This window comes from Aeromonas sp. FDAARGOS 1411, from assembly GCF_019047125.1.
In the GTDB taxonomy this organism is placed as follows: domain Bacteria; phylum Pseudomonadota; class Gammaproteobacteria; order Enterobacterales; family Aeromonadaceae; genus Aeromonas; species Aeromonas veronii.
Window position 1 is genome coordinate 805,181 of the sequence record NZ_CP077214.1, and the last position, 57,113, is coordinate 862,293.

Genomic DNA, 57,113 nt, shown 5'->3' on the forward strand with positions numbered 1-57,113 from the left:
TTTTTTCGATTTTTTGGGACTGATATGGATCGGCACAGTTTTTATCCGTTGTTTTTACTGACCATTTTGATGGTCGCTGTGGGCCAGATGACCCAGACCCTCTATGTCCCCTCCATTCCCATGATTGCGGGGGACTTCAATGTGGCCTCGGGCCAGCTGCAGGCAGTGATGGCCTGCTACCTGATCCCCTATGGCCTCTCCCAGTTTGTCTACGGACCGCTGTCGGATCGCATCGGTCGTCGTCCGGTGCTGATCGTCGGCATGATGGTGTTTCTGGTGGGCACCCTGATCATTCAGGTCATCCCCCATTTTGCCGCCCTGCTGGTGGGCAGCTTTATTCAGGGGCTGGGTACCGGTGCCGGTGGCGCCATGAGCCGTACCGTGATGCGCGATCGCTACAACGGCGCCGAGCTCAACCGCGCCAACAGTCTGGTGAGCATGGGGGTGATCTTCTCCCCGCTGCTGGCGCCTGTGCTTGGGGGCTGGCTGACCGAGCTGTTCAACTGGCGTGCCGGTTACTGGTTCCTGTTCGGTTTTGGTGCCGTAGCCACTCTGGCGATCATGGCCTGGTTTGGTGAGACGCTGCCTGCTGCTGCCCGTCAGCCGCTGCGCGTCGGTGCTGCCTATCGCCATGTACTGGGCAACCCCAAGTTTCAGGGCAACCTGCTCTGCCTGATGGCGACCTTTGCGGGACTCGCGGTATTTGAAGCGGCGGCCGGTGTGCTGCTCGGCGATGTGCTGAAACTGAGCGCCCGTACCGTGAGTGTGCTGTTCGTGCTGCCGCTGCCCGGCTATCTGTTCGGTGCCTGGCTCTCTGCCAAGCTGAGCTTTCGCCTGAGCCAGGGCAAGCTGATGCGTCTGGGTATCGCCTTTCTGGCGCTGGGGTCGCTGATCATTCTGGTGCCGGGGCTGTTCGGGGTGGTGAGTGCCGCTTCGCTGGTCGGTGGTGCGGCCGTCTACTTCATCGGTAGCGGCATTCTCTACCCGACCGCCACTTCCTGTGCCATCGAGCCCTTCCCGGGGCAGGCCGGCACCGCGGGTGCCATTCTCGGCGGGATGCAGAATCTGGGGGCCGGTGTGGTGACCCTGCTGGCGGCCGGTTTCCCGATGACCGGTCAGGTGACGCTGGGTGCCATCATGACCCTGATGGTGCTGATCGTGGCGCTGAGTTTTGTCTGGCTGCGCCACCACGGCTCGCCGCACGAGCAGATGGCGATTTGATGCCCGCGCTTGCTCTCTGAAAGCCCGCCTTCTGGCGGGCTTTTTCTTTGCTAGAAACGGATGTGGTTTGCCGCTCGGCCTGCGTCAAGGCGCGTTTGCCGGTTCACCTTCTGCCACCAGTTCAAGAAAGGCGCGTATGGCGGGGGTGATGCTCTGCTGGCGGGTCAGAAAGGCGGTATGTCCGATATTCTCCAGCGGAGCGAGTGGCAGGCAAACGAGATCCGAGAGCTTGCTGGCAGAGCGGGCGAGGCCGGCGCTGACGATGGCCCAGCCCAGCCGATGGCGTACTGCGCTGACCAGATGGAACAGCGAGTCGGTCTCCAGTACCACGTTGAGCGAGGTTCCCCCCTGCTCGGCGGCGCGATCCAGATACTGACGAAATTGCATGGTGCGGCTGGGCAGCACCAATGGCTGTTGCTGTAGTTCAGCAAGCACAATGTCGCCGCTGTGCGGGTACAGATCCGCTTCGTCACGGTTCATCAGCACCGCCATCTGGTTGGCGCCTTGCGGGTAGACATGAAAGGCGCGCCGGCCGGCTCCGCCGGCGGGTTCATCAAATCCCAGTCCGATATCGCACTGATGCAGTTCCAGCTGTGATAGCAGGGCTTCGTTGCTGAGCACCGACAGGCGAATGACGATGTCGGGATAGCGCTGCTTGCAGCGGGCGATAAACGGCATGATGTCGAGATTGGACTGGGGCACGATGCCGATGCGCAGGGTGCCGGAGAGTTCGCCCTGGAACAGGGCCAGCTCCTGCTTGAGCGCCTCCTGTTCCAGCAACATTCGTTCGGCATACTGGCGTACCAGCTCGCCGGCCTCGGTCAGGGCGACAAACTGGCTGGTGCGTACCACCAGATCGGTGCCGACACTCTTTTCCAGGGCAGTAATGCTGGCCGAGAGGGTCGGTTGGGTGATGTGGCAGGCTTTGGCCGCTTTGGCAAAATGCCGGTGTTTGGCCAGTTCGTGAAAGTAGTGAAGTTGCTTGATGTTCATCTGGTTGTAGTGGAGGCAGTGGAACCGGCTATTGAAGAATTAATCAATTGAAAAAACATCTTCGATAGAACAACTCTATCAGGATATAGATTTATTTCATTGGTTTTGCGTCAGTCGCCTCCCTAAACTTGAATGTAGTTTGCATTTTTAGGCCAACCTGCATGCCTGCCCATTCTCCCGTCGCAACCCCCGCCAACTTGCCGTCACTGGATCATCTGGTGGAAGAGGTAGCCGTCGCCATCAACATCAATGGCATCAACCATGCGGTGATGATGGCGACCCCGGACGATCTCGACGACTTTGCCGTCGGTTTCCTGTTTGGCGAGGGGATCATCCGGCATAACCACGAAGTCCACGACATCCAGGTCGCGCCAGCCGAACAGGGTATTGTGCTGGATGTGACCATCGCCAACCGCTCTCTGGCCGCCTTGACCGAGCACAAACGCCGGCTGACCGGGGTGACCGGCTGCGGCATCTGCGGCGTGGCGGCGGTAGAGCAGGCGTTGCCCGCACTGTCGGTGTTGCCGTTGACGCCGCCATTGGATGGGGCCTTGCTGGCGGGGCTGCGTGCGCAGATCACCCAGTGGCAGCTCAAGGGGCAGCAGCATGGTGCCCTGCATGCGGCGCTGGCGCTGGATGCCGAGGGCCGGATCCTCCACTGCCGGGAAGATATCGGGCGCCACAATGCCCTCGACAAGCTGATCGGTCTGCTGCTGCGTCAGCAAAGTGCGTGCGACACCCTGGTGGTGACCAGCCGCTGTGGCAGCGAGCTGGTGCAAAAAGCCACCCGCTTCGGCGCACGTCACCTCATCTGCCTGGCATCGCCCAGCCAGCTGGCGGTCAGGTTGGCCCTCAAATACAACCTCAACGTCCTTCATATTCCCAAGTTTGATGCCCCGGTCAGCTATTCGAGCTATCGCCCGGCGGATCCCATCGGAGAGAGCCATGAGTCATATTGAAAAGCCCGCCAAAGCCGGCGGTTTTTCGTCCCTGCAATCCACCATGAAACAGGTGCTGCGCAGCCAGAAGACCCGTCAGAACATCAAGAACCTGCTGCGGGTCAACCAGACCGACGGCTTCGACTGCCCGGGCTGTGCCTGGGGTGACAACGACCACGGCACCTTCCAGTTTTGTGAAAACGGCGCTAAGGCGGTGGCCTGGGAGTCCACCGGCAAGACGGTGGGGGCCGAGTTTTTCGCCGCCCACTCGGTGCGCCAGCTGGCCAGCCAGAGTGACTACTGGCTCGAGTATCAGGGGCGGCTGACCGAACCGATGCGCTACAACCCGGCGACCGATCACTATGAGCCGGTAAGCTGGGACGACGCCTTCAACCTGATCGCCGACACCCTCAAGGGGCTGAATAGCCCGGACGAGGTGGAGTTCTACACCTCGGGGCGTGCCAGCAACGAAGCTTCCTACCTCTATCAGCTGTTTGGTCGCCTGTTTGGCACCAACAACTTCCCCGACTGCTCCAACATGTGCCACGAGGCGAGCGGGGTAGCGCTGATCCAGTCGGTCGGCATCGGCAAGGGGACTGTGGTGCTGGATGACTTCGACCAGGCCGATGCGGTGTTCGTCTATGGCCAGAATCCGGGTACCAACCACCCGCGCATGATGAATGCCCTGCGTCAGGCGGCACGTGGCGGCTGCAAGATCGTCAGCTTCAACAACTTGAAAGAGGTGGCGCTGGAGCGCTTTGCCAGCCCGCAGAGCCCGCTGGAGCTGCTGACCCCGGCGGCCACCACCATCAGCCACCAATACCTGACGCCGAAACTGGGTGGCGACATGGCCGCCATCCGCGGCATGGCCAAGTACATCCTGGAAGAGGCGCCAGAGGCGTTGGATCGCGATTTCATCGCCTGCCACACCCGCCACTTTGCCGAGTACGAGGCGCAGGTGCGGGCCACCGACTGGGCGGCGATCGAGCAGCAATCCGGCCTGACTCGCGCCGACATCGTGCAGGCTGCCCGGGTCTTTGCCGCCAGCCAGCGCATCATCAGCTGCTGGGCCATGGGGGTGACCCAGCATCTGCACTCGGTCGATACCATTCGTGAAATCGTCAACCTGCACCTGATGCGCGGCCAGATTGGCAAGCCGGGGGCGGGACTCTGTCCGGTACGAGGCCACAGCAACGTGCAGGGCAACCGCACTATGGGGATCAACGAAAAGCCGACCGCTGCCTTTATCGACCGGCTCGAGCGTCACCTGCAGGTGAGCCTGCCGCGGGCCCGTGGCCACAATGTCTACGAAGCGCTCAAGGCGCTGGACGAGGGCAAGAGCAAGGTGCTTATTTGCCTGGGTGGCAACCTGGCGGCAGCGGCGCCCGATACCGACTTCACCTATGGGGCGATGAAAAAGGCCGAGCTCAACGTGCAGATCAGCACCAAGCTCAACCGCAGCCATCTGCAGGTGGGCAAAGCGGCGCTGATCCTGCCCTGCCTTGGTCGCACCGAGCTCGATATCCAGCGCAGCGGCAACCAGAAGATCACGGTGGAGGACACCTTCAGCATGGTGCACGCCTCGACCGGCGCAGCCGAGCCTGTGTCGCCGCTTTGCCTCTCCGAGACCGACATAGTGGCGCGGATGGCTCATGCCACCGTGGGCAGCGAGCGGGTCGACTGGCTGGCTCTGCGCGATGACTATGCTCGTATTCGCGATCTTATCGAGCAGACCATCGCCGGCTTTGCCGATTTCAATGCCCGCATCCAGCAGCCGTGCGGTTTTCATCTCGATAACTCCGCGGCGCTGCTGACCTGGAATACCGCCAGCGGCAGCGCTGAGTTTCGTGCCAGCACCCTGCCGCAATCAGTGCTGCCGGAGTGTACCCGCCATGCCGAGCAGATGGCGGATCAGCCGGTACTGCTGCTGCAGAGCCTGCGCTCTCACGATCAGTACAACACCACCATCTACGGCATGGATGACCGCTATCGCGGCATCAAGGGCCAGCGCAACGTGGTGTTCATGAACGAGGCGGATGCTCGCCAGCTTGGCTTTGCCGAAGGGGAGCGGGTCGACATGGCGGCCATCTGCAACGATGGGCGCGAGCGCAGCGTGACCGGTTTTGTGGTGGTGATCTACGAGATCCCGCGTGGCAACATCGCGGCTTATTACCCGGAGACCAACCCGCTGGTGCCCATCGACAGTATCGGCGCCGGCTCGTTTACCCCCACCTCCAAGTCCATCCCGGTGCTGGTGACAGCCTCCCGCCAGCCGGAGAACCTGTTGCTGGTCAAATAAACGGAATAACGCGGCTGGCTGCACTAACACCGCCTGCACTTTGAATGCCGTGATGCCCCGGATGAACTGTTCATCCGGGGCATTTTTCTGGTGTGCGGGGCAGGGGGCTGGTTGCGTGGACAAGCAGGAAAAGAAAAAGCCCGTCACATGAGTGACGGGCTTTTTGCAGTTGGAACCCCGGAGATGCCGTTGCCGGTTTGGGCCCTTGAACCGTCGGTTCAAGGCGGGGTTCGGATCTGACCGCAGGCTTCTCGGTCGTGCCGAGCATGCGCAATAGCCAGAAGGCAGAACCCCTGTTTGGTATGAATATCGGCTCGGGGACTTGAACCGGCTGACAAACACCCCAGGGTATTTCAAAACAGTTTGCGATTAGGGCTGCTGCCCCTCTTCGCTGGAATCGCCATATTGACCGTGTTCGATCAAGGCCGCTTCGATGGTGCGCTGCAGCATCTTGATCCGCTTGTCCATGGTCTCAGAGTATTGGTGGTTCTTCTCTTTTTCAAGACAGAGCTCATGGCAGAAATTAAGCGCCGCCATGACCGCCAATTGCTCGTTGCTGGAGACTTTGGAGCGTTGACGCAGGTCGATCAGTTTATCGGTCAGCTGGTCGGCGGCCTGGCGCAGGGCATCCTGCTGTCCCAGGGGACAGGATACCTTGTAGGGACGTCCCAAAATGACGATTTCTACGGCCTCTGTGCTCATGCCTTCCTCAATACGGCGGAGCTGATTTCCGCCTTTATCCACGTGGACAACTGGGCGGGACTATATAGCGCAGATACATAAGTTTCAAGGCCTTGCTGGCTCTGGAAGAGGGAGAATGCTAGGATCCTGACCATTAATTCTGCAAATTTGCCTGAACTTTGAGCGGATCCTCTATGAGCAAAACAACCCCCCTTAAATATGCGGCTGTGGCCGACATCATGGAGCAGCATGAGCTGATGGCCAGTGCAGTCGAGGCCCATGGTGTGATCTGCGGTCTGGTGTGTGGTGGTGTGGCACTGGATGAGAAGAGCTGGGTCCCCCATTTCAACGATTTGGTGAACGACGGTTTCGGTCTGCCGGCCCCGGTGCGCCAGGTGATGACCGATCTTTATCACAATGTGGTCGAGAGTCTGATGGCCCAAAAAGGGGTGGAGTTGTTGTTGCCAAGCGATGACGCTCCCCTCGATGAGCGGATCGATGCGCTGGTGGACTGGTCCCAGGCGTTTCTGGCCGGTTTCGGCGTGGTGCAGCAGGAGCTCTCCCGTGCATCGGAAGAGTTGCAGGAGATGATCCAGGATATCGCCAGCATCACTCAGGTCTCTGCCGAGTTCGATCAGGAAGATGACGAGAACGAAGCCTCCTTCCTGGTGCTCTACGAACACGTCAAGCTGGGGGTCATGATGGCCTTCGAAGAGTTTGGCAAGCGCCCCGATACCCCGAGCGCGCCGCCGACCCTGCACTGATAGATTGTGGCAGGCAAGTCAGCCTCCTTTTGCAAGAGCGCCAACAGGCGCTCTTTTTGTCGGCCATATTCTGGCTAACCCTGTGAGCCATAACCGCTTTTTTGCCCTCAAGCGCACATCCGCCGGTCGCCTTTGTGGTAGCATGAGGCCACGTTTTTCACTTCTCCCTCTCTGCTTATGCCCCAATCTGATGTGCGACAGGTCGATGTGACGCTGGTCGGTGGTGGAATGAGTGGTGCCGTGCTGGCCCTCTCGCTGGCGGCCCTGCGCAAGCCGGACGGCTCGCCCCTCGACATCCTGCTGCTGGAGGCGAGTGCCCCCGAGGCGCAACCATCCGCAACTCCTGCTCACCCCGGTTTTGATGCGCGGGCCATTGCGCTCTCGGCCGGTACCTGCGAAGCCCTCGAGCGGCGCGGACTCTGGCCCCTGTTTGAGCCCCACTGCGCCCCCATTACCCAGATCCATGTCTCGGATCGCGGCCACAGCGGTCAGACCCGTCTCTCGGCGGCGGAGTATGGGCTGCTTGCGCTCGGTCAGGTGATCGAGTTGGCGGCGGCGGGCAGTGAGTTGCAGCGGGCGATGGCCGCCATTTCGCACATCAAGGTGATCTGTCCGGCCAAATTGCGCGAGGTGGCGCCACGGGAGGAGGGGGTGACTCTCACCCTCGAGAGCGGTGAGCAGATTGATACCCGCCTGCTGGTGGCTGCAGACGGGGGCAACTCCTTCGTGCGCCAGCAATTAACGCTGCCGGTGAGCCGTCACGACTATGAGCAGAGCGCCATCATCGCCACCGTTAAAACCCAGCAGGATCCGGCGGGCCGTGCATTCGAGCGCTTTACCGAGAGTGGGCCGCTGGCGCTGCTGCCGATGCAGGGCGGCCTCTCTTCGCTGGTGTGGAGTGTCAGACGGGACGAGGTGGATGAGCTGATGGCGCTCGATGATGCCGCCTTCCTTGCCCGCTTGCAGCAGGCCTTTGGCTGGCGGCTCGGTCGCTTCGAGCGATGTGGCGTGCGTAACGTCTATCCGCTGATCCTGACCGCCTGTGACTACCCGCTGGCCCAACGTACCGTACTGGTGGGCAATGCAGCGCATGCCCTGCACCCCATTGCCGGGCAGGGTTTCAACCTTGGGATGCGGGATCTCGACCTGCTCACCGGGGCGGTGGCCAAGGCGTTGGCAGAGGGGGAGGATATCGGCAGCTTCAAGGTGCTGAGCGGTTACTGGCAGCAGCGTCAGCGCGATCAGGAGCAGACCGTCTGGCTCACCTCCTCGCTGGCTCAGCTCTTCTCCAACAGCCACGATCCGCTGGTGGTCGGGCGCAATCTGGCGCTCTCCCTGATGGGGCGCCTGCCGTGTCTCAAGGCGCCGCTCGCTGCGCGAACTCTGGGGTTTGTTGCCGATCTCTGTAGCAATAATTTGCGGCAATAAATCGCCAGAGTTCAACAAAGAGCCCAGCAAAGAGTGCAACAGTTGCAAACGGGGAGGCTAGGCTGCCTCCCTCTGCTGGCCGATGGCCAGCCATGAAAGGATGAGATGATGCAGATGCAAAGTGTCGATGTGGTGATTGTCGGTGGTGGTATGGTGGGCCTCGGGCTCGCTGCCGCCCTCAAGGAGAGCGCCCTCAAGGTGGTGGTGGTCGAGGGACAACTACCCGACCCGCAGCTGGGGGAGGTGGCCGACAATCGGGTCAGCGCCCTGAGCCTCGCCAGCCAGCAGATCCTGCGCCATGTTGGCGCCTGGGACGGTATTGACGCGCGTCGCCTGCAGGCCTACGGCAAGATGGCGGTGTGGGAGCAGGACAGCTTCGGCCATATCGACTTTGATGCGGCCAGCCTGCGCCAGCCCTCGCTTGGTCATATTGTCGAGAACCGGGTGATCCAGCTGGCGCTGCTTGAGGCGATTGAAGGTGCCAGCAACATCCAGTTGCTGACCCCCGCCAGAGCCAAGAGCCTGCAGAGCGGCCCGGCGGGCGCCCTGCTACTCCTTGAAGATGGTCAGGCCATCTCGGCCAAACTGGTGGTGGCTGCCGATGGCGCCCACTCCTGGGTGCGCCGTCAGGCCGATATCCCGCTCACCAGCTGGGATTATGGCCACCATGCCCTGGTGGCGACGGTGCGCTGCGCCGAACCCCATGAAGCTGTTGCTCGCCAGATCTTCACCCCGGATGGCCCGCTCGCCTTTTTGCCGCTGTGGCAGGAGAACCTCTGCTCCATCGTCTGGTCGCTGCCTGCGGCTCGTGCCGAGGTGCTCTGCGCCTGTGACGACGAGCAGTTCAACCGCCAGCTCACCACCGCCTTCGATGCCCGGCTCGGTCTGTGCAAGGTGGAGGGGCCGCGCAGCGCGATTCCTCTTACCGCCCGCTATGCCCGCGATTTTGCTCGCGAGCGGTTGGTGCTGGTGGGAGATGCTGCCCACACCATCCACCCGCTGGCGGGGCAGGGGGTCAACCTTGGCCTGCTGGATGCTGCCGCGCTGGCGGAGCAGATCTTGCAAAATCATGCCGCTGGCGAGGATATCGGCCTGCTCGCCAACCTGCGCAGTTACGAGCGCTGGCGCAAGAGCGAGGCGGCTCGCATGCTGGCGGCGATGGAAGGGCTCAAGCGGTTGTTCAGCGGGGCCAACCCGCTCAAGAAGCTGGTGCGGGGCGTGGGATTGCGCGCGGCCAATCTACTGACGCCCTTCAAGGAGGGGGTGATCCGCGCCGCCATGGGGCTGGAGGGCGAGTTGCCCGCACTGGCCCGTCCTGACTGGGCTGTGGCGGCGACCAAGGGCAGTGCCATGCAGGCCAAGGGTGAAAAAAACTAATATTACCCGCTGTTTTTGGCAACAAAAGTAATCCGACAAGGCTGATGACCCGTTTGGGGTGTCAGCCTTTAATTTTGCTCTGGAGCGAAACGTTTTTCTGCAAATTGTGACGAAACGGTAAAAATCAAAATTTAATCTCGCCTGAGTCGGCTTATGGCTGTTTTTATCACTGCATTTATCTTAGTGTCTGGAGTCAGTTTTACGGGAGGGGATTAGTTTTTTTTGAGCGGCACGCTCGCCTGCTTGTCATATAATCCGCTCCGTTCAAGGAATCCCTCTTGCCTGGCAAGGGCAGGAGCGAGCACACACTTTTGGATCCGGTCGCTTTTTGCTGTACGTAGTGCAGTCAGAGCGGTGGCACGGATCGCAAGGGTGGTCGCCAAAGCGAAAAGGCTTTTTGCTAAGGAAAGAATGCGATGATCCAGACTACTGTACTGCATCCCAAACACCTGGAAGCCGGCGCCAAGATGGTGGACTTCCACGGTTGGGAAATGCCCATCAACTACGGCTCCCAGCTGGAAGAGCACCACGCGGTGCGCAGCAATGCCGGCATGTTTGATGTCTCCCACATGACCATCGTCGATTTGACCGGCGAACGGGTTAAAGCCTTTCTGCAACACCTGCTGGCCAATGACGTGGCCAAACTCACTGCCCCCGGCAAGGCCCTTTACAGCGGCATGCTCAATCCGGAAGGCGGCGTGATCGATGACCTCATCACCTATTACCTAACCGATACCTTCTATCGGCTGGTGGTCAACTCCGCTACCCGCGAGAAGGATCTGGCCTGGATCCGCCATCACGCCATCGATTTCGACATCACAGTGACCGAGCGTCCGGAGCTTGCGATGATTGCGGTGCAGGGCCCCAACGCCAAGGTCAAGGCTGCGGCCGTGCTGAGCGCCGCTCAGCGTACCGCCGTGGTGGGGATGAAACCCTTCTTCGGCGTGCAGGCTGGCGATCTCTTTATCGCCACTACCGGCTACACCGGCGAAGATGGTTATGAAATCGTAGTGCCGCAAGAGAAAGCCTGCGAGTTGTGGCAGGCACTGCTGGATAACGGCGTCGCCCCGTGCGGCCTCGGAGCCCGCGATACCCTGCGCCTCGAGGCGGGGATGAACCTCTACGGTCAGGATATGGACGAGTCAATCTCTCCACTCGCCGCCAACATGGCCTGGACCATCGCCTGGGAGCCGAGCGATCGCAACTTCATCGGCCGCGACGTGCTGGAAGCGCAGAAAGCGGCGGGCAATCAGCCCAAGCTGGTGGGTCTGGTGATGGAAGAGAAAGGGGTGCTGCGTGCCGGCATGCCGGTTACCTTCACCGCGGCAAACGGTGAGAAGCGGGAAGGTGTGATCACCTCCGGCTCTTTCTCCCCCACCCTGGGCTACAGTATTGCCCTGGCGCGGGTGCCCCGCGATATCGGTGAGCTGGCCGAGGTGGAGATCCGCAAGAAGCTGGTCACCGTGAAGGTCACCAAGCCCGCTTTCGTCCGTAACGGCCAGAAGCTGGTTTAATACCGTTTTGGGGGAGGGCAGTGCCTCCCCCATCCCTTTTCATATTCGTTTTTAAACGCGACTCAAAGATCAAAGGAAGCACAAATGAGCCATATCCCGAGCGAACTGAAATATGCCACTTCCCACGAGTGGATCCGTGTTGAAGCCAACGGCGAGGCCGTGGTCGGTATCACCGAACACGCCCAGGAGCTGCTGGGTGACATGGTGTTTGTCGAACTGCCGGAAGTGGGCAAGCAGGTCAGTGCCGGTGACGACTGCGCCGTGGCCGAGTCGGTCAAGGCGGCCTCCGACATCTACAGCCCGGTGAGCGGCGAGATCATTGCCGTCAACGAAGAGCTGGAAGGGAGCCCCGAGCTGGTCAACTCCGACCCCTACAGCGCTGGCTGGTTGTTCCGCATCAAGCTCGATGACGAGAGCGAGCTGGCCAACCTGCTGGATGCCGAAGGCTACCAGAACGTGGTGGACGAAGAGTAATGCCCCCGGGCCCTGCCAACACAGCAGGGCCCCTTTGTATGGCCGCCAGCCGGACAAGCACCGGCCGGTGGAAGGGTGAAGTCGCCCGCGCCTGCCGTTTTCTTGCCTGCTTTTGCCAGGGCAAACGGGCCGGTTCGCAACAAGGCGATCCCCTCTCGATGCTGCCGCAGCATCCGGTGCCGCACCCTGTCTGCGGGACCCAGAACATGAGTGGAGTCGGTATCAGCCGACGATCAGGAACATCAGGTCTTGGTTATCAGGATGTCATGCCAGGACTTATTTATCAGGAAATAGGGAAATGACCCAGTCACTGTTTGAACTCGAACAAAAACACGATTTTGTCCGCCGCCATATCGGCCCGGGCGAGGAAGAGCTGCGCCAGCTGCTGGCGACCGTCGGGGCCGAGAGTCTGGACGATCTGATTGCCCAGACCGTGCCCGCCGCCATTCGCCTGCCGGGCCCGCTCGGCATCGGTGCCGGCATGACCGAGGTTGAGGCGCTGGCCAAGCTCAGGGGCTATGCCGCCCAGAACAAGATCGCCAAGAGCTATATCGGCATGGGTTATCACGATACCCATGTGCCCCACGTCATTTTGCGCAACGTGCTGGAAAACCCGGGCTGGTATACCGCCTACACGCCCTACCAGCCCGAGCTGGCGCAGGGCCGTCTCGAAGCCCTGCTCAACTTCCAGCAGCTGACGCTGGATCTGACCGGCATGGATCTGGCCAGTGCCTCCCTGCTGGATGAAGCGACCGCCGCCGCCGAGGCGATGGCGCTGGCCAAACGTATGGCCAAGTCCAAATCCAACCTCTTCTTCGTGTCCGACGACGTGCACCCGCAGGTGATCGATGTGGTCAAGGAGCGTGCGGTTCACTTTGGTTTCGATGTGGCGGTTGGCGCCGCGAGCGACGCGGTGAGCGAAGAGGTGTTCGGTGCCCTGTTCCAGTACCCCACCACCACAGGTGAGGTGAAAGATCTGCGCGCTCTGATTGCCGCGGTACAGGCCCAGAAAGGGCTGGCCTGCGTCAGCGCCGATCTGCTCTCTCTGCTGCTGCTCAAGTCCCCGGGCGAGCTGGGTGCCGACGTGGTGTTGGGCTCCGCCCAGCGCTTTGGCGTGCCCATGGGCTACGGTGGCCCCCACGCCGCCTTCTTCGCTACCCGCGATGCCTACAAACGTTCCATGCCGGGCCGTATCATCGGTGTCTCCAAGGATGCCCGCGGCAAGGCCGCGCTGCGCATGGCGATGCAGACCCGCGAGCAGCATATCCGCCGCGAGAAGGCCAACTCCAACATCTGTACCGCTCAGGTGCTGCTGGCCAACATGGCGAGCTTCTACGCCGTCTACCACGGTCCGGTGGGGCTGAAGACCATCGCCTCCCGCGTGCACCGTCTCACCACCATTCTGGCGCTTGGCCTCAAGGCCAAGGGGGTGGCCCTCAAGCATGCAAGCTGGTTCGATACCCTGACCGTGCAGACTGCTGACAAGGCCGCGCTGATCGCCAAGGCCGAGGGGCTCGGCATCAACCTTCGTGCAGACCTAGATGGCGCGGTAGGGGTGTCACTCTCTGAAACCACCACTCGCAGCGATGTGGCCGAGCTGTTCGATCTCTTCCTCGGTCAAGGCCATGGCCTCGACATCGAGGCCCTCGACAAGGCGGCCCAGGCCCATCACGCCATCCCGCAGGATCTGCTGCGCACCGATGCCGTGCTGACCCACGAGGTGTTCAACAAGTACCACTCCGAAACCGAGATGCTGCGTTATATCCACCGTCTCGAAGCCAAAGATCTGGCGCTCAACTACGCCATGATTTCGCTCGGCTCCTGCACCATGAAGCTCAACGCCACCGCCGAGATGATCCCGGTGACCTGGCCCGAGTTCGGCAAGTTGCACCCGTTCGCCCCGCTGGCACAGGCCAAGGGCTACCAACTGCTGCTGGCCGACCTCGAAAACTGGCTGGTGAAGGTGACCGGTTACGATGCGGTCTGCATGCAGCCCAACTCCGGGGCGCAGGGCGAGTACGCCGGTCTCTTGGCCATCAAGAAGTACCACGAATCCCGCGGCGAGGGGCATCGCGACATCTGCCTGATCCCAGCTTCTGCCCACGGCACCAACCCGGCCTCTGCCCAGATGGCGGGGCTCAAGGTGATCGTCACCGCCTGTGACAAGTCCGGCAACGTGGATCTCGACGATCTGCGTGCCAAGGCGGCCGAGGCGGGGGATCAACTCTCCTGTCTGATGGTGACCTATCCCTCCACCCACGGGGTGTATGAGGAGACCATCAAGGAGGTGTGCGACATCGTTCACCAGCACGGTGGTCAGGTCTATCTGGACGGCGCCAACATGAATGCGCAAGTCGGGTTGACGGCGCCGGGCTTTATCGGGGCGGACGTCTCTCACCTCAACCTGCACAAAACCTTCGCCATTCCTCACGGTGGTGGCGGCCCGGGCATGGGCCCCATCGGCGTGAAGAAACATCTGGCACCGTTCGTGGCCGGTCACGCTGTGGTCAAGACCAACAAGGAGAGCCGTGATAACGGCGCCGTGTCGGCGGCACCGTTTGGCTCAGCCAGTATCCTGCCCATCAGCTGGATGTATATCGCCATGCTGGGTGACGAGGGGCTGAAGAAATCCACTCAGGTAGCGATCCTAAACGCCAACTATCTGGCCAAGAAGCTGGGTGACTCCTTCCCGGTGCTCTATTCCGGGCGCAACGGTCGGGTAGCTCACGAGTGCATTCTGGATATCCGTCCGCTCAAAGAGGCTTCCGGCATCAGCGAGATGGACGTTGCCAAGCGGCTGATGGACTACGGCTTCCACGCACCGACCATGAGCTTCCCGGTAGCGGGCACCCTGATGGTCGAACCGACCGAGTCGGAATCCAAGCGCGAGCTGGATCGTTTCGTCGAGGCGATGACTTCCATCCGCGCCGAGATTGCCAAGGTGCAGGAGGGGCAGTGGAGCCTCGCCGACAACCCGCTGGTCCATGCGCCGCACACGCAGGATGATGTGATGGATGCAGAGTGGTCCCGTGGCTACAGCCGTGCCGAGGCGGTCTTCCCGTCCGACGCCGTGCGCGCCGCCAAACTGTGGCCCTCGGTCAACCGCATCGACGACGTCTACGGCGATCGCAACCTGTTCTGCTCCTGCATTCCGACCGAGGATTACGCCAAGTAAGTGGCGTTTAGGTGCAACAGTTAAGCCGTATAAACAACAGGGCCACCCAGACGGGTGGCCCTTCGTTTACATGGACTTTAGCTGCATGCTGCTATCCGAACGTCCGGCTTAAGTCCTTGAGCTGGCTCGCTTTGCTCTGCAAGTTGGCACTGGTTTCACTCACTTGATCGATTTTGAGACTGTTATCGTGAGAGAGCGAGGATATCTGGTTGATATTGCGACTGATCTCCTCGATGACCGCTTGTTGCTCGGTGGCCGCGGCGGTGATCTGATTGGAAAAATCAGAGACCTTGTCTATCTCGACCACAACCTGATTCAGGTTGCCGGTGCTTGCCCGGGTGGTGGCGAGGCAGGCGTTGGTTCTGGTCACATTGAGATGCATCATCTCTTTCCATCCCCCCAGGGTTTGCTGGATATGGCCAATGCTGTTCTGGATCTGCTCTGTCGCCTTGTGGGTTCTGGTCGACAGGCTGCGAACCTCGTCCGCCACCACTGCAAAGCCGCGCCCCTGATCGCCTGCCCGTGCGGCTTCGATGGAGGCATTGAGCGCCAGCAGGTTGGTTTGATCCGCAATGCCGCGAATTTCGCTCATGATGGTGCCGATCCGCTCGGATTCGCTCGCCAGCTCGACAGCTGACTGGAAGGCTTGCTCCGCCTGGGTGGCCAGCGCCGACATCTCTGCTCCTGCTTCCGAAAGCTGGGTGCTGGTGGTGATGCAGTGGCTACGAGCCTCTTCGATCTGGCTGTTGCTGTCTTGAATATTGCGGTTGATCTCCTCGGCGGCCGAGGCCATCTGGGTGACGGCGGTGGCAATCTGCTGGATCTGCGTGTCTTGCGAAGAGATATCCTGGCTGGCCAGCGAGGCGGAGCCGCGCAGGTCATTGGCCATGGCATTGAGCGAAGCCGTGGTGTCATCCACCCGGCCGAGTACGGTACGGATCTTCGCTTGCCCGAGCTTGATATGGAAATCGGCAATGCTGTGGGGGGCATCCCCCGAGAAGATAAGGCGGCTGATGCTGTCGTAATCCTGCTCGAGCTGCTGCAAGAATCGCGGCGTGAGGAAGAGAGGGTGGCGATTGAACCAGATGGTGGCTACTAGGGGAATGATGACCCAAAGCGCCTGCAGCGGTGAGAGCAGCCAGAGCGCGCTGATCACGCTGACGAGCAGCAGGGGGATGGTCATCATGGCCGGAGTGAGCTGACGCAGGCCCATGTGAATGGCAGAGCCGGTTTCACGGGCTTTAAGGGTTTTGTACATCTGGCTGGCCCGCGCTTTGTGCTCTGCGGCGGGACGGCAGCGGACGGATTGGTAACCCACCATCTTGCCATCTTCATAAATCGGGGTGACATAGGCATCAACCCAATAATAGCGACCATCCTTGCAGCGGTTTTTTACCATGCCTCGCCATGGTTTGCCCGCCTGCAGGTGGGCCCAGAGATCGGCAAACGCTGCCTTGGGCATGTCGGGGTGGCGCACCAGATTGTGATGCTGCCCCAACATCTCTTCCAGGCGATAGCCTGCCACCTGACAAAACGCCGGATTGGCGTAGGTGATGTCCCCTTTGAGGTCGGTCGTCGATACCAACTGGATATCATCGGCAAATTCAACCTCGGTATCTGTGGTGTGAAGCGAGCTGGTTACCATGATCAGACTCCGGTTTCGGCGTAACGGAATACTTCGTCTGAGTATGGCAGAGGATGTTCATTTATTGTGTTGTTGCACATTAACTCTTGTGCTACTGCGTGGGGACGGGATGGGTCTCACATTTTTACAGCGCGGTTTGGCGAGGGGAGGCAAGCCAAGTAACATGGCGTGACTTATGGCTGTGCAGCGAGACAGGTAACGCAATGAAGTTGGATGCGATTTTATGGGATTATGACGGTACTCTGGTCAATTCGGTGCCGAAGAATATCGATATCACCAAGCAGATCCTGGCTGAGGTCGCCCCCCATCTGACCGGAGAACATCTGCCGCGCTATCTGCGCAGCGAAGCGGAGTATCACCATGCCAATCACGCCGCCAAGAACTGGCAGGCGCTCTATATGGATTACTACGGTTTGTCGCGGGACGAGATGGTGCTGGCTGGCCGTCTGTGGGCCAAGCATCAGGAGATGAACCGGACCGAGGTGCGTTTTTTTGCGGGGCTGGAGGCGGTGATTGACCATTTCTCTGCCATTCCTCACGGAATTTGTTCGCAGAACTCCCAAAAGAACATTCGCCGGGTACTGGAGCAGCATGGCGTGAACAGCCTGTTCAAGGCTGTGGTCGGCTATGATGACGTGCCCGGACAGCAGCAAAAACCTCATCCTTTCGGTGGCCTCAAATGTCTGGAGTCTATCTTCGGCCCAGCCAGGTGCCAGTCGCTGGTCTATATCGGTGACCATGAAGCGGATGTGCAGTTTGCCCGTCATTTGCAAGCGGCGCTTGGCGAGCAGAGCCGTGTGATATCGGTGGCTGTCGCCTATAGCCGCGCGACCCCGGAGCGCTGGGAACACCAACCCGACTATATCGCTCGTGACGTCGAGGATCTGCTCCCCATCGTCGGGCAATATCTGTAACGCCGGTTGCAGATTGCCGTACGGAATAGACAAGCGCCGACCAGTTGATCGGCGTTTTGTCTATGGGAAGCCTGATGGTTTCACATTCTGCTGGCTTAATACCCTGTCTGTTTAATGATGGGCGACTTAAAACAGCAGTTGCGTCAGGTAGCCCATCAGGATCGCCATGCCGAGGATCACAGTAAGGAAGGCCGCAATCATCGGGGTTCTGAACATGGATTTGAGCAGGATCACCTCGGTCAGACTGGCACCGGCACTGCCGATGATCAGCGCCATGACGGCGCCCATTCCCATCCCTTTGCCCAGCAGTACCGACGCCAGCGGGATCACGGCCTCGGCGCGGATGTAGAGCGGGATCCCGACGATGGCGCTGAAGGGGATGGCCAGCGGGTTGTCGGCGCCAGCATGGGCGGCGATCCACTCGGCCGGAATAAAACCGTAAATAAACGAGCCGATGAGCACCCCCAGCAGCAGGAAGGGCAATACCGTTTTGAACTGCTGCCAGGCATCGATGCGAGCTTTGACCCAGGCGGTGGGGAGCTGTGGCGCTCTGGTCAGGGCAGCCGTGCCATCGCCGCAGCAGGGGAGGGTAGCCTGTTCTGCCATCTCTGGTTGCGGAGCCGGGCAGCACGCCGTCCCCTTGAGTTGTTTGATTGCGCGAATGGTACCGCGTTGGTTGTCACTGCAATTTGTTTGAGTTGTGGCGCGGGTCGCCGGGCCACAGTCGCTACCGCAAGAGGGGGTGGCCTCTTTGGGGTCGATGACGTGGCGCTCGAACCCGAGCCTGTCGAGCAGCATGCTCGCCATGACGGAGACGCTGGCAGCGATCACGGCGTAGAGCAGGGTCACTTTCCAGCCAAAGGTGGCCCACATCAAGCCGACGATGATGGGGTTCAGCAGTGGCGAGATAAACAGGAAGGTGAGGGTGGGGCCAAAGCCAGCCTTGGCCGAGAGCAATCCTCTCAGCATGGGGATGGTGGAGCAGCTGCAAAAGGGGGTGACGGCACCGAGCAGGGCCGAGAGCAGATAGCCTTTGCCATGTCTCGCCCCCAGCATCCGCTGGATCTTTTCGTCGGGGATCTTCTGACGGATCAGGCTGACCCCGGCGCTAATGACCAGAAACAGCACCGACAGCTCGACAGCCAGAAACAGGAACATCTGGGCTGCATCGGTCAGCATGGTTAACCACTCATTCATTGTCGTATCCTCACTTTGTTTCTACATTTCCAAAATAATCGAAATTAATGGTCGGTCAAGATATTTCTGGTATTATCGAAATGTCAAATTCGTGGAGGGCGCAGAGATGCAACTGGAAGAGGTCGCCAAGGCATTGAAAGAGCTGGGTCATCCGACCCGGCTGTTTATCTTCAAGCATCTGGTCAAGGCGGGAGAGCAGGGGCTGCCGGTGGGGGAGCTGCAAAAGCAGCTGGCGATCCCCGCTTCTACCCTCAGCCACCATATCGCGGCGCTGGTCTCGGTGGGGCTGGTGAAGCAAAACCGGGAGAGTCGCACCCTGCTTTGCGTCTCTCAATACGCGGTGTTGGAGGAGATCATCGCCTTTTTCCGCGATGAGTGTTGCGTCAACAGCCCGGAGCATCGGCAAGATCAAAGGCAAGAACTGTCTTCCTGAGGGCTATGGCTGCTAGTCGTGCTGCGCGCAATAAAAACGCCGATCATGCGATCGGCGTTTTGCATTGTTTTTCTCAACTGCGGGTATTAACCCAGATTGGCTGCAACCTTGCTTTGGGCCTGTCCTTTGCGCTTGATGACAAAGCCAATGCCCAGTACCACCAGCCAGGCGGGGATAAGTTCGACCGAGATGCGGAAATCGGGGGTCATATACATGATCACCAGAATACCGGCCATAAACGCGAGGCAGAGGTAGTTGCCGAAGGGGTACCAGAACGCCTTGAACTTGGGCTGGACGCCTTCTGCGACCTTGGCCTTGCGGAACTTGAGGTGCGCGAGGCTGATCATCGCCCAGTTGATCACCAGTGCGGAGACCACCAGCGCCATCAGCAGGCCGAACGCCTTGCCCGGCATCAGGTAGTTGATCAGCACGCAGAGCAGGGTGGCGATGGCCGAGACCGAGAGGGCAACCAGCGGCACGCCGCTCTTGTTGGTCTTGAGCAGGGCTTTCGGGCCGTTGCCCTGCTTGGCCAGACCGAACAGCATCCGGCTGTTGCAGTAGACGCAGCTGTTGTAGACCGACAGTGCCGCCGTCAGTACCACGATGTTGAGTACGGTGGCGACCAGATTGCTGTCCAGAGCGTGGAAAATCATCACGAACGGGCTGCCGCCTTCCACCACTTTACCCCAGGGATAGAGGGACATCAGGATAGCCAGGGCGCCGATGTAGAAGATGAGGATGCGGTAGATCACCTGATTGGTGGCCTTGGGAATGCTCTTCTCGGGGTTGTCCGCTTCGGCGGCGGTAATGCCCACCAGCTCCAGACCGCCAAAGGAGAACATGATCACCGCCATCGCCATCACCAGACCGCTGATGCCGTTGGGGAAGAAGCCGCCCTGGGCCCACAGGTTGGTGACGCTTGCCTCGGGTCCGCCGGCACCGGAGAGGAGCAGATAGCCGCCAAAGCCAATCATGCCGATGATGGCGACCACCTTGATGATGGCGAACCAGAACTCCATCTCGCCAAACGCTTTGACGTTGGAGAGGTTGATGGCGTTGATCAGCACGAAGAAGAAGGCTGCCGACATCCAGGTCGGGATCTCGGGCCACCAGTACTGGACATAGATGCCCACCGCGGTCAGCTCGGCCATGCTCACCAGCACGTAGAGCACCCAGTAGTTCCAGCCGGACGCAAAACCGGCAAACTCACCCCAGTATTTGTAGGCAAAGTGGCTGAAGGAGCCGGCTACCGGCTCTTCCACCACCATTTCACCGAGCTGGCGCATGATCAGGAAGGCGATAAAGCCGCCGATGGCATAACCCAGCAGGACTGAGGGGCCTGCCATCTTGATGGTTTGGGCAATGCCCAGAAAGAGGCCGGTGCCGATGGCGCCGCCCAAAGCAATCAACTGAATGTGGCGGTTTTTAAGGCCGCGCTTCAGCTCCTCACCGTCTTGTTTCAAATCCATGGGTCTGTCCTTACGTCTCTGTTGTCTCTGGTCGGTGTTGGGCTCATCCTGAGCAGGCCGCAGTGCGTAGCCAAAACCTGACGAAAGCCGTATTTATTTCGTTACGCCATGCCATTTTCAATTTTTAGTGTTGGCTGGCAACCGAAGCAGAATAGTGATAATCCGCCATGAATGCACCTGTTTTCCATCTCTAATGGCCGTATTTTGTACCAAAGGCAGCTTTTTCATGATCTGAAGAGGCTTCTTGGTAGTTTTTGGTTGATGTTTGTGCAATCGAATTCTGTTTTATTGACATTTTGTCTTGTTGGTGTGCTTTTGTGGTGCCAAGCCACAAATGGATGCAAATGATGCCAAACAAGCGAGAGTACAGGGAAGAGTGCAGGGAGTTGGAGTACAGAGAGCGCGAAAGCGTGCTGCAACAAGGGGTTGCCCGGGGTGTGCTGGTGGCGCTCTGGTTAGGGATTGCTGCTAGTCCGCTGTTGTTGCTGGTGGCCGCGATTATGTTGCTGGGTTGGCTGTTGCTCGGTGATCAGGGGTTGCTGCACTACTGGCAGCCGCTGTTGCTGGTTAGTGGGGGAACGGGGGCGCTCGTTGGCGGCTGGCTGGCGGAGTGGGTTCGCCTGCGCCACGGTTTGCTGGCCTTCTATGCCCGGTTGATGAACAACCCTGAGCTCAATCGTTAGTGAACGCTGGCTGTTTGCCGAGCGCAGCAGAACGGAATCGAATAGCGGCTAGCTGGCAGCGGGTGACAAGGGCACAACGGCAAGGTCGACAAGAAGAGGGATAAGCATTTGTGGTGCTTATCCCTTTTTTATCCCTGCTTTTCACTGCCATCTATGTGAATTGCAATTCGCCACAGCTGACTTTCGCCGCGACACTGTAATTTTTATCTTTTGTTGATGCCGATAGCTGTCAAGTTGGCTTAACAGAGCTGGCGGCGCAGACCGGTCGCCTCGAGGACCTTGGCGCTGATCTCCTCCACCGAGTGGGAGCTGGTATCGAGGAAGCGGATCGCCTCCTGGCGAAACAGTCGCTCCACGCAGGCCAGCTCCTGCTCGCACTGTTCGATGGAGGAGTAGCGGCTGTTGGCACGGCGCTGGTTACGGATCTCATGCAGCCGCTGCGGCGCTATGGTGAGGCCAAACAGCTTATGACGGTTGGCCTTGAGGGGGGCGGGCAGCTCCAGCATGCCCATGTCCTGCTCGATAAAGGGGTAGTTGGCGGCGCGAATGCCAAACTGCAGCGCCAGATAGAGGCTGGTGGGGGTCTTGCCGCAGCGGGAGACCCCGATCAGGATGATGTCCGCCTCATCGTACTCTTTGGTGGTGATGCCATCGTCGTTGGCCAGCGCAAAGTTGACCGCCTCGATGCGATCGTCATAGAGCTTGCGATTCTCCATACCGTGGGTGCGGTGGAGGCGGGGCTCGGCTTTGACCCCCAGCTCCTGCTCCAGCGGGCTGACGAAGGTATTGAGAAAGTCGTGGCCGCACGCCTCCGATTTCAGTACCTCTTCCCGTACCAGCGGGTCGACGATGGTGTGAAACAGAATGGGGCGTACCCCGGTCTGGCGAAACTGCTCGTCGATCCGCATCCGCACCTGACGCGCTTTCTCCAGTGTCTCCACAAAGGGGATAGTGATCTGCTCGAAGGCCAGCGGAAACTGGCTCAATACCGCGTGACCGAACACTTCGGCGGTGATGGCGGTGCCGTCTGAAACATAAAATACGGTGTGCACGTAGGGCTCCTGTGATACCGCGGGTGGGGTCGCATGGGGTAAGGGGGGAGAAGTATCTCCCGAAACCATACCAGTTTTGTCAACCGGTCTGCTGTGCCCAAGTTGTGAAGTGGCTTGCAAACCTGAATCGTTATCTTTTTGTGTCGCCATTGTAGAATGTTCCGGTCATTCGACCATCCCCACCTCTTGCTCGGGGATTTTTTTGAAAACCAGTGGAAAACGTTTTCATGGTCGTTGGCAACAAAAGAAACAGACAATAACGCACCTGACTTACCCATAACCTCATCGATTAAATCGGGCGCACGAGGTGCTATGGCATCGGTGCCCACCAACCTGGAGACATCCAAGTGCAACAGTACGTGCTCTGGTACGAACAACTCGGAATGCAGGACGTAGAACGAGTTGGCGGCAAGAACGCATCCCTTGGCGAGATGATCAGCAACCTCTCTGGCGCCGGCGTATCCGTGCCGGGGGGCTTTGCCACCACCGCCTTTGCGTTTAACGAGTTTCTGGAGTCAAGCGGCCTCAACGGCAAGATCCACCATCTGCTCGACAATCTGGACGTGGACGATATCGCCGCCCTCAACCGGGCCGGTCAGCAGATCCGCGACTGGGTGATCGAAGCCCCGTTCCAGCCCGAGCTGGAGCAGGCGATCCGGGTTGCCTATGAAAAGTTGAGTGCCGGTGTCGAGGCCTCGTTTGCGGTGCGCTCCTCCGCCACCGCCGAGGATATGCCGGACGCCTCCTTTGCCGGTCAGCAGGAGACCTTCCTCAACGTACGTGGCATCGATGCCGTCATGACGGCGGTCAAGCATGTGTTTGCTTCTCTGTTCAACGATCGCGCCATCTCCTATCGGGTGCATCAGGGCTATGACCACAAGGGTGTTGCCCTCTCGGCCGGGGTGCAGCGGATGGTGCGCTCGGATCTCGCCGCCTCCGGCGTCATGTTTACCCTGGATACCGAGTCCGGTTTCAACGACGTGGTCTTTATCACCGGCGCCCAGGGGCTGGGCGAGATGGTGGTGCAGGGCGCGGTCAACCCGGATGAATTCTATGTGCACAAGCCGACCCTCAAGGGGGGGCGCCCGGCGGTGGTGCGCAAGACCCTCGGCTCCAAGCTTATCAAGATGACCTACTCGGACGATGCCGGTCACGGCCGTCAGGTGAAGATTGTCGATACCAATGAGGCCGAGCGTAGCCGCTTCTGCATCAGCGATGAGGAGGTGATGGCGCTGGCGAAACAGGCCCTCATCATCGAGCAGCATTATGGCCGCCCGATGGATATCGAGTGGGCCAAGGATGGTCAGGATGGCCAGCTCTATATCGTGCAGGCCCGCCCGGAAACCGTGCGCAGCCGGCAGGAGGCCAACACCCTTGAGCGTTTTGCCCTCAAGCAGTCGGGCAAGGTGCTGATCGAAGGGCGTGCCATCGGCCACAAGATTGGTGCAGGCCCGGCGCGGGTCATCTCTTCCATCAGCCAGATGGACGAAGTGCAACCCGGCGATGTGCTGGTTACCGACATGACCGACCCGGACTGGGAGCCCATCATGAAGCGGGCCTCCGCCATCGTCACCAACCGGGGTGGCCGCACCTGTCACGCCGCCATTATCGCTCGCGAGCTGGGCATTCCGGCAGTGGTGGGCTGTGGCAACGCTACCGATCATATTCAGCTGGGCCAGCGGATCACCGTCTCCTGCGCGGAAGGGGATACCGGTTTTATCTATGACGGCGAGCTGGACTTCGACGTGGCGGTGACCGAGGTGGGCAATATGCCGCGCCTGCCCATCAAGATCATGATGAACGTCGGCAACCCGGACCGCGCTTTCGACTTTGCCCAGTTGCCCAATGCCGGGGTAGGGCTGGCGCGCCTTGAATTCATCATCAACCGGATGATCGGCGTGCACCCCAAGGCCTTGCTGGAGTTTGACCAGCAAACCCCAGAGCTGCAGGCCACCATCGGCAAGATGATCGCCGGTTACGACAGCCCGCGGGAGTTCTATGTGGCCAAGCTGACCGAGGGGATCGCCACTCTGGGGGCCGCCTTCTGGCCGGAGCGGGTGATCGTGCGGATGTCGGACTTCAAGTCCAACGAGTACGCCAATCTGCTGGGCGGTCGTGGCTACGAGCCCCACGAGGAGAACCCGATGATCGGTTTTCGTGGCGCATCCCGCTACATCGCCGACAGCTTCCGCCCCTGCTTTGCCCTCGAGTGCGAGGCGATCAAGCGGGTGCGCGATGTGATGGGATTGACCAACGTCGAGGTGATGATCCCTTTCGTGCGCACCGTGGGCGAGGCGGAGCAGGTGATCGACATCCTGGCCGAGAACGGTCTGCGCCGCGGCGAGCGGGGGCTCAAGGTGATCATGATGTGCGAGATCCCGAGCAATGCCCTTTTGGCAGACAAGTTTTTGGAGCACGTGGACGGCTTCTCCATCGGTTCCAACGACATGACCCAGCTCACCCTTGGGCTGGATCGGGACTCGGGGCTGATTGCCCATCTGTTCGACGAGCGTAACGAGGCGGTCAAGGCGCTGCTGGCGATGGCGATCCAGGCTGCGCGCAAGGCGGGCAAGTACGTGGGGATCTGCGGTCAGGGGCCATCCGATCACCCGGATTTTGCCGCCTGGCTGGTGGAGCAGGGGATCGACTCGGTGTCGCTCAACCCCGATACCGTGGTCGATACCTGGCTCTATTTGGCGGAGCAGCATGGCGCCAAGTAAGTCACTGTCAAAATGAGCAGCAGAAAGGGGGCCATGATGGCCCCCTTTGTTATTTGTCTGTCGCGACCTATTTCGGCTGCTGTTCGGCCCCCGACAGCTCGATCTGCACATTCACCCCTTCGCTCTTTAGCTTGGTGGCGATGGCGTTGAGATCGGTGCCCGGTTTGGCCTCTAGCAGGGCGATACCACCGCTGCTCTGCTTGAAGTTCAGGCCGTGGCGAGTCGCCAGCGCTTTGGCGCTGGCATCGTCAGCTTCCACCAGCAGGGTACCGCTTACAGTCAGCTCCGGGCTGGCGGCCCCTTGCATCAACACGTCACCACGGCGCAGGGTCTGTTGCGGGACCTTGCTGTCAAGGCTGCGGGCGACCCGCTTCTTGCTGCCGTTGTCGGGAATGAGGTAAGTCTGGCCGTTCACCTCTATGGTGCTGTATTGTTTGCCATCCATGGTGACGGACTCCTGGGCGCAGAGCTGTCCCGAGAGGGGGGCCAGCAGGGTTGCCAGAAGCAAGGTAACAGGTTTGTTCATGGTAATACTCCTAGCGTGTTAGCTGCGGTTGGCATCGTGACCCAGGACCCGCAGGGACCATGAGATCAGCTTGCCCGGTTGGCGATTGTTGCGCTCAGTCAGGGTGGTACGCTCACGGGTCTCGCGATTGAGCAGAGAGACCTGACGGGTACCGTTGGCAACGTCGGTTACTTCCAGTCGCCATGTGCCTTGCGCCGATTCGCCGTAGAACTTGTTGGATAGCATCCGCATGTCGCGCAATCCCTTGGTTCGCACAAAGCCCAGCTGCTGCTGGTCGAGAGATTGGCCGACCAGGCTGTTGAAGGGGCTCAGCAGGATGCTGCGGGTGCCAGCGGGGGAGACCAGTTCGATCAGCAGATCGGGCAGGCGCTGATGATCCAGACTCACCATCACCTGAACCGCTTCTACCGTCAATGGTGTCGCGATGCGGGTTGTCGAGCTGGTCGGGCTGTTGCCCACATCCGCAATGGCGGCGGCACTGCCGGTGACATTGATCTTCTGCCATGGCAGCTGTACCAGCGGGGGCAGGGGCTGGTGATTGGCTGCCAGCTCAAGGGCCTTGTTGACGTCGATCAGACCGAAACCGTAAGTCGGGCTGAACCACATGCCGGCGGCGTTGCGCTCCCACCCTTCAAGCCCTTTCACATCACGCACCTTGCCGGTGCTGCTGGTGTAGCTGACCATCACGGGCTGATGTTTGGCATCGACCCGGGTTGCGCTGCGCGCCAGCAGATCCCGCAGGTCACGTACCGACAGATCCGGGTAGGCGGACATCAGCAGTGCCATGGCGCCCGAGGTGCTGGGGGTGGCGGAGGAGGTGCCGTTCATGACGCCGTTGTAGTCGCAACTTGCATCCAGCTGCGGGTTGCCGTGTAGCCGGTTGGTGCTGGGATCGTCGGTGCGGTTGTAACCCATGTCGCAGCCGGGCAGATCCGTGGTCACCATCGCCGGAGAGTCGGTGCCGTATTCGCCGCCGGTCGCGCTCAGGAAGATGTTGCTGCCGACGCTGGAGTAGGAGGATCTGACGCCATCGGCGTTGAGCGCGCTCACCACCAGGTTCCAGAAGTTGCTGTTGGAGGGATCGAGGTTGCTGTTTTCAAACGGCAATTTGGGACCATTGCCGGTGCGGTTAAGCACATAGCCCCCCGCCGCTATCTTGTTGAAGCCGTTGCCGGCGGCCTTGATATAGGCCGCGCCCTGCGCCTTGAGGGTCTGCTGTTCAAACAGGCGATCAAGCTGGGATTGATCCAGAGAGTTGGCAGAGCGGGGATCCACCACACTCATGCCGTAGCTCTGGTTGAACACCCGGTTGTCGCGGCTGGCATCGCTGTCGCCAAGGGCGTAGAGCCAATCTTTCTGCAACTGCTGGCTGTTGTCATCCAGCAGGTTGAACCCCTGCAACTGGGCTCGCGGGGCAATCCCCTTGGTACCGATGGCGTTGTCTACCGCCGCAATGATGCCGGAGACCGAGGTGCCGTGGGCCGCATCCGCATCAGTCGGGGTCGGGTCATCGCTGCCGGTTACCACGTTTTTTGAGCCCGGACGCACGTTGTCCGCCAGATCCGGGTGGGCGATAGCCAAGCCATCATCCACCACGGCCACATTGACCCCCTGACCCAGCACGCCGGTGCGATGTGCCCACCAGAGGTTGAGGTCGTTGCCTGCTACGCCACCACGGGCGCTGAATCCATCCTGGCCGCTGTTGAGCAGATACCACTGCTGATCCTGCAGGGGATTGGCACCTGGCAGGCAGCGCTCGGTGCTGCTGCGTCCGATATCCATGCCGCTCTCCTTGCCGGTGAGCGGCGCACAACCTTCATTTGCCTGAACGAGCGCACTGGGCAGGGTCGACAGCAGTGCTGTGATCGCCAGTGCTAACGATGTTTGCTTCATTATTTTTTTAACTCCATCTTGGATCGCACTCATCCTGAGTGCGACGGAAATCTATACACAGGTGACAGGGGTTCAAAAAGAGCCATTTTCAAAAAACGTAATGAGGTTCAAAGAAATCCGATCCAGTTTGTGGTAGGTATTCCAATGACACTGGTTATGTGTTCTATTGAGAATGGTTCTCACAGCTCACTACTGATCTTTTTATCTGTAATTCACTCCTCTCGCGACTCTCCTTCGCCGCAGCCATCTCGATTCGGGGTAATCCCGAGGGGAGCTCGTGCGCTCTTGAACGTGAGCTGCATGGTTGTGTGTGCCAACGTGAGTGCAGCTATGCATTCGGGGGTGACAGCAAGGGGGATGAGGTGGGACCAGCGGTTTATTGCTTGGCGGCGGTGGATGGCTCTGTTATGGTAACGAAAATAGCCGTTTGGATGGCTAGATTGCCGCGGTGTGAGGGGTGTAATCTCTGAGAGCCACCCCGCCGCAGTCCCATAGTTTGATGCGTACCTGACAGGGAGTCCCTATGCTGTTTCGTTCCTTCTTATCTTCTCCTTTGACTGCTTCCTTGCGCGCCACTGCTGGTGCCAGCACCTTTATTGCCGCGATAGTGGTCGGGAGCCTCTCTTTTTCCGCGGTTGCCGCCGATGCGCCCTTGCCGACCAAACAGGAGATCGTGATTGGTACTACGGTGGGGGATTTTGCCGACATGGTGACCGACTCCATCAAGCCGCAGCTGGAGGCCAAGGGATACAAGGTCAAGCTGGTGGAGTTCACCGACTATGTGACCCCCAATATTGCTCTGGCTGACGGATCACTGGATGTGAACTGCTTCCAGCACAAACCCTATCTGGAGAGTTTTGCCAAAGATCGCGGCTTGTCGCTGGCGCCCATTACCCAGGTTCCAACCGGTCCGATGGGACTCTATTCCGGCAAGTTGGCAGCACTCGACAAGGTGAAAGAGGGAAGCACGGTGGCCATTCCCAACGATCCCACCAATCAGGCGCGGGCGTTGTTGATGCTGCAGGATCTTGGTTGGCTCACTCTCAAGGAGGGGATAAACCCGCTAAAAGCGAGCGAGTTTGATGTGGTGAACAATCCGCACAATCTCAAGCTGGTGTTGCTGGAGGCGGCGCAACTGCCCCGCTCGCGGGAGGATGTGGACTTCTCGGTGATCAACGGTAATTTTGCTGCCTCCAGCGGTATCCCGTTCAGTGAAGGACTGTTTCTGGAGCGCAGCTACGATTTTATCAACTGGGTGGTGGTGAAAAGCGCAGATGCGGAGCAGCCGTTTGCCAAAGATGTGGCGGCGGCCTACAACTCGGCGGCTTTCAAAGCCTATGCAGCCAAGCGTTTCGTTGGCTACAAGTACCCGCAAGGGTGGGGTGGCTGACAGTCGTGAACGTGGCCCGGCTATACAACGAAAAACGCCCCGAATTCGGGGCGTTTTTTATGGTATCAAGCCATCAAAGGGCGCTTCACTGGTTGCGATAGAAGCGGTTCAGCTCGTTCATCACCTGGATCATGGCGCCCATATCCGGGGTGCCGTGCTTGATCGGGCGATAGCTGTTGCGCTCCAGCAGTTCGAAGTCACCCTGCTTGTTGAAGTGGGTGATGGTGTCCCCTTCATAGATGGCGAAGTCGTTCTGATCCCCGGCCAGCAGCCAGTTGCGCGGGCTGGTATCAAACAGCGAGCGGCCAACGCTGTAATCACGCGCCGGATTGCGCACGCCCAGCATCCCCTGCATCAGGGTCGGCGCCAGATCGAAATGGCTGCTTGGTTGTTCCCGAACGTCACTGCCGCGCCCCGGCCAGGCCAGTACCAGCGGTACCTGCACCTGATAGGGTGAGTAGTTGCTGCCTGCGCCCCAGCTGTTGCTGCGGGTGTCGTTGAACTCCTGACCGTGGTTGGAGGTGATGACGACGATGGTGTTGCTGTCCATCCCCTGCGACTGCAATTTGGTCAGCATCTGCTCAAGCAACTGGTCGGTATAGAAGACCGAGTTCTTGTAGCGGTTTTCCAGTTTTTGCAGGTTCTCCGCCCGATAGGCGGTCGCCGGATTGAAGTTGGCAAGCTCCGGTTGGAACGGCCCCTTCATGGTGGCGGGCAACTGGTAGTCGCCGGGACTCGAGAGATAGACCAGCGAGAACCAGGGGCGCTCGGGAGAGCGCTTCTCCAGCCACTGTTGCCAGTCGGTCAGCAGCTTGCCATCGTCACTCTGTTCGGAGACAAACACCTGTTTGCGCAGACCGGCGAGGATGCTCTTGCGATACTTCTGGGCATCTTCCATCGCGCCGAACAGCCCGAACTGGTAATCCTGGCGCAGCATCTCGTCGAACAGCACCGGCGGACGCTTGTCGCTGCTGATGTCCTTGTAGTAGTGGCCGGGCAACCCGTAGAAGAGGCTGAACATGCCCATCAGGTCGTCGTTGCCGCCACTCAGGTGATTGCGGAACGTCAGATGCTGATCCGCATAGCGCTGCAGATTGGGCATGTTGATGTTGTTGAGCATGTCAAAGCGCAGCGAATCGACCACCACAATCAGCAGATTGTTGTGAGTCAGGGGGGCGTTGACGTTGAGCGGGCGCAGCGGATAGTGCATCCGGCTGTCGCTGTTATCCCCCTGGGAAGCAGCCTGCTTCTCGTACTGATCCAGATCCAGCCAGCCATGTTTGGCCAGGAAGGAGCGGGCCGTCATGGGGTAGGAGAGGGGGAAGTTGGCTCTCTGCATGGTGATGGGCTGATAGAGAGTCGCATCCGCCCAACTGTTGACCACGTGGGTCAGAATAAAGCAGATCAGCAGGGCTAGCCCCACCTGATTGCCGTACTGGCGGCGCTTGCGCTTGTTGATCTTGCGCCAGACATAGGCCGACAGCAGCAGTTGCAGCAGGAAGATGGTGGGCACGGCAACGAAGATGATGCTCCAGATTGAGCCCTCTTCGGTCTGCGCCTGATCCAGCAGCAACTGCCATACCTGACTGTTGAGGTGGAACTTGAACAGCCGGAATACCTGGGTGTCGATCAGCAGCAGCACCAGCGCCAGGGTAGCGATGATGGCCGAGATGAACCGCAACGACTTCTCCTTGGGCAGCACGAAGCTGAGCGGGAAGATCGTCAACAGGTAGGTGACAAAACTCAGAAACGAGAAGTGGCCAATCCAGCTTACAACGAGATAGATCACGCCAAGCGTGGTCGATGGCCAGCTGATGGCACCCAGATAACGGGTGGCGATGAGCATGGCCAGAATAATGTTGAAGAAGGAGAACCAATGCCCCCAGGTGATCAGGCGAGAGACATTATCACGATAGGGGTTACCGGTTTCGACCATAGTGATCCATCTGCGTTGAGAAACGTCAAATCAACAGAGTCGGGGACTCAGTGTGCGTCGTGGCGATTATCGACCGATGCGGTCAGGGCCTGGACAAACTTTTCAGTGATGGCCTGGCGCTGGGCCGGTGCCATACCGTTGATGATATTGGTGGTCAGATTGCCAAGCACCATAAGGCTGAGATCTACCGGCGCTTTATGCTTTTCCAGCGCGGTGATCAGGTCGTTCATCAGGGCGTCAAATTGCTCGTTATTGTACTTTGATACGATAGGCATAATCTTCAGTTCATCTCGGTTCAAAGCGCCTTATAATACTTCACCCTTTCGGCTAACACTATGGCTTTGTGACATGAGTCTCGATATCGACAAGATCATTCTTCACTCCTTGCGCCAGGGCGGCGATGGTCAACCCCACGCCGATACCCGCAGCCAGACCCTGCCCCCTGATGAGGCGGTACAGGGACTGATGGCGGAACTGCATCGGATCTACAACGGCAAGGGTGGCAAGGGCTTTGGCTTCTTTGCCGACCCCGAGGCCGCCGTCGCCGAGCTGGCCGACGGTGAAGAGGCTCCCAAGCAGCCTTCACCCGCGTTTCGTATCGCCCTCGAACAGCTGCTCGCCGAGCAGACCGAATTCGTTCCCTTCTCGGTCACTGTGACCCAGATGCTGGTCAAGCAGCTGGTGGAGCACGCCCTCGATGAGCAGGGGGTGCTGCTGTTTGCAAAATATAACTACGTCGGGGTCGATTATCTGCTGATTGCCCTGCTGGAGGGCAAGGAGAGCGTCACCGTCAGCGAAGCGCTGGAATTACGCCATATCCAGTATCTGGATATCGGCAAACTCAATCTGGTGGCCCGCATTGATTTGACCGAATGGAAAACCCAACCTGATTCGCGCCGCTATATCACCTTCAGCAAGGGGCGCATTGGTCGCAAACTGGGCGACTTCTTTATGGATCTGCTGGGTGCCCGCGAGGGCATGGATGCCAAGGTACAAAATAAAGGCTTGCTGCAGGCGGTCGAAGATTATTGCGACAGTCGTCAGCTCGAACCGACCGAGCGCAATGACTATAAAAAGCAGGTCTTCAAATATTGCACCGAACAGGCGAGCGCCGGTGAAGAGATCGAAATCAAGGAGCTGTCTGCAGAATTGCCCGGCGACGGTGACCTCGATTTTTACAGCTTTATCGGTCAGGAGTATGAGCTGGAAGAGCGCTTCCCGGCGGATCGCTCTACCCTGCGTGGTTTGACCAAGTTTGTCGGCTCCGGCGGCGGTCTGACTCTGAGCTTTGAGCAGAAGCTGTTGAACAGCCGGATCTTTTACGATCCCCAGACCGACACCCTGACCATCAAGGGTGTGCCGCCCAATCTCAAGGATCAGCTGCTGCGCCAGTCGTAGTCATGCTCCCGAGTGTGATCAACTCGTCATTTCTGGCAAAAAGAGACTCCGCCCCGGCGGGGTCTCTTTTTTTATTGCGCCCGGGCAGACCTCGAAACTGGCGCGGTACTTTGTTAACAAATCAAACAAAATAAACCATCTGAAAGGGTTTTCATTGAGGTGAAAACCCTTTCACTCATGAAATTTTATTTCATTTTGGTAATTATTATTCTGTGGTTGTCTGGAATTAAGCCGATAAATGGCCGTAATTCCCTGAAATAAGAAAATGTTTTCAAAACTTTCTGGAAGGAAATACGTAATTGCATTTCAAAAATGCGAGTTGCGTCATGTGAGCCGTTTGCCGCTTGGGATAATATTCATCTCGCACACAATGCTCTTACAGCGCGGAACTAATACAAGGAAAGGCTCATGAAAAAGAAATTGCTGTCATCCCTGATCGGTCTGGCCACTCTTGGCGTCGCTTGCTCTGCTACTGCTGCCATCGATGAAGGCCAGCTGACCATCTGGATCAACGGTGACAAGGGATACAACGGTCTGGCTGAAGTGGGTAAGAAGTTTGAAGCAGAAACCGGCATCAAGGTTACTGTGGCTCACCCGGATCAGGTTGAAGTGAAATTCCAGCAAGCCGCCGCCACTGGCAACGGCCCGGACATCTTCTTCTGGGCTCACGACCGTTACGGTGAGTGGGTCAAAGCCGGTTTGCTGGTTCCGGTAACGCCAAACGCTGCCACCAAAGGCAAATTTGAACAGCTGGCATGGGATGCCATGACTGTTGATGGCAAAACCTATGGCTACCCGGTTGCCATGGAAGCGGTCAGCCTGATCTATAACAAAGACCTGCTGCCCGAGCCGCCGAAAACCTTCGAAGAGATCGCCAAGATTGACGAGACTCTGAAGAAAAACGGCAAGCGCGCCATCATGTGGGCTTATGACACCCCGTACTTCAGCTATCCGCTGGTGGCTGCCAACGGTGGTTACGCCTTCAAGAAAACCGCTACCGGTTATGACGTGAAAGATACCGGCGTGAACAACGCAGGTGCCAAGATGGGCGTGGGCTACATCTCCGAGATGATCAAGTCCGGTCACCTTGAAAAAGGCATCGACTACGGTGTGATGGACGCCAAGTTCAACAAGGGCGAAGTGGCCATGATGATCAATGGTCCCTGGGCCTGGAGCAACCTGGACAAGAGCGGCATCAAGTACGGCGTAGCGCCGCTGCCGACCCTGAACGGCAAGCCGGCCAAAGCCTTCGTTGGCGTACTGGGTGCCACCATCAACGCCGCCAGCCCGAACAAGGATCTGGCTATCGAGTTCCTGGAAAACTACCTGCTGACCGATGCCGGTCTGGCGCCGGTTAACGCCGACAAGCCGCTGGGTGCCGTTGCGCTGAAATCCTTCCAGAAGACCCTGGAATCCGATCCGCACATCAAGGCCACCATGCTGAACGCCCAGGCTGGCGAGCCGATGCCATCCGTTCCCGAGATGAGCCGTTTCTGGTCTTCCTTCGAAACTGCCCTCAAGAACGTGACCTCCGGTCGTCAGGGTGTTGACGAAGCTCTGGATACCGCTGCCAAGCGTATCGTTCAGTAAGCACGCACTACCCGGGAGGCCGTCATGGCCTCCCACTCTCTCAAATCTCTCTTGGCGTTATAAAGGTTAATTGGCATGGAAGTAGTACCTTCTGTTGAGTCCTATGCCGGTCCGAAGGATAAGCACACCTGGCTTAAGTGGACCATAGCGGCCCTGGTTGCCATCCTCAACGGCTACGCAGCCGTGATGATGTACGCCAGTGGCGAGTGGGTATTCGCGCTGCTGGATCTGGTGGTGGTTTCCGTCGGTCTGTATGTCTTCATGAACAAGAAGACCTATGCCCATCGCTACATCTTTCCGGGTGTTGCGGGCATGGTTGTGTTTATCATCTTCCCTCTTGCCTACACCATTGGCATTGCCTTCACCAACTATTCGGGGTCCAACTTGCTCTCCGTGGAGCAGGCGCGGGACTACCACTTGAAGAAAACCTACAAGGTGGCGGGCGGTGAATTCGATTTTACCCTGCTGGGTGGCGACAACGGCCAGTTCCAGCTGCTGCTGACACAGGATGATCAATCCTTTATCAGCCAACCTGTTTCCCTGATGACCAACAAGGCCCGTGAGCTGGCGTCCCGCGAGGGCCGTGTGCAGAACACCCAGCAAGTGGTCGAGCTGCAGCCCTTCACCGGCGAAGCGGCCAGCAAGGCCGCACCGATCCGCGCCATTGTTGAGCATCGTACTCACCTGAGTGACCTTGATCTGGTGCTGCCGGATGGCGGTACCCACCTGACCCTGAGTAGTCTGCGCAAGTTTGCCGCCCAGAAGCAGCACTACACCCGTCTGATGGATGGTGCCGTGCTCAAGTCCGGCGTGGTGATCAAAGACAGCAACCTGCTGCGTGATACCCAGAATGGCGAGCTGATGCTGCCCAATGGCGAGACCGGCTTCTATCAGTACATCGACGAACAGGGTCAGTTTGTCGGCAAGGGTATTGCTCCGGGCTTTGTGGTGAGCGTTGGTTGGAAGAACTTCGCGCGCATCGTCACCGATCCGGGCATCCAGTCACCCTTCCTGCAGATCTTCATCTGGACCGTGATCTTCTCAACCTGCTCCGTCGCTTTCACCTTGGCTATCGGCATGGTGCTGGCCTGTCTGGTGCAGTGGGAAGAGCTCAAGGGGCGCGGTTTCTATCGGGTCATGCTGATCCTGCCCTATGCGATCCCGGCGTTTATCTCCATCCTGGTGTTCAAGGGGTTGTTCAACCAGAACTTCGGTGAGATCAACATGTTCCTGGAAGCGGCGTTTGGCATCAAGCCGGACTGGTATACCAACCCCTTCCTGGCCAAGGTGATGATCCTGATTGTCAACACCTGGCTCGGCTACCCCTACATGATGATCCTCTGCATGGGCCTGCTCAAAGCCATTCCGGAAGATCTCTATGAAGCGTCCGCCATGGACGGTGCTGGCCCGGTACAGAACTTCTTCAAGATCACCGTGCCGCTGCTGATGAAGCCGCTGACACCGCTGTTGATTGCCTCGTTCGCTTTCAACTTCAACAACTTCGTGCTTATCCAGTTGTTGACCAACGGTGCGCCCGACATCATCGGCGCCAGCACCCCGGCCGGTACCACCGACTTGCTGGTGAGTTATACCTACCGGATTGCGTTCCAGGGATCGGGTGGTCAGGACTACGGTCTGGCCAGTGCCATCGCCACAGCTATCTTCCTCATCGTAGGTGCGCTGGCGCTGCTCAACCTGAAATTGTCCAAAGCCGACAAGCAGCTGTAAGGAGGCTTCAACATGGCAATCGTACAACCCAAATCAGTCAAATACCGGGTGTGGGCAACCCACCTGGTCATGTGGGGCTTCCTGGCGTTGATCATCTTCCCGTTGATCATGGTTATCGCCATCTCGTTCCGTAACGGTAACTTCGCGGTAGGGGAGATCATCCCCTCCAATCCGACGCTGGATCACTGGAAGCTGGCGCTGGGCATGTCCATCACCAACGCCGACGGCAGCATCACGCCGCCGCCGTTCCCGGTGCTGACCTGGTTGTGGAACTCCATCAAGATCGCCGGCATCACTGCCCTGATGATCGTGACGCTCTCCACCACCTGTGCTTACGCCTTTGCCCGCCTGCGTTTTCGTGGCAAGTCCACCATCCTGCAGGGCATGCTGATTTTCCAGATGTTCCCGGCTGTGCTGGCACTGGTAGCCATCTACGCGCTCTTTAACAAGATTGGTGACTACATCCCCTGGCTCGGTCTCAACACCCACGGTGGCCTGATCCTGGCGTACATGGGGGGGATTGCCCTGCACGTCTGGACCATCAAGGGCTACTTCGAGACCATCGACTCCTCCCTGGAGGAGGCTGCGGCCATCGACGGTGCGACCCCGTGGCAGGCATTCCGTCTGATCCTGTTGCCCCTGTCGGTGCCCATCCTGGCGGTAGTGTTTATTCTGGCCTTTATCGGTTCCATTACCGAGGTGCCCATGGCCTCCATCCTGCTGCAGGATGTGAACAATCTGACCCTGGCGGTCGGGGCCCAGCAGTACCTCTATCCGCAGAACTATCTGTGGGGTGATTTCGCGGCGGCCGCAGTGCTCTCCGGTTTCCCCATCACAGTGGTCTTCCTGCTGGCACAGCGCTGGTTGGTTGGCGGTCTGACTGCCGGCGGTGTGAAAGGTTAAGTTTATGGCCGGGGGAGCTGACTCCCCCCGCTATCACGATTTGCAAAGATTCAAGAGCGGAGCTCGTCATGGCTGAAGTAGTACTCAACAACGTTCGCAAAAATTACGATCCGGCTGTTCACAAGGACACCCTGCGCAATATCAATCTCTCCATCAAGGAGGGCGAGTTCATCGTCTTCGTCGGCCCGTCCGGCTGTGGTAAATCCACCCTGCTGCGGATGATCGCGGGTCTGGAAGACATCACCAGCGGTGAGCTGACCATCGGTGGTCGCTACATGAACGACGTGCCGCCGGTAGAGCGCAACGTCGGCATGGTGTTCCAGTCCTACGCCCTTTATCCGCACATGAACATCTACGAGAACATGGCCTTTGGTCTGAAGCTCAAGAAAATGGACAAGGAGAACATCCACAAGCGGGTGATGCGCGCCGCCGAGATCCTGGGTCTTGAGCCGCTGCTGGACAGAAAGCCCAAGGCGCTCTCCGGTGGTCAGCGTCAGCGTGTCGCCATCGGTCGCTCCATCGTGCAGCAGCCGCAGGTGTTCCTGTTTGACGAGCCGCTCTCCAACCTGGATGCCGCGCTGCGGGTCAAGATGCGGATCGAGATCGCCAAGCTGCACAAAGAGCTTAACTCCACCATCATCTACGTGACCCACGATCAGGTGGAAGCGATGACCCTGGCCGACAAGATTGTGGTACTGAGCCCGCTCAAGGCCGAAGCTGCCACCAACCTGGAGCAGTTCGGTTCACCGCTGGATCTCTACCACAACCCGGACAACAAGTTCGTGGCGGGCTTTATCGGCTCTCCCAAGATGAACTTCCTGGCGGGCGAGTTGCTGGAGATTGGCGAGCAGGAGTGCCTGGTCAAGTTGACCTCTGGCGATACCGTGCGTGCCCGGGTCGATGCCCGCAGTGGCGCTGTGGGTGACAAGGTGGAGCTGGGTATTCGCCCCGAGCACCTGATGCCGCTGGATCACCCCCATGCGCACAGCAAGGTGAGTGGGATCGTGCAGGTGGCCGAGCACCTGGGTGCCGAGTCCTTCGTTTATATGGATGTGGATGGTCACGACTTTACCGTCAAGGCTACCTCGGATGTGGATGTGGCGACCGGTCAGACCTACAGCGTGGGTATCCCGGCCGAAGCCTGCTACCTGTTCGATGCCAAGGAGCAGGCGTTCCCCCGTACCGCCAAATATATCCGTACCTGATTTTTTGTTGTGCTGGTTTTCCTTTCTTAATAATCAATGCCTTTTTGCCGGTCGTCAGACCGGCTTTTTATTGCCTGCGATTTGAACATGCAGGTAGGCAAGGTAACCCGGTTCAAGCCTCGAGTTCGGCGGTAATATCGGGCACAAAGGTCTGGCTGGCCAGCGGCGGGCGCTCATACCCTTCGGTCTTGATGGGGGGGAGCTTGATAGGCTCGTAGTGGATCGCCTCGTAGGGTACCTTGCTCAGCAGATGTGCAATGCAGTTGAGGCGGGCACGGCGTTTGTCATCTGCCTCCACCACGAACCAGGGACAATCCTCGGTGTCGGTGTAGGTGAACATGTCATCCTTGGCGCGGGAGTATTCCACCCAGCGTGACCGGGATTGCAAATCCATCGGGCTGAACTTCCAGCGCTTGATGGGGGTGTTGATCCGCTCCTTGAAGCGCTTCTCCTGCTCCTCATCGCTGACCGAGAACCAGTATTTGATCAAGGTGATGCCGGAGCGGATCAGCATCCGCTCAAACTCGGGGCAGGCGCGCAGAAACTCGCGATACTCGGCATCGCTGCAAAATCCCATCACCCGCTCGACTCCGGCTCGGTTGTACCATGAACGGTCAAACAGCACCATTTCGCCAGCGGCGGGCAGGTGGGCCACATAACGCTGAAAGTACCACTGGGAGCGCTCCCGATCGGAGGGGGCGGGCAGCGCCGTGACCCGGCAGACCCTGGGGTTTAGCGGCTCGGTGATCGCCTTGATGACGCCCCCTTTACCGGCGGCGTCCCGTCCCTCGAACAGCACCACCACCTTCAGTCCCTCCTGCTTGACCCACTCCTGCAGCTTGACCAGCTCCTCCTGCAGATGGGCAAGGTGGTGCTCGTAGCACTTCTTGTCCAGACGCGGCCGCTTCTTGCTCTTCTCCTTCGCCATGGGCTTCTCCTTTTGGCATCCTTTCATAGGTGACTTCTTTGAGTCACTGTCAGCTTGCACCAGGGAGGCGTCACCTGCCAAGGGGGACGTGATACACTGCCCGCCCATCGCTGGCAACAGGAGATAACATGAAGCATTTTATGGAGATAGCGGGCCGCCGGATGGCCTATCTGGATGAAGGACAAGGGCCGGTACTGCTGTTTGGTCACAGCTATCTGTGGGACAGCGCCATGTGGGCGCCGCAAATTGAGGCGCTCAAGGGCAGCTATCGCTGCATCGTTCCCGAGCTGTGGGGCCACGGCGATTCCGACCTGCTCCCCGAAGGTGGCTGCACCCTGGCGACGCTGGCGCGGGATCACCTGGCGCTGCTCGATGCCCTCGGGGTTGACGAGTTCGTGTTGGTGGGCCTCTCCATCGGCGGCATGTGGGGTGTTGAGCTGGCGCGCATGGTGCCAAACCGCCTTAAGGGTCTGGTGCTGATGGACAGTTTTGTCGGCCTCGAGCCGCAGATCACCTGCGAGCGCTACCTCGGCATGCTGGCGATGATCGAACAGCTCGGCACCATTCCGGCGCCCATCGTTGAACAGGTGGCGCCGATCTTCTTTGCCAGCCAGCCTGATGAGGCGCTGATGAGTGGTTTCAAGGCGCGTCTGGCCGCTTGGCCAAACGAGAAGATCGCCGCCATGGTGGCGGTGGGCCGCAGCTTTGTGACCCGCGAAGATCGTATCGAGTGGCTGGAGGAGATCACCACTCCCGCGCTGGTGATGACAGGCTGTGAGGACAAGGCCCGTCCGGTGCTGGAGGGCTATCTGATGGCCGAGGTGCTGGGTTGCCCGTTCAGGGAGATCCCGGCAGCTGGCCACATCTCGTCGCTGGAAAATCCGGCCTTCGTCAATCAGCAGCTGGCCGAGTTTCTGGCGGCGCTGTAAGCCTGAATTGGACGCCTGAGCAGGCTGTACTACCAGCCTGATGATGGCCGTGAAAAAGGGAGCCAAGGGCTCCCTTTTGTTTGGTCGTGTCTCACGGTTCAAGACTCATAACCGTTACCAGATATAGCCCAGCGCAAAACCCGCATAGAGCTCGCCATCGTGCTGGACGATGGGGCTGTTTTTGATGTCCCGATCATACCATTCGTAGTTCATGGCAAACATGCCAATCCAGTTGGGGCTGAAGCGGTAGCTGGTGATGAGGGCCGCCATCGGGGAGAGGGTGGTGCCGGTATCCCAGGCGGGCCGCTGGGCAGTCGCCTCGCTCTCGGAGATGCCGCCGAAGTAGTAGTTGGCCATCTTGTTGCTGCGCAGCATCAGTCCCATGCCGGGCATGATCAGCAGGTTGTCGCGCAGGATGGGGAAGTCGGCCCACAGCAGCAGCTCCTGCCCCTTGCTGCGGCCGGTGACATCGCTGTTGGCCCGCACGGTCAGCAGGGCGTAGGGGGTGATGATGTTGCCACCGATCCCGCCTTCCAGCTGCCATTTGCGCTGTTCCATGCCGCTGAAGGCGGGCGAATCCTCGGGATCCAGATTGCCAAAACGCACCCGGCCATAGCCGTAGAGGGCCACGTTCTCATCCTTGTGGAAGTAGTAGCGGGCCCGATCTCCCAGAAACATAAAGTCGTCGCCGAAGTAGATAAAGCCGGGGATGGCGTAGAGGGCGTTGTCCTGCGCTTCATAGCGGGCTTGTCCCCCGATGAGCGCCGCTCCGGCGACAAAGCCCTGTGGCACCGGGCTGGTAGGGCTGTCGCTGGTGAGCAGATCCATGGCGCCAAGATCGATATCGGCACGCGCTGGGAGGGCGGCAGCGAGGAGCAGGGCCGTCAGCCCTGCCGCTCTGATTGGACGAAAAAAGGTCATGGACACTCCGTTGTCACGATTGCAGGGGAAGCAGGTTATTTTGCGGCACCGGGCATCTCTTCGCGTTTTGGCCAGGCATTGATCACCGCCTTGACCAGGGTGGCGAGGGGAATGGCGAAGAAGACTCCCCAGAATCCCCACAAGCCGCCGAAGACCAGCACGGCGATGATGATGGCCACCGGATGGAGGTTGACCGCTTCCGAGAAGAGCACCGGTACCAGCAGGTTGCCATCGAGGGCCTGAATGACCAGATAAGCTACCATCAGCCAGGCGAACTCGGGGGTGAGCCCCCACTGGAACAGGGCGACCATGGCTACCGGTACGGTCACCACGGCAGCGCCGATATAGGGGATCAGCACCGAGAAGCCGACCGCGACAGCCAGCAGCACCGAGTAGCGCAGTCCCATCAGGGCGAAGGGAACATAGGTGGCGATGCCGACGATGAGGATCTCGATCACCTTGCCGCGGATGTAGTTGATGATCTGGTTGTTCATCTCGACCCACACCCGGTTGACCAGGGTGCGGTTGCGCGGCAGGAAGCGGCGCAGGCTGCCCATCAGTACCCGCTTGTCTTTGAGCATAAAGAAGACCATCAGCGGCACCAGAATGAGGTAGATCATGATGGCGACCACGTTGACCAGCGAACTGAGGGAGGCGCTCACCAGATGCTCGCCGCCACTGAGGATGCGCTGGCGAATATTGTCGATGACGGTCTCCACCAGACTGACGTCGATGAGCTCGGGGTATTTGTCCGGCAGGGTGCGCACATAATCCTGAGCGTGGGTCAGCATGGCCGGCGCCTCTTTGGCCAGATTGATCCCCTGACTGACCAGCGTCGGGATAAGACCCAGCAAGGAGGCGACTGCTACCGCAATAAAGAGGATCAGAATGACGCTGGTGGCCAGGGTGCGCGACAGCCCCGCTTTTTGCAGCCGGGCGACCGGCCACTCCAGCAGATAGGCCATTACCAGCGCCACCAGCAGGGGGGCCAGCAGATCGCCAAACAGCCAGATGATGGTGAAGCAGAACACCAGCAACAGGAACAGGGTAACGGCATCGGGATCGGAAAAACGGGTCTGATACCAGCGCTTCAATACTTCTAACATGACTGCATCCTTACATCACTGGGGCTCAAGATGGTTGCTTCGCCCCGACAACCAACTGCAAAGAGAGGGTATTGTCCGGTTGTTGCTGCATCTCGACATGGTGGCCCTGACGCTGCAGATAGGCCGGAATATCCTGCCGGGAGCCCGCATCGGTCAGCCGGATGGTGACGGTTTGACCGCTTTTGGCCTCTCTTAACCAGAGCTTGAGCCGGATCAGCGGCTCGGGGCAACGCCAGGGGGTCAGGTCGAGAATTTCCATGGGGGCTCCATCAGGCAGGTGGCCGCTATTATGGCCGTGATAAGAGCGTGAAACAACGCTTGTAGCCCTTGATGGGCAAGGGTATTCTGCCGAGGCCCTTTCTGATGGAGATAGAGATAACGTGGCACGTTTTTCCCCCCTGATGGCATCGCTTCCCCTGCTGGCTTCCCTGATGGGCGCCACGTTTCATGCCGAGGCCAACAACCAGCTTCCCGACATCGGCACGGCCGGGGTTGCTGCCCTGCCCATCGAGCAGGAAGTGCGCTACGGTAACGCCTTTATGCGCTTTGCCCGCGCGGGCCTGCCGATCATCGATGATCCGGTGCTGAGCCAGTACATTGACGATCTGGGTCAGCGACTGCTGACCAACGCCGATGGGGTGCGTTTCCCGTTTACCTTCTTCCTCATCAATGATCCCAGCATCAACGCGGCCGCCTTCCTCGGCGGGCGAGTCAAGGTGCACACTGGCCTCTTCCTCTACGCCGACAGCGAGAGCGAGCTGGCCTCGGTACTGGCCCACGAAATCACCCACGTGACCCAGCGCCATATCGCCCGTTATATGGAAGCGCAGGCGAGCAGCTCGGCGGTGACCCTGGCCGGTCTGGTGGGCTCCATCGCGCTGGCGGTGATCAACCCGACTGCCGGTATCGCTGCGTTGCAGACTACGCTGGGCCTCTCCATGCAGTCGGCCATCAACTACACCCGCGACAACGAATATGAAGCGGATCGCATCGGCATGAAGACGCTTTATGATGCCGGTTTCGATCCCATGGGGATGGCCAACTTCTTCCAGAAACTGGCTGCCGAATACCGTTACGCCAGCAAGCCGCCGGAGATGCTGCTCACTCACCCGCTGCCGGAGACCCGGATCAGCGAGGCCCGCGCTCGGGCGGGCAGCTATGGTCGCCGCGACTTGCCGCCCAGCCTCGACTTCTGGCTGGCCAAGGTGCGGATTCAGGTGCGTTTTGGTACCGATACCCCTCAGGGACTGCTGAGCTACTTCGATAGCCGGATCCAGAAGGGGGATTACCCGCTCAAGGATGCCGCAATCTATGGCAAGGCGCTGGCGCTGATCCAGCTCAAGCGCACCGACGAGGCTGATACCCTGATGCAGGAGCTGGCGGCCCGTCATCCGGAAGATCTCTTTATCGTCGATGCCCAGACCGACATCGATCTGGCCAAGGGGCGCAGTGCTCAGGCCATCGCGCGCCTCGAGAAGTTCCGCAGCCGGATGCCGGATAACGAAGTGGTGGTGGTCAACCTCGGCAATGCCTACCTCGAGAGCGGCAACTACAAGAAGTCCATCGCCATCCTCGACCCCTATGCCCGTGCCCATGAGGAGAACAATCTGGCCTGGAACCTGCTGGCCGATGCCTATCGCAAGGCGGGCAGAATGACCGAGCTGCATATGGCGCGGGCCGAGATGCTCGCACTGCGCGGGGATTATCAGGCGGCCATCGATGAGCTGATCGTGGCACGCGGTACCACCAGCGATCGGATGACCCTGGCTCGTCTGGAGGCGCGCATCACCGAGCTGGAGCGGGCCAAGAAGGATCTCGACAGCCTCAAGGGCTAACGAAACCTATCAAACAAGGGCGCACGATGGTGCGCCCTTGTTGTTTATGGCGGTGGCGTTGATGTGGGGGACGGTGATAGCAGCGATGGGCTAGTGACTCATGCCGCTGGCGGTCGCCTTGAGCATCTCGATCTGCTGCTGGTCGAGCTCGCCGACCAGCGTCTGCTTGAGCTTGCCCTCGCTATCGAGCAGATAGCTGGTGGGCAGGCCGCTTGGACGAGGGAAGGGGAGCCTGGCATCTTCATTGGCAATAAGGAGCGGCACCTTGATGTGATACTGCGCAGCCAGCTTGTCCAGCTCTGCTGGCGTGGTCGGGTCGTAGTTGATGGCCACCACTGTGATCTGGCCTTCTGCCGCCAGCCCGTTGAGGCGCGGCATCTCCCGCAGGCAGGGGGCGCACCAGAGGGCGAAGTAGTTGATCAGCATCGGCTTGCCGGCAAAGTGGCGCAGGCTGACCGACTGCCCTGTTGCATCGGTAAATTCGGGGGCAGGCGTGCAGGCGCCCAGCAGGCCAGCCACAATCAGCCAACAAATTCGTTTCAATTCCTTTCCACTGCCGCTTACCCTGACCATCACTTTCCCCTACAATAGCGCCGTTTCTTGTCCCATCTTGCGATTAATCAGGGAGTCACCATGAGCGAGACCCAAATCTACCACAATCCGCGCTGCTCGAAGAGCCGTGAAACCTTGGCGCTGCTGGAACAGCACGGGATCGCCCCTGATGTGGTGCTCTATCTGGAGCAGGCCCCGAGTGAAGAGGAGATCCGCAAGTTGCTGACCCTGCTTGGCTTTAGCGACCCGCGCCAGCTGATGCGCACCAAGGAAGAGCTCTACAAGGAGCTGGGATTGGCCGATGTCAGCGGTGATGCCCTTATTCGCGCCATGCACCAGCATCCCAAGCTGATCGAGCGCCCAATTGTCATCAAGAATGGTCAGGCCCGCATTGGTCGCCCGCCGGAGCAGGTGCTGGAGATCCTCAAGTGAGCACCCGCTTTGCCCGTCTGCTGACTCTGGTCGGCTTCTTTGGTCTGCTGGGCTGGGTCATCCTCTGGCATCTGTGGCTGTCGCCCCATCCGGACCTCAACCCCTGGCTGCTGCCGGTGATCTGGACGGTACCGCTGCTCTTCCCCCTCAAGGGGATAGTGCAGGGCAACCCCTATACCCACGCCTGGGGCAACTTCGTGCTGATGCCCTACTTCCTCCACGCCCTCACCCTGATCACCACGGATGAGGGGGAGCGGTGGTTGGCGGTGGTGGAGCTGGTCTTCACCACCCTCGCGTTTGTCGGCACCATCTACTACGCCCGTCTGCGTGGCCGCGAACTGGGCTTAAGCATTCGCAAAAAGAAAGACGAAGCCAGCTGATGACAAACGCCCCGCAAGGGGCGTTTTTTATGGGGAAGCAGCTCTATCCAGAGGGATCACTGTGCCCCTTGGGCTGCCCGATATTGGGCCAGCTGCTGCTGGCTAAAGTCCATCAGCGCGGGATAGAAGCGCAGAAATCCCGCCTCGCATGTTTGCCACTGCGATTCATCGAGGAGTTGCAGCGCCTCTCCCAGTGGTACCGGGCGGCGCAGTCGGCGACCGATGCCATTCAGCGCTTGCCCCAGCCCCTCCCTGTGGCGGTAGGAGGCGAGCCAGTTCTGCTCGGCCATCCGTTTGAGGGGGAGTGGCAGTCCGTCCGGCAGGCGTGGGTGATCGGCCAATAGCTGGTCATAACTGCGTTGCAGGAAGCGGGGCAGGGGTTCGGTACTGACCAGCTCCCAGTGCTGGCTCAGCCAGTGGTCGTAGATCATATCCACCACTATGCCGCCAAAGCGGCGCCAGGGGGCCTCGAAACAGGCGACGGCCGCCTTGTGCTCGGGGTGGCTGTCGGTGAAGGCATCAATTTTGCGGTGCAGCCAGATCCCCTCATCGAAGTGGGCGGCAAGCCCCGTGGGCAGCGTGCCTTTGACGAAATCGCCGAGCAGATTGCCGGTGAGGGAGCTTCGGGTGTGGGCAGCCAGATGGAGATGGGCCAGAAAATTCATCGGTCGCTGTGGGTCTGTTATGGGATGGCAAGGTGCTTCGAGCCTAACGGATCCCGCCCGCCTTGACCATGTCGGGATTTTGCTACTGCCTGGCGGCTGCCTCTTGCCGGGCAAAATTCGGGCGTGCTAAGGTGATTCCATCTTTGTCACAGGACGCGACAAACCACCATGATGCGCAAAGCCAGAGGCTTTTTTCTGGCCTTCTACTTCAAGCCTTTCTATCTCTCCGAGTGGTTCGACGAATAGATCGAACCTCTGGAGCAGTTCACTGACGCCCGCTCGGGCGTGATCTCGCTCATCCAGATTTTGCCGCTTTTGGTCATCGCATGCATTCGCCTGCGGTGCCTTGTCCGCGCCTGTGCGCTTTTTATGTAATGGAGTACTCATGATGAAGATCAGACTGACCCTCTCAGCCCTGTTTGTTGCCAGCCTGCTGGCCACCCCCGCCATGGCCAAGGAGTGGAAAACCGTTCGCTTCGGGGTGGAGGGGGCCTACCCGCCCTTCTCCTGGACCGATGCGTCGGGCGAGATCAAGGGGTTTGATATTGATCTCGCCAACGCCCTTTGTAAGCAGATGGCGGTCAAGTGCGAGTTGGTGGCGCAGGATTGGGACGGCATGATCCCGGCCCTGCTGTCGCGCAAATACGATGCCATCATCGCCGCCATGTCGATCACCGACGAGCGGCGCCAGAAGGTCGATTTCACCGAGAAATATGCCCATATTCCCAATCGCTTTGTGGCGGCCAAGGGGACCGAGCTGACATTGACCCCGGAAGGCATGGCGGGCAAGCGCATCGGGGTGCAGCGGGCCACCACCCACGACAAGTACCTGACCGACAATTTTGGCTCGAATGTCACCATAGTCCGCTACGGCAATGCCGATGAGGCCTATCTCGATCTGAAAGCGGGTCGGGTGCTGGCCCTGCTGGCCGATGCCTCTGCCATTGAGCAGGGGCTGCTTGGCAAAGAGGGGGGCGACAAGTTCGACTATGTGGGGCCTGCCCTGACCGATCGCCAGTGGTTTGGTGATGGTATGGGGATCGCCGTGCGCAAGAGCGATAAGGAGCTCAAGGGCAAGCTGGACGAGGCGATCAAGGCACTGCGTGCCAACGGCACCTATCAGCAGATCAACCAGAAGTACTTTAAGTACGATATATATGGTGGTTGACGGGGGGAGGGAGCTTGCTCCCTCTCTTTTCATTGGGCAAGCGACAATCGTGCAAGGAGGATCGCCATGTTGACCCTGATCGAGGGGGCCGAGATCTTCAGCCCCACCCACCTTGGCCAGCAGGATCTGCTGGTGGCTGATGGCCGCATTGCCTGGATGGGCAAGGGGTTGACGGTGCCCACAAACTGGCCGCTGCACAGGGTCGATGGTCGAGGCCGCTATCTGGTACCCGGGTTGGTGGATCCGCTGGCCCATATCACCGGCGGTGGCGGTGAGGGGGGCTTTGCTTTTCGCACCCCGGAACTGGCGGCGAGCGAGGCGCTCAAGGCCGGCGTCACCACCCTGGTGGCGGCGCTTGGCACCGACAGCCTGACCCGCACTCCCGCGCAGGTGCTCGGCAAGGTGCGCGAGTTTCGCGCCGCCGGGGTGAGCGCTTTTATGTATACCGGCTCCTACCATCTGCCGGTCAAGACCCTGACCGGCACGGTGGAGTCGGACATCATCCTGATCCCCGAGGTATTGGGGGTGGGGGAGGTGGCCATCAGTGACCACAGATCCAGCGCGCCGACCCACGATGAGCTGGCCAGGCTTGCCAGCGAGGCGCGAGTAGCCGGGCTGCTTGCGGGCAAGAGCGGGATCAGCTTCTTCCATGTCGGGGATGGCAAGGGGGCATTGGCCCCCCTGCGGGCTCTTCGCGATGAGACCGATATTCCGCTGCGCCAGCTCTATCCCACTCACTGCAACCGCAACCCCTGGCTCTTTGCCGAGGCCATCGAGTGGGGCAAGGCGGGAGGTTGGGTCGACCTCACCACCTCGAGCTTTCCCGATCTGCTGGAGGATGGCGAGCGGCTTGCCGCCGATGCGTTTCTCGAGCTGCTGGCCGCCAATGTGCCTGCCGATCGCATCACCTTCAGCTCAGATGCCAACGCCAGCCTGCCGCGCTTTGATGGCGAAGGGCGGCTAATCGAGATGCGCTGCGGTCAGATTGCCAGCCTGTGGCAGCTGTGCGTGCGCGCGACCCGGCTCGGTGTCTCGATGGAGAGGGCGTTGGCCGTGGTGACAAGCAATCCGGCGCAGGCGCTGGGGCTTGGCAGCAAGGGGCGTATCGGGGTCGGGCAGGATGCGGATCTGCTGCTGGTGCACGACCGGACGTTTGCTATCGAACGGGTTATGAGCGGCGGCCAGTGGCGCGAATAAGGCTGCGGGCAATATCGCAGCCAGTGCGAGTGCGTGGTTGCTCCAAACAGCAAAAGCCCGACAACAAGGTCGGGCTTTTTTATCTGCAATTTGGGAATCAGGCTTAGATCGCCAGAAACCCGAGGATCAGGATGGGGCCGAGCAGGCTCAGGATAAAGCCGGAGACAATGGCCACCGGCACCACCTGAATGCCCCCTGATTTCTGGATAACCGGCAGGGTGAAGTCCAGCGCCGTGGCTCCGCCGTAACCGATGGCCGCCGAGGGGTGGCGTCGCATCAGGACCGGGATGATCAGGATGGCGATAAGCTCGCGGCCAAGATCGTTGATAAAGGCAGCAGAACCGAGCACCGGTCCCAGTTTGTCGGCCACCAGGATGCCGGAGAGCGAATACCAGCCGAAGCTCGAGCTCATCGCCAGACCATGGGCAAAGGGCATGCCCAGCAACTGGGCCGCCAGAAGGCTGCCCAGCCAGCTGCTGAGGATGACGGTGGCTGCGATTTTCATCCCCCAGGGGTTGAGCAGGATCTGGCGCAGCCGCATGCCGGAGTTGCGCATCTGCACCCCGATGAGAAACAGCAGCAGCATCAGGGCCCACTCGCTCCACTTGTCGATGGGCAGTGCGCGCAGATCCACCAGCAACCCGAGCAGCACACCGCCGAGCACCACAAAGCAGAGCTGCAGGGATTCCCACAACAGGTGCAGCTTGCTCGGCATTTTGCTATCGCTCGCCTCGTGGGTCGGCGGCGTGCGCTTGTCGAGCCACCAGAGGGCCAGCAGGTTGCAGATCGTGATCGCGGTCAGCATCACCCCGGCGACTTTGAAGATCACCGCCAGATTGCTGCCCAAGTTTTCCACATAGGCAAGCCCGAGCCCCATCAGAAACAGAATGAGGTAGACCATCTTGCCCAGACTCTGGTTGACCAGCTTGATCAGCCGGGCAGAGGAGAGGGGAACCAGATAGCCGATTGCCAGTGGCAACAGGATCAGCAACACATTGAGCAGCATCGAGGCCTCGATCACAAAAACTGATAAAAACACCACCTTATCATTACTTATTGGCTCTGTGTCACATATCTATCGCTTTCATGGCCGAAAACAGCCCTTTTGGGGCAGATTGTTACTTTTTTGCCACAACCTCTCTGTCCAATAAGGTTCTGTGCGAGCCCGAGTGCACCAATAAAATCAAGTTGATCCGATCGGGTGGCCGATATTTCGCTCGGCAAGGGTGTGCATAAAGCCATTTTGGTGCCGGTTTGGCACATATCACGCTTTTCTCTTGCCACTGATATGATTGGGGTATAAAAAGGCGTTATCGGAATAGCCATTGAAACGGCTGTTTATGCAAACAAAGTGCTGAAAAATACGCAAAGAGCGAATAAAAATAGAGCGAATCCCCTGAAGACCCTCGTTCTGTATTGTTTTTTCACTATCCGGGTGATATTTTCGCTGAAGGTTGCCATCGGTTAACTTTTTGTTAAATGGACGATGGTTGAGTCACGCCCCCTGCGGCGTCTAGGGACAGACAAGGTTGTAATGGATGAGCGACGTTGCCGCACTGGAAGTACGTGATCTGCACAAATATTTTGGCACCCACGAAGTGCTTAAGGGCATCGACATGACCGCCCACAAGGGGGATGTGATCTCCCTTATCGGCTCCTCCGGCTCGGGGAAGTCGACCTTTCTTCGCTGTATCAATCTGCTCGAAACCCCCTCATCCGGCACCGTCTCGCTCCATGGCGAGCTGATCCGGATGAAAACCAGCCGCGCCGGCGAGCGGTTGCCCGAGGATATGCGTCAGGTGGAGCGGATCCGCAGCCGACTGGCCATGGTGTTTCAAAGTTTCAATCTCTGGTCACACATGACCATCATGCAGAACATCATCGAAGTGCCGATCCAGGTGCTCAAGGTGCCTCGCGCCGAAGCACTGGCCAAGGCGGAGCAACTGCTCAACCGGGTTGGACTCTGGGAGCGGCGTGACTACTATCCCGGCCACCTCTCCGGTGGTCAGCAGCAGCGGGCCGCCATCGCCCGTGCGCTGGCGGTAGAGCCCGAGGTGATGCTGTTTGACGAACCCACCTCGGCGCTGGATCCCGAGCTAGTGGGGGAGGTGCTCGGCCTGATGCGCGAGCTGGCCGAAGAGGGGCGCACCATGCTGGTGGTGACCCACGAGATGTCGTTTGCCCGGGATGTATCGAACAAGGTGATGTTTCTGCATCAGGGGCGGGTGGAAGAGGAGGGCAACCCCAAGGAGATTTTCGCCCATCCCAAATCCGAGCGGTTCAAGCAATTCATCTCCTCCATCTACTGATGGCGGGATGCCTGGTTACCCAATCAACTGTTTTATCAAGGAGAGATACATGAACAAGCTGATGCTGGCGACAGCCGTAGTTACTGCCCTCGTGTCCGGTAGCCTGATGGCCAAGGAGTGGAAAGAGGTCCGGATCGGGGTTGAGGGTGCCTATCCCCCCTTCTCCTGGACCGAGCCCAGTGGCGAGGTGAAAGGCTTTGATATCGACATCGCCAACGCCCTGTGCGAAGAGATGAAAGTGAAGTGCACCCTGGTCAAGCAGGACTGGGACGGCATCATTCCGGCGCTGCTGTCGCGCAAGTTTGACGCCATCATCGCTACCATGGACATCACCGAAGAGCGCAAGAAGAAGGTGGACTTCACCCAGAAGTACCAGCACATTCCGGCCCGCTTCGCCGCCAAGAAGGGCACTGACGTGCAGCTCGACAAAGCCTTTATGGAAGGCAAGTCCGTCGCGGTGCAGCGTGCGACCTCCATGGATACCTTTATTACCGACAACTTCCCCAACGCCACCATCAAGCGTTACGGTACGGCCGATGAAGCCTATCTCGATCTGAAATCCGGTCGTGTGGACTATGTGCTGGCCGACTCTGCCGCCATCACCGATGGTCTGCTGAAGAAAGAGGGCGGTGATGCCTTTGAATTCGTCGGCCCGAAACTGACCGATCCCAAGTGGTTTGGCGAGGGTGCCGGTATTGCGGTGCGCAAGGCTGACAAGGATCTGAAAGAGAAATTCAACGCCGCCATTCTGGCGCTGCGTGCCAACGGCAAGTACAAGGAAATCAACGACAAGTACTTCGAGTTCGACGTTTACGGAGAGTAAAACAAAGAGACGTTTACGGCGAGTAAGTCCAAAGACGTCTACGGCAAGTAACGACAGGTTGATCCCGTCAGTAGTCATCGGGCCCGTCACCTCCCTGAGGGAGTTTACGGGCCCGCATTGATTGCAATGGAGCTGCACATATTTCATTCGGACTGCTATGGAGCCTTCTGGTTAGCAGGTGCGTGAAGATTCAGTGGCGATGGAGCTGCATATGTTTGATTTGAAAGGATACGAAGCCTCGCTGCTGGAGGGCGCCTGGGTAACCCTGGAAGTGGCGCTGGCCTCCCTGCTGCTGGCGTTGCTGCTGGGGATGCTGGGGGCGCTGGCCAAACTCTCTCCCTACAAGTGGGCCCGGGCCATCGCCACCGGCTACACCACCATTATTCGCGGCATCCCCGATCTGGTGCTGATGATGCTGCTTTTCTTTGGCGGCCAGGTGCTGATCAACGGCATCTGCACCTGGGTCAATGAGACTTACAACAGCTGGTTACTGGAGAGCAATCCCAATCAGGAGTGGGTCTCCCTGCTCCCGGACTATATCGACATCAGCCCCTTTGTGGCCGGTGTCGCGACCATCGGCTTTATCTTCGGCGCCTACATGACCGAGACCTTTCGCGGCGCCATTCTGGCAGTGGACAAAGGCGAACTGGAGGCCGCACGGGCCTTTGGCATGCGGGCAACCCAAGTGTTTGTGCGGATCCTCTTCCCCCAGATGATGCGCCACGCCCTGCCGGGGTTTGGCAACAACTGGCTGGTACTGCTGAAAACCACCGCGCTGGTCTCCATCATCGGCCTTGATGACATGGTGCGCAAAGCCTCGCTGGCGGCGGGCTCGACCCAGCAACCCTTCACCTTCTACATGGCGGTGGCGCTGATCTTCCTGATCTTCACCGCAGTCTCCACCTCGGCGCTCAAGTGGGCCGAGCGTCACTATGCCATCAAGACGAGGTAAGCCATGGATTTCTCAATCATTCTCAAAGAGTGGCCCACCTATTGGGAGGGGCTCTATACCACCGTCTGGCTGGTGGCCCTCTCTCTGATCCTTGGGTTGATGCTGGCGGTGCCCATGGGCATCCTGCGCAATAGCCGCAACTGGCTGATCAAGGGGCCGATCTGGGCCTATATCTACTTCTTTCGCGGCACCCCGCTGCTGGTGCAGCTCTTTATCATCTACTACGGCGCCGCCCAGTGGGAGTGGCTGAAGAACAGTGCCGCCTGGTCGTTCTTCTCCGAGGCCTGGTTCTGTGCCCTGCTGGCCTTCACCCTCAATACCGCTGCCTATACCGCCGAGATCGTGCGCGGGGCGGTACACAATATGCCGCGCGGCCAGATTGAGGCAGCCAACGCCTTTGGCATGACCCGCTGGCAGACCCTGACCCGGATCATTTTGCCCAACTCGTTTCGTCGGGCACTGCCGGCTTACAGCAACGAGGTGATCTTCATGCTGCAAGGCTCGGCGGTGGCGGGCATCATCACCATCGTCGATCTGACCGGCGCGGCGCGGATCATCAACTCCCGCTACTACAGTCCGTTCGAGGCGTTTTTGACCGCAGGGCTGCTCTATATGCTGCTCACCTTTGTCATCGTCTGGCTGTTCAAGAAGTGGGAAGCGCGCTGGCACGCCCACCTGCGCCCGCGCAATGTGTAAGGTGTGATCTGCCAAGATGAGCGAAAATGGCCCCGCCTGTTGCAGGCGGGGCCATTTTTTATCTTTATCCTCTGCCCGCCCGGTTTGCTAAATAGTGCCCGAGCAGGGAGAATGCAGCACTCCCGAGCGCCGCCAGTCGTTGGCTGCATGCCTTATTCCCCAGTTCCCGAGGTTTTATGTACCGGATATTGTTTGAGCATCCCGCTTTCCTGGTTATCGACAAGCAGCCCGGCATCGGCATGCACGACGAGAAGGGCGACGGTGAGTCGGTCAATCCGGGGCTGGTCAATCGCGTGAAGGCCGATACCGGGCTCACCCTCTATCCGGTACACCGGCTCGACAAGATGACCTCTGGGCTGGTGCTGCTGGCCCGCACCACGGAGGCGAATCGCGAGCTGAGTATGGCCTTTGCGGCCCGTGAGGTGAGCAAACAGTATCTGGCGCTCTCCGATCGTAAACCGAAGAAGAAGCAGGGTTGGGTGAAAGGGGATATGCAAAAGGGGCGCGGCGGCAGCTGGATGTTGGCGCGTACTCTGGAAAACCCCGCCATCAGCTGGTTTGATTCGGTGTCGGTGCACGAGGGGCTGCGGCTCTATCGCATCAAGCCCCAGACCGGCAAAACCCACCAGATCCGGGTTGCCCTCAAAAGTATCGGCGCCCCTATTCTCGGGGATGAACGCTATGGCGGTACGCCAGCCGATCGCGGCTATCTGCACGCCTGGCGACTGAGTTTTTCGCTGGCGGGCGAGCCGTTCGACTTTGTCTGCCCGCCCGATGTGGGGAGTGAATTTGCCACCCCCGAGCTCACGGCAGCCATCGCAGCCCTTGCGCCCTGATGCTGATGCGCCCAGCGTCTGACACCATGATCCATTCAGCGAAAGAGCGTGCTCCTGACGGACGTGCGCCGCGCTGGATCCTGGCCGACTTTGACGACACCCTGGCCCCCGGCGACAGCCACGCCGGTCTGCTGCGCTATATCCTGCGCCGCCGGATCTGGCCGCTGCTGCTGTTGCCAGTGATTGTGCTGGGTGGCTTGGTCTATCTTCTTCCCAGCCAGCGGCGGCGCGGTATCTCCCTTATCTGGTGGGCCATCTCGTTGGGGCTCTCTCCTCTCGGCTGGCGCAAGCTGGTGCGCGCTTATTGCCGTACCAGGCCGGGGCTGTATCGTCAGGCTCGCGATCTGCTGAAAAGCGAGGGGGCGCGCTGCTGGGTGATCTCCGCCAGCCCCTGCGCGCTGGTGCGAGCCCAACTCTATCAGCAACTGCCCGGCCAGTTGCCCCACCGGATCATTGGCTCGCAGATGCACTACCGTTTTGGTGGCCTGATGCCGCGCTTCTATTGCCACGGACAGCACAAGCTGCTGCCGGAGATTTGCGCCCTCGATGCCGAGCTGGCCTTGAGCGACAGCCTGCACGATCTGCCGCTGCTGGGGTTGGGGGAAGAGGCGTGGTTGATCAATCCGACGCCCACGCGATTGCAAAAGGCCCGGGCCTGCTTGCCCCATCTGATGCTCAAAAACTGGCAACTGTAAGGCAAAGCTGACAGTCCTGTGGGTCGTCACCGTTTGATCCGCAAGGCTGTGGCTTGAATGTCACAATTCATTTACATCTTTTGCTGCCAGCTGCGAAAAACTATCTGCAGCCCGCCTCTTCTCTTCCTGCTACGCCCTGCCTCTAATGAAACAAGTTGTTAACACTTGCTGCGCCGCTGGGTGCCGCAATCCGTTTTAACCGAATCAAGAGCAAGGAGCGCCCGATGAATGCCACCTCTTCCGCCACCCATACCATCAATCCGTTAGGCACAGATGGCTTCGAGTTTGTCGAGTACACGGCCCCCGATGCCAAGGGGATTGCTGCCCTCAAGAGCCTGTTCGTTTCGCTCGGGTTTGCCGAGGTCGCCAGGCACAAACACAAGCAGTGCTGGCTCTACCGGCAGGGGGATATCAACTTTGTGGTCAATGCCGAGCCTCACTCCCAGGCGGAGCAGTTTGCCAGCCTGCACGGGCCGAGCGTTTGCGGCATGGCGTTTCGGGTGAGCGATGCGGGCAAAGCCCAGCAGTACGCCATCGCCAAGGGGGCCAAGCCCTTTGTCGGCAAGATTGGCCCGATGGAGCTCAATATTCCCGCCATCTACGGTATCGGCGAGAGCACGCTCTCCTTTGTCGACCGCTATGGCGACAAGGGCTCCATCTATGACGTGGATTTTGTCTTCTACCCCGACTGGCAGTCCCGGATGGCAGAGGTGGATGCCGGTCTTATGGAGATCGATCACCTGACCCACAACGTCCATCGCGGCAACATGGATGTCTGGTCCAACTTCTATGAGCGGATCGGCAACTTCCGTGAAATTCGCTACTTCGATATCGAGGGCAAGCTGACCGGGCTGCATTCACGCGCCATGACCGCCCCCTGCGGCAAGATCCGCATCCCCATCAACGAGTCGGCGGATGACAAGTCCCAGATCGAGGAGTACCTGCGTCAGTACAAGGGGGAGGGGATCCAGCACATCGCCATGGCCTCCAGCGATATCTACCACACCATCCGCACCCTGCGCAGCCGCGGTACCGGCTTTATGCCGACGCCCGATACGTACTACGAGAAGGTGAACAGCCGGGTCGAGGGGCATCAGGAGGATCTGGCGGCCCTCAAAGAGCTGCGCATCCTCATCGACGGCTCCCCCACCAAGGATGGCATCCTGCTGCAGATCTTCACCGATACCGTGATTGGCCCGGTCTTCTTCGAGATCATCCAGCGCAAGGGTAACGAAGGGTTTGGCGAGGGCAATTTCAAGGCGCTGTTTGAATCTATCGAGCTGGACCAGATCCGCCGTGGCGTGCTGGATGGCGGCGAGGATGAGAAGGGTGCCCGCAAAGAGGGAGCGAGCGATGCGTAACTGGATTAACTTTCCCCATCGGGAGGGGACCCACTCCCGGCAGGCCCATGCCGACCTGCCGGAACAGGCCATCTATGAGCGCGAACTGGGGCGCAGCGGCTTTTTCGGCCCAGCTACCCACATGCACCACAAGCATGCCCCCACCGACTGGAGCAGTTGGGAGGGGCCGCTGCGGCCACGGCTGTTTGACCTCAATGCCCTGCAGGAGGAAGTAAGCTCGCTCTCTCCCTGGGTGGCTCCCGACATTCTCAGCAACCCCCATTGCCGCTATCGAGTCTGGCGGCTATCCGAGGCGATGCCGTTTCTGGTGCGCAATGCCGATGGCGACGAGCTGCTCTTTATCCACGAAGGGGGCGGCGAGTTCTTCTGCGACTACGGCCACCTGAGCCTGCGGGACGGCGACTATGTGGTGATCCCCCGTGGCACCATGTGGCGCATCGAGCCGACAGCGCCCCTGTTCATCCTGATGATCGAGGCGACCAACGACAGCTATCAGCTGCCGGACAAGGGGCTGGTGGGCAATCACGCCATCTTCGACCCGGCGGCGCTGGATGTGCCCGCCATCAACGAGCGCTTTTTGGCCCAGCAGGATGAGAATCCCTGGTCGCTGCAGGTGAAACGCCACGATCAGGTATCGGTCATCACCTGGCCCTTCAACCCGCTGGATGCGCAGGGGTGGCACGGGGATTTGTGCGTGGTGCGCCTCAACTGGCGGGATATCCGCCCGCTGATGAGCCACCGCTACCATCTGCCGCCGTCAGCTCATTCGACCTTTGTGGCGAGCCGCTTCGTGATTTGTACCTTCGTGCCGCGCCCCATCGAGAGCGATCCCGGCGCCCTCAAGGTGCCCTTCTATCACAGCAATGACGATTATGACGAGGTGCTCTTTTACCACGCCGGGGACTTCTTCAGCCGGGACAATATCGAGCGGGGCATGGTCACCTTCCATCCCGCCGGTTTCACCCACGGCCCCCATCCCAAGGCGTTTGCGGCAGGGCAGGCCTATGCCAAGAAGTTCACCGACGAGGTGGCGGTCATGCTCGATACCCGCGATGCGCTGAACGTTGGCAGTCTGTGCGAAGGGATCGAGAACACCCGGTATGTCTCCAGCTGGCAGCGCCCGGACGCTGCTGCCGGCAAATAAGGAATCGCTTATGAAATTGGCAACATTGCACAATGGCAAGCGCGATGGCGCTTTGGTGGTGGTGAGCCGGGATCTGACCCGTGCGGTACGGGTGAGCGAGATTGCCCCGACGTTGCAGGCCGCTCTCGACGAGTGGGCCGAGGTTGCCCCCAGGCTTGAGGCTGTTTATCAGCAGCTTAACGAGGGCCGTGTGGCCGAGGCGTTCCCCTTTGACGAAGCGTCTTGCCTCTCTCCGCTGCCGCGTGCCTATCAGTGGGCCGATGGCAGTGCCTACGTCAACCACGTGGAGCTGGTGCGCAAGGCGCGCGGCGCCGAGATGCCGGAAAGCTTCTGGCACGATCCGTTGATGTATCAGGGGGGCTCCGACAGCTTTTTGGCTCCCCGCGGGCCGATTGTGATGGGTTCTGAGGAGTGGGGGATCGATTTCGAGTCGGAGGTAGCCATCATCACCGATGATGTGCCGATGGGAGTAAGCTCGCAGGGGGCTGTCAGTCACGTCAAGCTGCTGATGCTGGTCAACGATGTGAGCCTGCGTAACCTCATTCCGGGGGAGCTCGCCAAGGGCTTTGGTTTCTTCCAGTCCAAACCGTCCAGCGCCTTCTCGCCGGTGGCCATCACCCCGGACGAGCTGGGCGATG

Annotated in this window: 51 protein-coding genes and 1 other RNA gene (1 of these 52 cut by a window edge); 34 read left to right on the forward strand and 18 right to left on the reverse strand. The window is 59.5% G+C overall.

Annotated elements, in window-relative coordinates:
* Positions 1-24 precede the first annotated feature (24 nt).
* Positions 25-1,221: a multidrug efflux MFS transporter EmrD gene (gene emrD / locus I6L41_RS03555; protein WP_216962037.1), complete on the forward strand. Its 1,197-nt coding sequence runs from the start codon at positions 25-27 to the stop codon at positions 1,219-1,221.
* Positions 1,222-1,305: 84 nt separating this feature from the next.
* Here emrD and I6L41_RS03560 read toward each other — a convergent pair whose 3' ends face one another.
* Complete coding sequence (locus I6L41_RS03560; protein ID WP_216962039.1) at positions 1,306-2,214, reverse strand: LysR family transcriptional regulator; 909 nt, start codon at positions 2,212-2,214, stop codon at positions 1,306-1,308.
* Positions 2,215-2,375: 161 nt separating this feature from the next.
* Between I6L41_RS03560 and fdhD the strand changes: the two genes are divergently transcribed.
* Positions 2,376-3,173 (forward strand): formate dehydrogenase accessory sulfurtransferase FdhD, encoded by a 798-nt coding sequence (fdhD, locus tag I6L41_RS03565; RefSeq protein WP_216962041.1) that lies wholly within the window; start codon positions 2,376-2,378, stop codon positions 3,171-3,173.
* The gene (locus I6L41_RS03570; protein ID WP_216962043.1) at positions 3,160-5,451 is read left to right on the forward strand and encodes an FdhF/YdeP family oxidoreductase; all 2,292 of its coding nucleotides are present in this window, start codon (positions 3,160-3,162) and stop codon (positions 5,449-5,451) included. The genes fdhD and I6L41_RS03570 overlap by 14 nt, the downstream gene beginning before the upstream one ends.
* A 170-nt stretch (positions 5,452-5,621) precedes the next feature.
* Here I6L41_RS03570 and ssrS read toward each other — a convergent pair.
* Together ssrS and zapA are read right to left on the reverse strand one after the other, a co-directional pair.
* Positions 5,622-5,804: non-coding RNA, 6S RNA (ssrS, locus tag I6L41_RS03575), on the reverse strand.
* A 16-nt stretch (positions 5,805-5,820) separates the two neighbouring features.
* Complete coding sequence (gene zapA, locus I6L41_RS03580) at positions 5,821-6,153, reverse strand: cell division protein ZapA (RefSeq protein WP_033116026.1); 333 nt, start codon at positions 6,151-6,153, stop codon at positions 5,821-5,823.
* A gap of 173 nt (positions 6,154-6,326) precedes the next feature.
* Here zapA and I6L41_RS03585 point away from each other — a divergent pair, with 173 nt between their 5' ends.
* The 6 genes from I6L41_RS03585 (at position 6,327) to gcvP (ending at position 14,864) form a co-directional block, all read left to right on the forward strand.
* The gene (locus tag I6L41_RS03585; protein ID WP_216962046.1) at positions 6,327-6,896 is read left to right on the forward strand and encodes a UPF0149 family protein; all 570 of its coding nucleotides are present in this window, start codon (positions 6,327-6,329) and stop codon (positions 6,894-6,896) included.
* A gap of 177 nt (positions 6,897-7,073) precedes the next feature.
* Positions 7,074-8,324: a 2-octaprenyl-6-methoxyphenyl hydroxylase gene (gene ubiH / locus I6L41_RS03590; RefSeq protein WP_216962049.1), complete on the forward strand. Its 1,251-nt coding sequence runs from the start codon at positions 7,074-7,076 to the stop codon at positions 8,322-8,324.
* 108 nt (positions 8,325-8,432) lie between these two features.
* Positions 8,433-9,701, forward strand: coding sequence for an FAD-dependent 2-octaprenylphenol hydroxylase (locus I6L41_RS03595; protein WP_216963816.1), 1,269 nt, complete (start codon positions 8,433-8,435; stop codon positions 9,699-9,701).
* A 416-nt stretch (positions 9,702-10,117) separates the two neighbouring features.
* A complete protein-coding gene (gene gcvT, locus I6L41_RS03600; RefSeq protein WP_216962052.1) occupies positions 10,118-11,215 on the forward strand; it encodes a glycine cleavage system aminomethyltransferase GcvT in 1,098 nt (365 codons plus the stop codon).
* An 84-nt stretch (positions 11,216-11,299) separates the two neighbouring features.
* Positions 11,300-11,689, forward strand: coding sequence for a glycine cleavage system protein GcvH (gcvH, locus tag I6L41_RS03605; RefSeq protein ID WP_005333898.1), 390 nt, complete (start codon positions 11,300-11,302; stop codon positions 11,687-11,689).
* 298 nt (positions 11,690-11,987) lie between these two features.
* Positions 11,988-14,864: an aminomethyl-transferring glycine dehydrogenase gene (gene gcvP, locus I6L41_RS03610; protein ID WP_216962055.1), complete on the forward strand. Its 2,877-nt coding sequence runs from the start codon at positions 11,988-11,990 to the stop codon at positions 14,862-14,864.
* Between the two features lie 91 nt (positions 14,865-14,955).
* Here the strand turns inward: gcvP and I6L41_RS03615 are convergent, their stop codons facing one another.
* A complete protein-coding gene (locus tag I6L41_RS03615; protein WP_216962060.1) occupies positions 14,956-16,509 on the reverse strand; it encodes a PAS domain-containing methyl-accepting chemotaxis protein in 1,554 nt (517 codons plus the stop codon).
* 203 nt (positions 16,510-16,712) lie between these two features.
* On the opposite strand from I6L41_RS03615, the gene I6L41_RS03620 reads away from it, so the two are divergent.
* Positions 16,713-17,423: an HAD family hydrolase gene (locus tag I6L41_RS03620; RefSeq protein WP_216962063.1), complete on the forward strand. Its 711-nt coding sequence runs from the start codon at positions 16,713-16,715 to the stop codon at positions 17,421-17,423.
* Positions 17,424-17,549: 126 nt separating this feature from the next.
* Here I6L41_RS03620 and I6L41_RS03625 read toward each other — a convergent pair whose 3' ends face one another.
* Entirely contained in the window at positions 17,550-18,620 is a 1,071-nt protein-coding gene (locus I6L41_RS03625; protein WP_216962066.1) for a permease, read from the reverse strand.
* Positions 18,621-18,726: 106 nt separating this feature from the next.
* On the opposite strand from I6L41_RS03625, the gene I6L41_RS03630 reads away from it, so the two are divergent.
* Positions 18,727-19,053: a helix-turn-helix transcriptional regulator gene (locus I6L41_RS03630; RefSeq protein WP_042053131.1), complete on the forward strand. Its 327-nt coding sequence runs from the start codon at positions 18,727-18,729 to the stop codon at positions 19,051-19,053.
* A gap of 86 nt (positions 19,054-19,139) precedes the next feature.
* Here the strand turns inward: I6L41_RS03630 and I6L41_RS03635 are convergent, their stop codons facing one another.
* Entirely contained in the window at positions 19,140-20,522 is a 1,383-nt protein-coding gene (locus I6L41_RS03635) for an amino acid permease (RefSeq protein WP_005352966.1), read from the reverse strand.
* Between the two features lie 347 nt (positions 20,523-20,869).
* Here I6L41_RS03635 and I6L41_RS03640 point away from each other — a divergent pair, with 347 nt between their 5' ends.
* Complete coding sequence (locus I6L41_RS03640) at positions 20,870-21,205, forward strand: hypothetical protein (RefSeq protein ID WP_216963820.1); 336 nt, start codon at positions 20,870-20,872, stop codon at positions 21,203-21,205.
* Between the two features lie 239 nt (positions 21,206-21,444).
* On the opposite strand, the gene I6L41_RS03645 is transcribed toward I6L41_RS03640, so the two are convergent.
* On the reverse strand, positions 21,445-22,257 hold the full coding sequence (locus tag I6L41_RS03645; protein ID WP_005344832.1) for a pyruvate, water dikinase regulatory protein: 813 nt from the start codon (positions 22,255-22,257) through the stop codon (positions 21,445-21,447).
* A gap of 347 nt (positions 22,258-22,604) precedes the next feature.
* Between I6L41_RS03645 and ppsA the strand changes: the two genes are divergently transcribed.
* Positions 22,605-24,977: a phosphoenolpyruvate synthase gene (ppsA, locus tag I6L41_RS03650; protein WP_216962069.1), complete on the forward strand. Its 2,373-nt coding sequence runs from the start codon at positions 22,605-22,607 to the stop codon at positions 24,975-24,977.
* A 67-nt stretch (positions 24,978-25,044) separates the two neighbouring features.
* Here ppsA and I6L41_RS03655 read toward each other — a convergent pair whose 3' ends face one another.
* Together I6L41_RS03655 and I6L41_RS03660 are read right to left on the reverse strand one after the other, a co-directional pair.
* Positions 25,045-25,503, reverse strand: a complete 459-nt coding sequence (locus I6L41_RS03655) for a hypothetical protein (protein WP_058056145.1) — start codon at positions 25,501-25,503, stop codon at positions 25,045-25,047.
* A gap of 18 nt (positions 25,504-25,521) precedes the next feature.
* Positions 25,522-27,396: a S8 family serine peptidase gene (locus tag I6L41_RS03660; RefSeq protein WP_216962072.1), complete on the reverse strand. Its 1,875-nt coding sequence runs from the start codon at positions 27,394-27,396 to the stop codon at positions 25,522-25,524.
* Positions 27,397-27,919: 523 nt separating this feature from the next.
* Here I6L41_RS03660 and I6L41_RS03665 point away from each other — a divergent pair.
* A complete protein-coding gene (locus tag I6L41_RS03665) occupies positions 27,920-28,786 on the forward strand; it encodes a MetQ/NlpA family ABC transporter substrate-binding protein (RefSeq protein WP_254203390.1) in 867 nt (288 codons plus the stop codon).
* A gap of 85 nt (positions 28,787-28,871) precedes the next feature.
* On the opposite strand, the gene I6L41_RS03670 is transcribed toward I6L41_RS03665, so the two are convergent.
* Together I6L41_RS03670 and I6L41_RS03675 are read right to left on the reverse strand one after the other, a co-directional pair.
* Positions 28,872-30,722 (reverse strand): DUF3413 domain-containing protein, encoded by a 1,851-nt coding sequence (locus I6L41_RS03670; RefSeq protein WP_005352950.1) that lies wholly within the window; start codon positions 30,720-30,722, stop codon positions 28,872-28,874.
* Positions 30,723-30,769: 47 nt separating this feature from the next.
* Positions 30,770-30,997, reverse strand: coding sequence for a YejL family protein (locus I6L41_RS03675; RefSeq protein ID WP_005333874.1), 228 nt, complete (start codon positions 30,995-30,997; stop codon positions 30,770-30,772).
* 73 nt (positions 30,998-31,070) lie between these two features.
* On the opposite strand from I6L41_RS03675, the gene yejK reads away from it, so the two are divergent.
* From yejK to I6L41_RS03700, 5 genes are all read left to right on the forward strand, one after another.
* On the forward strand, positions 31,071-32,120 hold the full coding sequence (gene yejK / locus I6L41_RS03680) for a nucleoid-associated protein YejK (protein WP_019445372.1): 1,050 nt from the start codon (positions 31,071-31,073) through the stop codon (positions 32,118-32,120).
* A 408-nt stretch (positions 32,121-32,528) separates the two neighbouring features.
* Entirely contained in the window at positions 32,529-33,710 is a 1,182-nt protein-coding gene (malE, locus tag I6L41_RS03685) for a maltose/maltodextrin ABC transporter substrate-binding protein MalE (RefSeq protein WP_005333871.1), read from the forward strand.
* A 75-nt stretch (positions 33,711-33,785) separates the two neighbouring features.
* Positions 33,786-35,438: a maltose ABC transporter permease MalF gene (gene malF / locus I6L41_RS03690; RefSeq protein WP_005333870.1), complete on the forward strand. Its 1,653-nt coding sequence runs from the start codon at positions 33,786-33,788 to the stop codon at positions 35,436-35,438.
* A gap of 12 nt (positions 35,439-35,450) precedes the next feature.
* Complete coding sequence (gene malG, locus I6L41_RS03695; RefSeq protein ID WP_005333868.1) at positions 35,451-36,341, forward strand: maltose ABC transporter permease MalG; 891 nt, start codon at positions 35,451-35,453, stop codon at positions 36,339-36,341.
* 68 nt (positions 36,342-36,409) lie between these two features.
* On the forward strand, positions 36,410-37,546 hold the full coding sequence (locus I6L41_RS03700) for an ABC transporter ATP-binding protein (RefSeq protein WP_005333867.1): 1,137 nt from the start codon (positions 36,410-36,412) through the stop codon (positions 37,544-37,546).
* Positions 37,547-37,658: 112 nt separating this feature from the next.
* Here I6L41_RS03700 and ppk2 read toward each other — a convergent pair whose 3' ends face one another.
* Entirely contained in the window at positions 37,659-38,474 is an 816-nt protein-coding gene (gene ppk2 / locus I6L41_RS03705; protein ID WP_005361444.1) for a polyphosphate kinase 2, read from the reverse strand.
* 128 nt (positions 38,475-38,602) lie between these two features.
* Here ppk2 and I6L41_RS03710 point away from each other — a divergent pair, with 128 nt between their 5' ends.
* Entirely contained in the window at positions 38,603-39,403 is an 801-nt protein-coding gene (locus tag I6L41_RS03710) for an alpha/beta fold hydrolase (RefSeq protein ID WP_139429492.1), read from the forward strand.
* 114 nt (positions 39,404-39,517) lie between these two features.
* Here I6L41_RS03710 and I6L41_RS03715 read toward each other — a convergent pair whose 3' ends face one another.
* From I6L41_RS03715 to I6L41_RS03725, 3 genes are read right to left on the reverse strand one after another with little or no spacing between them, the layout of a single operon-like run.
* Positions 39,518-40,324 (reverse strand): MipA/OmpV family protein, encoded by an 807-nt coding sequence (locus tag I6L41_RS03715; protein WP_216962075.1) that lies wholly within the window; start codon positions 40,322-40,324, stop codon positions 39,518-39,520.
* Positions 40,325-40,359: 35 nt separating this feature from the next.
* Complete coding sequence (locus I6L41_RS03720) at positions 40,360-41,430, reverse strand: AI-2E family transporter (RefSeq protein WP_005333851.1); 1,071 nt, start codon at positions 41,428-41,430, stop codon at positions 40,360-40,362.
* 25 nt (positions 41,431-41,455) lie between these two features.
* Entirely contained in the window at positions 41,456-41,689 is a 234-nt protein-coding gene (locus I6L41_RS03725) for a sulfurtransferase TusA family protein (protein WP_216962078.1), read from the reverse strand.
* Between the two features lie 121 nt (positions 41,690-41,810).
* Between I6L41_RS03725 and I6L41_RS03730 the strand changes: the two genes are divergently transcribed.
* Positions 41,811-43,265: a M48 family metalloprotease gene (locus I6L41_RS03730; protein WP_005333848.1), complete on the forward strand. Its 1,455-nt coding sequence runs from the start codon at positions 41,811-41,813 to the stop codon at positions 43,263-43,265.
* A 90-nt stretch (positions 43,266-43,355) separates the two neighbouring features.
* On the opposite strand, the gene I6L41_RS03735 is transcribed toward I6L41_RS03730, so the two are convergent.
* The gene (locus tag I6L41_RS03735; RefSeq protein WP_216962081.1) at positions 43,356-43,838 is read right to left on the reverse strand and encodes a TlpA disulfide reductase family protein; all 483 of its coding nucleotides are present in this window, start codon (positions 43,836-43,838) and stop codon (positions 43,356-43,358) included.
* 60 nt (positions 43,839-43,898) lie between these two features.
* Here I6L41_RS03735 and arsC point away from each other — a divergent pair, with 60 nt between their 5' ends.
* Positions 43,899-44,249 (forward strand): arsenate reductase (glutaredoxin), encoded by a 351-nt coding sequence (gene arsC, locus I6L41_RS03740; protein WP_216962084.1) that lies wholly within the window; start codon positions 43,899-43,901, stop codon positions 44,247-44,249.
* Positions 44,246-44,629 (forward strand): DUF2069 domain-containing protein, encoded by a 384-nt coding sequence (locus tag I6L41_RS03745; RefSeq protein ID WP_216962087.1) that lies wholly within the window; start codon positions 44,246-44,248, stop codon positions 44,627-44,629. The genes arsC and I6L41_RS03745 overlap by 4 nt, the downstream gene beginning before the upstream one ends.
* 56 nt (positions 44,630-44,685) lie before the next feature.
* Here the strand turns inward: I6L41_RS03745 and I6L41_RS03750 are convergent, their stop codons facing one another.
* On the reverse strand, positions 44,686-45,294 hold the full coding sequence (locus I6L41_RS03750; RefSeq protein ID WP_216962089.1) for an ACP phosphodiesterase: 609 nt from the start codon (positions 45,292-45,294) through the stop codon (positions 44,686-44,688).
* A 388-nt stretch (positions 45,295-45,682) separates the two neighbouring features.
* On the opposite strand from I6L41_RS03750, the gene I6L41_RS03755 reads away from it, so the two are divergent.
* The gene (locus I6L41_RS03755; protein WP_042053117.1) at positions 45,683-46,462 is read left to right on the forward strand and encodes an ABC transporter substrate-binding protein; all 780 of its coding nucleotides are present in this window, start codon (positions 45,683-45,685) and stop codon (positions 46,460-46,462) included.
* Positions 46,463-46,528: 66 nt separating this feature from the next.
* Complete coding sequence (gene iadA / locus I6L41_RS03760) at positions 46,529-47,659, forward strand: beta-aspartyl-peptidase (RefSeq protein ID WP_216962092.1); 1,131 nt, start codon at positions 46,529-46,531, stop codon at positions 47,657-47,659.
* Between the two features lie 103 nt (positions 47,660-47,762).
* On the opposite strand, the gene I6L41_RS03765 is transcribed toward iadA, so the two are convergent.
* The gene (locus I6L41_RS03765) at positions 47,763-48,665 is read right to left on the reverse strand and encodes a lysine exporter LysO family protein (RefSeq protein WP_100647227.1); all 903 of its coding nucleotides are present in this window, start codon (positions 48,663-48,665) and stop codon (positions 47,763-47,765) included.
* Positions 48,666-49,197: 532 nt separating this feature from the next.
* Here I6L41_RS03765 and I6L41_RS03770 point away from each other — a divergent pair.
* The 9 genes from I6L41_RS03770 to I6L41_RS03810 form a co-directional block, all read left to right on the forward strand.
* Positions 49,198-49,968: an ABC transporter ATP-binding protein gene (locus I6L41_RS03770; RefSeq protein WP_005337310.1), complete on the forward strand. Its 771-nt coding sequence runs from the start codon at positions 49,198-49,200 to the stop codon at positions 49,966-49,968.
* Between the two features lie 49 nt (positions 49,969-50,017).
* Positions 50,018-50,791 carry an ABC transporter substrate-binding protein gene (locus tag I6L41_RS03775; RefSeq protein WP_216962095.1) on the forward strand — a complete coding sequence of 258 codons (774 nt, stop codon included), beginning with the start codon at positions 50,018-50,020 and terminating at the stop codon, positions 50,789-50,791.
* 211 nt (positions 50,792-51,002) lie between these two features.
* Positions 51,003-51,743: an ABC transporter permease gene (locus I6L41_RS03780; protein ID WP_005352911.1), complete on the forward strand. Its 741-nt coding sequence runs from the start codon at positions 51,003-51,005 to the stop codon at positions 51,741-51,743.
* Between the two features lie 3 nt (positions 51,744-51,746).
* Positions 51,747-52,439 carry an ABC transporter permease gene (locus tag I6L41_RS03785; RefSeq protein ID WP_139401838.1) on the forward strand — a complete coding sequence of 231 codons (693 nt, stop codon included), beginning with the start codon at positions 51,747-51,749 and terminating at the stop codon, positions 52,437-52,439.
* A gap of 176 nt (positions 52,440-52,615) precedes the next feature.
* Positions 52,616-53,275: a TIGR01621 family pseudouridine synthase gene (locus I6L41_RS03790; RefSeq protein ID WP_216962097.1), complete on the forward strand. Its 660-nt coding sequence runs from the start codon at positions 52,616-52,618 to the stop codon at positions 53,273-53,275.
* Between the two features lie 26 nt (positions 53,276-53,301).
* Entirely contained in the window at positions 53,302-53,970 is a 669-nt protein-coding gene (locus I6L41_RS03795) for an HAD family hydrolase (RefSeq protein WP_216962100.1), read from the forward strand.
* A 224-nt stretch (positions 53,971-54,194) separates the two neighbouring features.
* The gene (gene hppD, locus I6L41_RS03800; protein ID WP_216962102.1) at positions 54,195-55,331 is read left to right on the forward strand and encodes a 4-hydroxyphenylpyruvate dioxygenase; all 1,137 of its coding nucleotides are present in this window, start codon (positions 54,195-54,197) and stop codon (positions 55,329-55,331) included.
* Complete coding sequence (locus I6L41_RS03805) at positions 55,324-56,475, forward strand: homogentisate 1,2-dioxygenase (protein ID WP_216962104.1); 1,152 nt, start codon at positions 55,324-55,326, stop codon at positions 56,473-56,475. Before hppD ends, I6L41_RS03805 begins: the two co-directional genes overlap by 8 nt.
* A 10-nt stretch (positions 56,476-56,485) precedes the next feature.
* On the forward strand, positions 56,486-57,113 hold the 5' portion of the coding sequence (locus I6L41_RS03810) for a fumarylacetoacetate hydrolase family protein (RefSeq protein ID WP_158113976.1). It continues 368 nt past the right edge of the window; 628 of the gene's 996 nt are visible here — the first part of the coding sequence; it begins with the start codon at positions 56,486-56,488; the stop codon falls past the right edge of the window.

Coding starts and splice junctions, on each gene's coding strand:
- emrD (WP_216962037.1), top strand. CDS start 25: ATGGATCGGCACAGTTTTTATCCGTTGTTTTTACTGACCATTTTGATG.
- I6L41_RS03560 (WP_216962039.1), bottom strand. CDS start 2,214: ATGAACATCAAGCAACTTCACTACTTTCACGAACTGGCCAAACACCGG.
- fdhD (WP_216962041.1), top strand. CDS start 2,376: ATGCCTGCCCATTCTCCCGTCGCAACCCCCGCCAACTTGCCGTCACTG.
- I6L41_RS03570 (WP_216962043.1), top strand. CDS start 3,160: ATGAGTCATATTGAAAAGCCCGCCAAAGCCGGCGGTTTTTCGTCCCTG.
- zapA (WP_033116026.1), bottom strand. CDS start 6,153: ATGAGCACAGAGGCCGTAGAAATCGTCATTTTGGGACGTCCCTACAAG.
- I6L41_RS03585 (WP_216962046.1), top strand. CDS start 6,327: ATGAGCAAAACAACCCCCCTTAAATATGCGGCTGTGGCCGACATCATG.
- ubiH (WP_216962049.1), top strand. CDS start 7,074: ATGCCCCAATCTGATGTGCGACAGGTCGATGTGACGCTGGTCGGTGGT.
- I6L41_RS03595 (WP_216963816.1), top strand. CDS start 8,433: ATGCAGATGCAAAGTGTCGATGTGGTGATTGTCGGTGGTGGTATGGTG.
- gcvT (WP_216962052.1), top strand. CDS start 10,118: ATGATCCAGACTACTGTACTGCATCCCAAACACCTGGAAGCCGGCGCC.
- gcvH (WP_005333898.1), top strand. CDS start 11,300: ATGAGCCATATCCCGAGCGAACTGAAATATGCCACTTCCCACGAGTGG.
- gcvP (WP_216962055.1), top strand. CDS start 11,988: ATGACCCAGTCACTGTTTGAACTCGAACAAAAACACGATTTTGTCCGC.
- I6L41_RS03615 (WP_216962060.1), bottom strand. CDS start 16,509: ATGGTAACCAGCTCGCTTCACACCACAGATACCGAGGTTGAATTTGCC.
- I6L41_RS03620 (WP_216962063.1), top strand. CDS start 16,713: ATGAAGTTGGATGCGATTTTATGGGATTATGACGGTACTCTGGTCAAT.
- I6L41_RS03625 (WP_216962066.1), bottom strand. CDS start 18,620: ATGAATGAGTGGTTAACCATGCTGACCGATGCAGCCCAGATGTTCCTG.
- I6L41_RS03630 (WP_042053131.1), top strand. CDS start 18,727: ATGCAACTGGAAGAGGTCGCCAAGGCATTGAAAGAGCTGGGTCATCCG.
- I6L41_RS03635 (WP_005352966.1), bottom strand. CDS start 20,522: ATGGATTTGAAACAAGACGGTGAGGAGCTGAAGCGCGGCCTTAAAAAC.
- I6L41_RS03640 (WP_216963820.1), top strand. CDS start 20,870: ATGCCAAACAAGCGAGAGTACAGGGAAGAGTGCAGGGAGTTGGAGTAC.
- I6L41_RS03655 (WP_058056145.1), bottom strand. CDS start 25,503: ATGAACAAACCTGTTACCTTGCTTCTGGCAACCCTGCTGGCCCCCCTC.
- I6L41_RS03660 (WP_216962072.1), bottom strand. CDS start 27,396: ATGAAGCAAACATCGTTAGCACTGGCGATCACAGCACTGCTGTCGACC.
- I6L41_RS03665 (WP_254203390.1), top strand. CDS start 27,920: ATGCTGTTTCGTTCCTTCTTATCTTCTCCTTTGACTGCTTCCTTGCGC.
- I6L41_RS03670 (WP_005352950.1), bottom strand. CDS start 30,722: ATGGTCGAAACCGGTAACCCCTATCGTGATAATGTCTCTCGCCTGATC.
- I6L41_RS03675 (WP_005333874.1), bottom strand. CDS start 30,997: ATGCCTATCGTATCAAAGTACAATAACGAGCAATTTGACGCCCTGATG.
- yejK (WP_019445372.1), top strand. CDS start 31,071: ATGAGTCTCGATATCGACAAGATCATTCTTCACTCCTTGCGCCAGGGC.
- malE (WP_005333871.1), top strand. CDS start 32,529: ATGAAAAAGAAATTGCTGTCATCCCTGATCGGTCTGGCCACTCTTGGC.
- malF (WP_005333870.1), top strand. CDS start 33,786: ATGGAAGTAGTACCTTCTGTTGAGTCCTATGCCGGTCCGAAGGATAAG.
- malG (WP_005333868.1), top strand. CDS start 35,451: ATGGCAATCGTACAACCCAAATCAGTCAAATACCGGGTGTGGGCAACC.
- I6L41_RS03700 (WP_005333867.1), top strand. CDS start 36,410: ATGGCTGAAGTAGTACTCAACAACGTTCGCAAAAATTACGATCCGGCT.
- ppk2 (WP_005361444.1), bottom strand. CDS start 38,474: ATGGCGAAGGAGAAGAGCAAGAAGCGGCCGCGTCTGGACAAGAAGTGC.
- I6L41_RS03710 (WP_139429492.1), top strand. CDS start 38,603: ATGAAGCATTTTATGGAGATAGCGGGCCGCCGGATGGCCTATCTGGAT.
- I6L41_RS03715 (WP_216962075.1), bottom strand. CDS start 40,324: ATGACCTTTTTTCGTCCAATCAGAGCGGCAGGGCTGACGGCCCTGCTC.
- I6L41_RS03720 (WP_005333851.1), bottom strand. CDS start 41,430: ATGTTAGAAGTATTGAAGCGCTGGTATCAGACCCGTTTTTCCGATCCC.
- I6L41_RS03725 (WP_216962078.1), bottom strand. CDS start 41,689: ATGGAAATTCTCGACCTGACCCCCTGGCGTTGCCCCGAGCCGCTGATC.
- I6L41_RS03735 (WP_216962081.1), bottom strand. CDS start 43,838: ATGGTCAGGGTAAGCGGCAGTGGAAAGGAATTGAAACGAATTTGTTGG.
- arsC (WP_216962084.1), top strand. CDS start 43,899: ATGAGCGAGACCCAAATCTACCACAATCCGCGCTGCTCGAAGAGCCGT.
- I6L41_RS03750 (WP_216962089.1), bottom strand. CDS start 45,294: ATGAATTTTCTGGCCCATCTCCATCTGGCTGCCCACACCCGAAGCTCC.
- I6L41_RS03755 (WP_042053117.1), top strand. CDS start 45,683: ATGAAGATCAGACTGACCCTCTCAGCCCTGTTTGTTGCCAGCCTGCTG.
- iadA (WP_216962092.1), top strand. CDS start 46,529: ATGTTGACCCTGATCGAGGGGGCCGAGATCTTCAGCCCCACCCACCTT.
- I6L41_RS03765 (WP_100647227.1), bottom strand. CDS start 48,665: ATGCTGCTCAATGTGTTGCTGATCCTGTTGCCACTGGCAATCGGCTAT.
- I6L41_RS03770 (WP_005337310.1), top strand. CDS start 49,198: ATGAGCGACGTTGCCGCACTGGAAGTACGTGATCTGCACAAATATTTT.
- I6L41_RS03775 (WP_216962095.1), top strand. CDS start 50,018: ATGAACAAGCTGATGCTGGCGACAGCCGTAGTTACTGCCCTCGTGTCC.
- I6L41_RS03780 (WP_005352911.1), top strand. CDS start 51,003: ATGTTTGATTTGAAAGGATACGAAGCCTCGCTGCTGGAGGGCGCCTGG.
- I6L41_RS03785 (WP_139401838.1), top strand. CDS start 51,747: ATGGATTTCTCAATCATTCTCAAAGAGTGGCCCACCTATTGGGAGGGG.
- I6L41_RS03790 (WP_216962097.1), top strand. CDS start 52,616: ATGTACCGGATATTGTTTGAGCATCCCGCTTTCCTGGTTATCGACAAG.
- I6L41_RS03795 (WP_216962100.1), top strand. CDS start 53,302: ATGATCCATTCAGCGAAAGAGCGTGCTCCTGACGGACGTGCGCCGCGC.
- hppD (WP_216962102.1), top strand. CDS start 54,195: ATGAATGCCACCTCTTCCGCCACCCATACCATCAATCCGTTAGGCACA.
- I6L41_RS03805 (WP_216962104.1), top strand. CDS start 55,324: ATGCGTAACTGGATTAACTTTCCCCATCGGGAGGGGACCCACTCCCGG.